Origin of the sequence: Croceivirga lutea, from assembly GCF_014235875.1 — a bacterium.
GTDB classification, from domain to species: Bacteria; Bacteroidota; Bacteroidia; order Flavobacteriales; family Flavobacteriaceae; genus Croceivirga; species Croceivirga lutea.
This window is the reverse complement of record NZ_JACJUK010000007.1, coordinates 1-57,671: the sequence shown is the minus strand read 5'-3', so window position 1 is coordinate 57,671 and position 57,671 is coordinate 1. Positions and strand designations below refer to the sequence as shown.

Annotated in this window: 46 protein-coding genes and 1 other RNA gene (1 of these 47 running past the window's edge); 20 read left to right on the top strand and 27 right to left on the bottom strand. The window is 35.6% G+C overall.

The genetic code is table 11. From position 1 onward, the window contains the following. Both H5V42_RS12645 and H5V42_RS12640 read left to right on the top strand, forming a co-directional pair. Positions 1 to 879, top strand: partial view of a hypothetical protein gene (locus H5V42_RS12645; RefSeq protein ID WP_185783541.1) — the 3' portion only. It extends 492 nt beyond the left edge of the window; only the last 879 of its 1,371 coding nucleotides appear in the window; the start codon falls outside the window, past its left edge; it ends in the stop codon at positions 877 to 879. Positions 880 to 912: 33 nt separating this feature from the next. Next, a complete protein-coding gene (locus tag H5V42_RS12640) occupies positions 913 to 2,418 on the top strand; it encodes an OmpP1/FadL family transporter (RefSeq protein ID WP_185783540.1) in 1,506 nt (501 codons plus the stop codon). Positions 2,419 to 2,465: 47 nt separating this feature from the next. On the opposite strand, the gene H5V42_RS12635 is transcribed toward H5V42_RS12640, so the two are convergent. Both H5V42_RS12635 and H5V42_RS12630 read right to left on the bottom strand, forming a co-directional pair. Next, positions 2,466 to 3,914, bottom strand: a complete 1,449-nt coding sequence (locus H5V42_RS12635; protein ID WP_185783539.1) for a T9SS type B sorting domain-containing protein — start codon at positions 3,912 to 3,914, stop codon at positions 2,466 to 2,468. Between the two features lie 108 nt (positions 3,915 to 4,022). Then, positions 4,023 to 5,828 (bottom strand): T9SS type B sorting domain-containing protein, encoded by a 1,806-nt coding sequence (locus H5V42_RS12630; protein ID WP_185783538.1) that lies wholly within the window; start codon positions 5,826 to 5,828, stop codon positions 4,023 to 4,025. A 134-nt stretch (positions 5,829 to 5,962) separates the two neighbouring features. Between H5V42_RS12630 and folE the strand changes: the two genes are divergently transcribed. Beyond that, positions 5,963 to 6,643 (top strand): GTP cyclohydrolase I FolE, encoded by a 681-nt coding sequence (gene folE, locus H5V42_RS12625; RefSeq protein ID WP_185783604.1) that lies wholly within the window; start codon positions 5,963 to 5,965, stop codon positions 6,641 to 6,643. Then, positions 6,643 to 8,127, top strand: coding sequence for a cysteine--tRNA ligase (gene cysS / locus H5V42_RS12620; protein ID WP_185783537.1), 1,485 nt, complete (start codon positions 6,643 to 6,645; stop codon positions 8,125 to 8,127). Before folE ends, cysS begins: the two co-directional genes overlap by 1 nt. Positions 8,128 to 8,136: 9 nt before the next feature. Here cysS and H5V42_RS12615 read toward each other — a convergent pair whose 3' ends face one another. Beyond that, positions 8,137 to 9,045: an AraC family transcriptional regulator gene (locus H5V42_RS12615; protein ID WP_229665679.1), complete on the bottom strand. Its 909-nt coding sequence runs from the start codon at positions 9,043 to 9,045 to the stop codon at positions 8,137 to 8,139. A gap of 205 nt (positions 9,046 to 9,250) precedes the next feature. Between H5V42_RS12615 and H5V42_RS12610 the strand changes: the two genes are divergently transcribed. The 6 genes from H5V42_RS12610 to H5V42_RS12585 all read left to right on the top strand — a co-directional run bounded on the left by H5V42_RS12610 (position 9,251) and on the right by H5V42_RS12585 (position 14,197). Further along, a complete protein-coding gene (locus H5V42_RS12610) occupies positions 9,251 to 10,774 on the top strand; it encodes an aldehyde dehydrogenase family protein (RefSeq protein ID WP_185783536.1) in 1,524 nt (507 codons plus the stop codon). A gap of 13 nt (positions 10,775 to 10,787) precedes the next feature. Continuing rightward, positions 10,788 to 11,165 carry a DUF779 domain-containing protein gene (locus tag H5V42_RS12605; protein ID WP_185783535.1) on the top strand — a complete coding sequence of 126 codons (378 nt, stop codon included), beginning with the start codon at positions 10,788 to 10,790 and terminating at the stop codon, positions 11,163 to 11,165. Positions 11,166 to 11,225: 60 nt separating this feature from the next. Beyond that, positions 11,226 to 11,447, top strand: coding sequence for a membrane protein insertion efficiency factor YidD (gene yidD, locus H5V42_RS12600; RefSeq protein WP_185783534.1), 222 nt, complete (start codon positions 11,226 to 11,228; stop codon positions 11,445 to 11,447). 66 nt (positions 11,448 to 11,513) lie between these two features. Beyond that, positions 11,514 to 12,482: a prolipoprotein diacylglyceryl transferase gene (lgt, locus tag H5V42_RS12595; protein WP_185783533.1), complete on the top strand. Its 969-nt coding sequence runs from the start codon at positions 11,514 to 11,516 to the stop codon at positions 12,480 to 12,482. After that, positions 12,482 to 12,958, top strand: coding sequence for a DUF192 domain-containing protein (locus H5V42_RS12590; protein ID WP_185783532.1), 477 nt, complete (start codon positions 12,482 to 12,484; stop codon positions 12,956 to 12,958). Before lgt ends, H5V42_RS12590 begins: the two co-directional genes overlap by 1 nt. 9 nt (positions 12,959 to 12,967) lie before the next feature. Beyond that, positions 12,968 to 14,197: an ABC transporter ATP-binding protein gene (locus tag H5V42_RS12585; RefSeq protein WP_185783531.1), complete on the top strand. Its 1,230-nt coding sequence runs from the start codon at positions 12,968 to 12,970 to the stop codon at positions 14,195 to 14,197. 53 nt (positions 14,198 to 14,250) lie between these two features. Here H5V42_RS12585 and H5V42_RS12580 read toward each other — a convergent pair whose 3' ends face one another. The 6 genes from H5V42_RS12580 to mdh form a co-directional block, all read right to left on the bottom strand. After that, positions 14,251 to 14,817 (bottom strand): porin family protein, encoded by a 567-nt coding sequence (locus H5V42_RS12580; protein ID WP_185783530.1) that lies wholly within the window; start codon positions 14,815 to 14,817, stop codon positions 14,251 to 14,253. 173 nt (positions 14,818 to 14,990) lie between these two features. Further along, positions 14,991 to 15,632 (bottom strand): response regulator transcription factor, encoded by a 642-nt coding sequence (locus H5V42_RS12575; RefSeq protein WP_185783529.1) that lies wholly within the window; start codon positions 15,630 to 15,632, stop codon positions 14,991 to 14,993. 1 nt (position 15,633) lies between these two features. Continuing rightward, positions 15,634 to 17,613 (bottom strand): tetratricopeptide repeat-containing sensor histidine kinase, encoded by a 1,980-nt coding sequence (locus H5V42_RS12570; protein ID WP_185783528.1) that lies wholly within the window; start codon positions 17,611 to 17,613, stop codon positions 15,634 to 15,636. 74 nt (positions 17,614 to 17,687) lie between these two features. Continuing rightward, positions 17,688 to 18,071: a lipocalin-like domain-containing protein gene (locus H5V42_RS12565; RefSeq protein WP_185783527.1), complete on the bottom strand. Its 384-nt coding sequence runs from the start codon at positions 18,069 to 18,071 to the stop codon at positions 17,688 to 17,690. 189 nt (positions 18,072 to 18,260) lie between these two features. Beyond that, the gene (gene secDF, locus H5V42_RS12560; RefSeq protein WP_185783526.1) at positions 18,261 to 21,230 is read right to left on the bottom strand and encodes a protein translocase subunit SecDF; all 2,970 of its coding nucleotides are present in this window, start codon (positions 21,228 to 21,230) and stop codon (positions 18,261 to 18,263) included. A gap of 204 nt (positions 21,231 to 21,434) precedes the next feature. Beyond that, entirely contained in the window at positions 21,435 to 22,361 is a 927-nt protein-coding gene (gene mdh / locus H5V42_RS12555) for a malate dehydrogenase (protein ID WP_185783525.1), read from the bottom strand. A 208-nt stretch (positions 22,362 to 22,569) separates the two neighbouring features. On the opposite strand from mdh, the gene H5V42_RS12550 reads away from it, so the two are divergent. Together H5V42_RS12550 and H5V42_RS12545 are read left to right on the top strand one after the other, a co-directional pair. Continuing rightward, positions 22,570 to 22,950, top strand: a complete 381-nt coding sequence (locus tag H5V42_RS12550; protein ID WP_185783524.1) for a hypothetical protein — start codon at positions 22,570 to 22,572, stop codon at positions 22,948 to 22,950. A 231-nt stretch (positions 22,951 to 23,181) separates the two neighbouring features. Then, the gene (locus tag H5V42_RS12545) at positions 23,182 to 23,556 is read left to right on the top strand and encodes a hypothetical protein (RefSeq protein WP_185783523.1); all 375 of its coding nucleotides are present in this window, start codon (positions 23,182 to 23,184) and stop codon (positions 23,554 to 23,556) included. An 82-nt stretch (positions 23,557 to 23,638) separates the two neighbouring features. Here H5V42_RS12545 and H5V42_RS12540 read toward each other — a convergent pair whose 3' ends face one another. The 3 genes from H5V42_RS12540 to asnB all read right to left on the bottom strand — a co-directional run bounded on the left by H5V42_RS12540 (position 23,639) and on the right by asnB (position 28,550). Next, positions 23,639 to 24,643: a DUF6588 family protein gene (locus H5V42_RS12540; protein ID WP_185783522.1), complete on the bottom strand. Its 1,005-nt coding sequence runs from the start codon at positions 24,641 to 24,643 to the stop codon at positions 23,639 to 23,641. Between the two features lie 71 nt (positions 24,644 to 24,714). Then, positions 24,715 to 26,658, bottom strand: a complete 1,944-nt coding sequence (gene gyrB, locus H5V42_RS12535) for a DNA topoisomerase (ATP-hydrolyzing) subunit B (RefSeq protein WP_185783521.1) — start codon at positions 26,656 to 26,658, stop codon at positions 24,715 to 24,717. A gap of 218 nt (positions 26,659 to 26,876) precedes the next feature. After that, the gene (gene asnB, locus H5V42_RS12530; protein WP_185783520.1) at positions 26,877 to 28,550 is read right to left on the bottom strand and encodes an asparagine synthase B; all 1,674 of its coding nucleotides are present in this window, start codon (positions 28,548 to 28,550) and stop codon (positions 26,877 to 26,879) included. Positions 28,551 to 28,791: 241 nt separating this feature from the next. Here asnB and H5V42_RS12525 point away from each other — a divergent pair, with 241 nt between their 5' ends. Continuing rightward, a complete protein-coding gene (locus H5V42_RS12525) occupies positions 28,792 to 29,316 on the top strand; it encodes a DUF2911 domain-containing protein (protein ID WP_185783519.1) in 525 nt (174 codons plus the stop codon). Positions 29,317 to 29,362: 46 nt separating this feature from the next. On the opposite strand, the gene H5V42_RS12520 is transcribed toward H5V42_RS12525, so the two are convergent. Together H5V42_RS12520 and H5V42_RS12515 are read right to left on the bottom strand one after the other, a co-directional pair. Next, positions 29,363 to 30,988 (bottom strand): amidohydrolase, encoded by a 1,626-nt coding sequence (locus tag H5V42_RS12520; protein ID WP_185783518.1) that lies wholly within the window; start codon positions 30,986 to 30,988, stop codon positions 29,363 to 29,365. Positions 30,989 to 31,036: 48 nt separating this feature from the next. Next, entirely contained in the window at positions 31,037 to 32,113 is a 1,077-nt protein-coding gene (locus H5V42_RS12515) for an OmpA family protein (protein ID WP_185783517.1), read from the bottom strand. 200 nt (positions 32,114 to 32,313) lie between these two features. On the opposite strand from H5V42_RS12515, the gene H5V42_RS12510 reads away from it, so the two are divergent. After that, entirely contained in the window at positions 32,314 to 32,727 is a 414-nt protein-coding gene (locus H5V42_RS12510) for a hypothetical protein (protein ID WP_185783516.1), read from the top strand. On the opposite strand, the gene H5V42_RS12505 is transcribed toward H5V42_RS12510, so the two are convergent. The 3 genes from H5V42_RS12505 to H5V42_RS12495 all read right to left on the bottom strand — a co-directional run bounded on the left by H5V42_RS12505 (position 32,724) and on the right by H5V42_RS12495 (position 38,643). Further along, on the bottom strand, positions 32,724 to 33,806 hold the full coding sequence (locus H5V42_RS12505) for an OmpA family protein (protein ID WP_185783515.1): 1,083 nt from the start codon (positions 33,804 to 33,806) through the stop codon (positions 32,724 to 32,726). The genes H5V42_RS12510 and H5V42_RS12505 overlap by 4 nt on opposite strands. Before the next feature lie 63 nt (positions 33,807 to 33,869). Next, positions 33,870 to 35,612, bottom strand: coding sequence for a TonB-dependent receptor (locus H5V42_RS12500; RefSeq protein ID WP_185783514.1), 1,743 nt, complete (start codon positions 35,610 to 35,612; stop codon positions 33,870 to 33,872). A 16-nt stretch (positions 35,613 to 35,628) separates the two neighbouring features. After that, the gene (locus H5V42_RS12495) at positions 35,629 to 38,643 is read right to left on the bottom strand and encodes a tetratricopeptide repeat protein (protein WP_185783513.1); all 3,015 of its coding nucleotides are present in this window, start codon (positions 38,641 to 38,643) and stop codon (positions 35,629 to 35,631) included. A 324-nt stretch (positions 38,644 to 38,967) separates the two neighbouring features. Between H5V42_RS12495 and H5V42_RS12490 the strand changes: the two genes are divergently transcribed. Further along, a complete protein-coding gene (locus H5V42_RS12490; protein ID WP_185783512.1) occupies positions 38,968 to 39,651 on the top strand; it encodes a cell division ATP-binding protein FtsE in 684 nt (227 codons plus the stop codon). An 87-nt stretch (positions 39,652 to 39,738) separates the two neighbouring features. Next, positions 39,739 to 40,500 carry a polyphosphate--glucose phosphotransferase gene (gene ppgK, locus H5V42_RS12485; RefSeq protein ID WP_185783511.1) on the top strand — a complete coding sequence of 254 codons (762 nt, stop codon included), beginning with the start codon at positions 39,739 to 39,741 and terminating at the stop codon, positions 40,498 to 40,500. Between the two features lie 52 nt (positions 40,501 to 40,552). Here the strand turns inward: ppgK and typA are convergent, their stop codons facing one another. Continuing rightward, the gene (typA, locus tag H5V42_RS12480; RefSeq protein ID WP_185783510.1) at positions 40,553 to 42,352 is read right to left on the bottom strand and encodes a translational GTPase TypA; all 1,800 of its coding nucleotides are present in this window, start codon (positions 42,350 to 42,352) and stop codon (positions 40,553 to 40,555) included. Positions 42,353 to 42,427: 75 nt separating this feature from the next. After that, the gene (locus H5V42_RS12475; protein WP_185783509.1) at positions 42,428 to 43,015 is read right to left on the bottom strand and encodes a hypothetical protein; all 588 of its coding nucleotides are present in this window, start codon (positions 43,013 to 43,015) and stop codon (positions 42,428 to 42,430) included. A gap of 97 nt (positions 43,016 to 43,112) precedes the next feature. Here H5V42_RS12475 and kdsA point away from each other — a divergent pair, with 97 nt between their 5' ends. After that, positions 43,113 to 43,931 carry a 3-deoxy-8-phosphooctulonate synthase gene (gene kdsA / locus H5V42_RS12470; RefSeq protein ID WP_185783508.1) on the top strand — a complete coding sequence of 273 codons (819 nt, stop codon included), beginning with the start codon at positions 43,113 to 43,115 and terminating at the stop codon, positions 43,929 to 43,931. On the opposite strand, the gene H5V42_RS12465 is transcribed toward kdsA, so the two are convergent. Continuing rightward, entirely contained in the window at positions 43,928 to 44,299 is a 372-nt protein-coding gene (locus tag H5V42_RS12465) for a DUF1801 domain-containing protein (RefSeq protein ID WP_185783507.1), read from the bottom strand. The genes kdsA and H5V42_RS12465 overlap by 4 nt on opposite strands. A gap of 101 nt (positions 44,300 to 44,400) precedes the next feature. Between H5V42_RS12465 and H5V42_RS12460 the strand changes: the two genes are divergently transcribed. Continuing rightward, the gene (locus H5V42_RS12460) at positions 44,401 to 45,516 is read left to right on the top strand and encodes an Sb-PDE family phosphodiesterase (protein ID WP_185783506.1); all 1,116 of its coding nucleotides are present in this window, start codon (positions 44,401 to 44,403) and stop codon (positions 45,514 to 45,516) included. A 12-nt stretch (positions 45,517 to 45,528) separates the two neighbouring features. Here H5V42_RS12460 and H5V42_RS12455 read toward each other — a convergent pair whose 3' ends face one another. After that, positions 45,529 to 45,720 carry a hypothetical protein gene (locus H5V42_RS12455; protein WP_185783505.1) on the bottom strand — a complete coding sequence of 64 codons (192 nt, stop codon included), beginning with the start codon at positions 45,718 to 45,720 and terminating at the stop codon, positions 45,529 to 45,531. Positions 45,721 to 45,897: 177 nt separating this feature from the next. Continuing rightward, positions 45,898 to 47,097, bottom strand: coding sequence for an NAD(P)-dependent oxidoreductase (locus H5V42_RS12450; protein ID WP_185783504.1), 1,200 nt, complete (start codon positions 47,095 to 47,097; stop codon positions 45,898 to 45,900). Between the two features lie 284 nt (positions 47,098 to 47,381). Here H5V42_RS12450 and ssrA point away from each other — a divergent pair. Then, positions 47,382 to 47,781, top strand: a transfer-messenger RNA (tmRNA) gene (gene ssrA / locus H5V42_RS12445). 563 nt (positions 47,782 to 48,344) lie between these two features. On the opposite strand, the gene aceA is transcribed toward ssrA, so the two are convergent. Continuing rightward, entirely contained in the window at positions 48,345 to 49,622 is a 1,278-nt protein-coding gene (gene aceA / locus H5V42_RS12440; protein WP_185783503.1) for an isocitrate lyase, read from the bottom strand. 75 nt (positions 49,623 to 49,697) lie between these two features. Then, positions 49,698 to 51,296 (bottom strand): malate synthase A, encoded by a 1,599-nt coding sequence (gene aceB, locus H5V42_RS12435; RefSeq protein WP_185783502.1) that lies wholly within the window; start codon positions 51,294 to 51,296, stop codon positions 49,698 to 49,700. A gap of 127 nt (positions 51,297 to 51,423) precedes the next feature. Here aceB and H5V42_RS12430 point away from each other — a divergent pair, with 127 nt between their 5' ends. Further along, the gene (locus tag H5V42_RS12430) at positions 51,424 to 52,902 is read left to right on the top strand and encodes a helix-turn-helix domain-containing protein (protein ID WP_185783602.1); all 1,479 of its coding nucleotides are present in this window, start codon (positions 51,424 to 51,426) and stop codon (positions 52,900 to 52,902) included. A 69-nt stretch (positions 52,903 to 52,971) separates the two neighbouring features. Here H5V42_RS12430 and H5V42_RS12425 read toward each other — a convergent pair whose 3' ends face one another. The 3 genes from H5V42_RS12425 to H5V42_RS12415 form a co-directional block, all read right to left on the bottom strand. Next, entirely contained in the window at positions 52,972 to 54,909 is a 1,938-nt protein-coding gene (locus H5V42_RS12425; RefSeq protein WP_185783501.1) for an OmpA family protein, read from the bottom strand. A 2-nt stretch (positions 54,910 to 54,911) separates the two neighbouring features. After that, positions 54,912 to 55,841: a PorP/SprF family type IX secretion system membrane protein gene (locus H5V42_RS12420; protein WP_185783500.1), complete on the bottom strand. Its 930-nt coding sequence runs from the start codon at positions 55,839 to 55,841 to the stop codon at positions 54,912 to 54,914. Between the two features lie 30 nt (positions 55,842 to 55,871). Further along, positions 55,872 to 57,671, bottom strand: a 1,800-nt coding sequence (locus H5V42_RS12415; RefSeq protein ID WP_185783499.1) for a gliding motility-associated C-terminal domain-containing protein, incomplete at its 5' end; no start/stop codon positions are given.

Here is a 57,671-nt window from a genome sequence, read left to right as displayed (position 1 = left end):
AATGCTTGGAATACTGGTTGGGGTTGGAACGCTGGCTGGGGTTGGAATAACTGGGGCTGGAATAGACCTTGGAGATACGGCTTGGGCTGGAACAACTGGGGCTGGGGCTGGAATGCTGGCTGGGGCTGGAACAACTGGGGTTGGAACAACTGGGGCTGGAATAATGGATGGAACAACCGCTATTATAACAACTATGCTTTCAACAATAACAGACGTTATTACAGAAACCCTGTTGCTCAAAATACTAGGTATAACAGAGGACGTTCTAATTTAAATACAGCAAGCTCAAGGTCAAGGTCAGCGGTAAACAGGTCTTCCGCTGTAACAAACAGAAGCTCGTCTAGATATAGAACTGGAACCTCATCTAGATACAATAGGTCAACATCATCTCGAAGTAATTTAAGTGCCTCTGCAGCTAGAAATAGTCAGTTTAGAAGCAGTAGAAGTACGCGTACTGTTCCTAGATACAGCGGAATTACACGTTCTAATAGATCTTATAGCGCTACACCAAGAAGTGGATATAATAGAAGTTACTCTTCTGGCACACGAAACAATTCTTCTTACGGGTCTTCTAGAAATTCTACACCTAGAAGTAGTTCGTACAGAAGTTCTCGTAGTACCATGCCTAGAAGTAGTTATGGAAGTTCTAGAAGCAGTACCTCTAGAAGTAATTCTTACCGTAGCTCTCGAAGCAGTGCACCAAGAAGCTCAAGTTACAGAAGGTCATCTTCATCTTCAACTCGCTCTAGCAGCAGCTCTTATAGAGGTTCTAGCGGAAGCTCTTCTAGAAGTTCTAGTGTAGGTAGAAGCTCAAGTTCTGGACGTAGTTCTGGAGGTAGAAGTAGCGGTGGAAGAAGTAGTAGTGGCCGCAGAAATTAAAAATCAATCAAATTCGAATAAAAATTAATTGCTATGAAAAGAACACTATTTTTCATATTGGGCTTGGCATGTAGTTTTGTTACCGCTCAAAATATAAACGACGCTCTTAGGTATAGTCTAGAAGATATTAATGGTACGGCAAGATACCAAGGTATGTCTGGTGCTTTTGGAGCTTTGGGTGGTGACTTGTCTGCCCTGCATGCGAACCCTGCTGGTTCTGCAGTTTTTAACTACAGTCAGTTTTCTGTATCAGGAGCTAATTATAATACCAATAATGACACTTTCTTTGGAAGCTCACTGACCACCACCTCAGTAAACAATTTAGAGTTAAATCAACTTGGTGGTGTACTAGTTTTTAAATCAAAGAGTGGTCCGTGGAAAAAGATTGCGCTAGCTGTAAATTACGATTTGGCTAGAAGCTTTGACAATGAGTTCAGAGCTATTGGTAACACTAATCAAGGATTAGATAATTACTTTTTAAATTATGCTAACGGTGTACCATTTGGGCCAATACAAATACAAGATGGTGAATTTATAGAAGATGCCTATTTAGATATTGGTTCTAGTTTGGGTTTTGTAGATCAACAAGCATTTTTAGGTTATCAGGCCGGAATAATCTCTCCAACAGAAGACACAAACGACAACACTACTTATATTTCTAACGCAAGTTATAATGCTGTTAATCAAGATTACATTCAACAAACTAACGGCTATAATAGCAAAATGACACTAAATTTTTCTGGACAATATGAAGAGAATTTATTTTTTGGAGCCTCACTGAATTTTCATACTATTCTCTATGAAAAGTTTACTTCAATCAACGAAACAGGCTATCTAGAAGACAGTTCAATTCAAAATACCACCTTTGATAATTTTTTGCATACTGAAGGTAATGGATTCTCTTTTGCATTGGGTAGTATAGCAAAATTGAATCATAACATTAGATTAGGAGCTACCTATCAATCTCCAACTTGGTATCGCTTAGAAGATGACTTTTCTCAACGTATAAACACCAATGCCCCTATTACCAACGAATTGGGTTTTATAGATTTAAATATTGTAAATCTTTTTCCTAGATATACTATTAAAACACCTGGTAAACTAACCGGTAGCGCAGCTATTGTTTTTGGACCTCAAGGGCTATTAAGTTTTGATTACGGGTATCAAGATTTTAGTCAATTAGAATTAAGACCAACTTCTGACCCCGCTTTTGCTGATGAAAACGATTTTATTTCGTCTACTTTAAAAGCTGTGAATAGTTATAGAATTGGTGGAGAATATAGAATTGATAATGTGAGTCTTCGGGGTGGTTATCGTTATGAAGAAAGTCCTTATGAAAATTTAGCTATAATGGGCGACTTAGAAGGCTTTTCTGCAGGTTTTGGATATGATTTTGGACCAAGCAGATTAGACCTAGCATACAGTAGAACTGAACAAGATGTAAACGAATTATTTTTTGATTCTGAAATTATTGGCAATGCAGCTGATGTTTTAAGAACCAATTCTAATGTGAGTTTAACCTATACGGTAAAATTCTAAAATAGAATTTAAAAATTAGCTATTAAAAGACCAGTTTTGCTGGTCTTTTATCGTTTTAAAGAAAAGTGTCTTCTCACCGTTTTTGCTACAACCAAGTCTTGTTCATTACGCTCGTAATCTAAACGAAACCAATAATCAGAAGAAGGCATATCTCTACCATTAAATGTACCATCCCAACCGGTTGATGTTTCATCTAATTGTTTTAGCAATTTACCATAGCGGTCAAAAATATACACACTCGGATTTATAAGTTCCTCAATACCTTTTACTTGCCAAAAATTATTAAATGCATCACCATTAGGAGTAAAAAACTTAGGGAAACCAACAACCAAAAACTCAATAGGTTCGGTTGTACCACACCCATTTTTATCATTTATAATTACAGTATTAATTCCTGGTGGCACATCTAAAAAGGTAGGGTCGTCTTGAAACTCGCCGTTATTAATAGCATATTCATATTCACCATCACCCAGTACATCAATTCTAATATTGTAGGGGTCTGTTTGGTCACTATTAATGAAATCATCAATAACCACAACTTCATTTAATTGTGGAACTCCATAAAATGTAATTAGAATATCATCTGTTATGGTTTCCCCAAAGGTGGTTAAAATGGTTACATGGTATCTACCAGAATTTGGACTTGTTACAGTGTATTCGGTTTCTCCTGGTCCACTAGCTAGTACAGCATCTCTAGTACCATCATCATCAGAGTCTACCTCCCAAGTAACACTACTAATATTTGGTCCTGCAGGTGAATTTTGAGCGCTTAAAACAATATCTGGGTCTCCCTCACATGCTACAATATCAAAACCTAAAAACTCATCTCTAAGTGTACAATCTAGTGCGGTGTTTTGGTCTTCATCAACAGATGAACCAGTAAAGGTTAAACGAAACGGCTCTGGGTCACCATTAAAGTTTGTGTTAAAATTATTGATAAAGAGATAATATACCTCACCAGCAATAACATCTAGATATTCATCATATGTGTTTTGACTACCTGTTACATTTGGTGCTCCCTCTTGCCCACTCTGCGGATTTACCCCCAAACCGGTAAATGGTGTAGTATTTACTTCGTAATTACATCGAATTGGTTCAACAGTTGCTCCACCTATTTGAGTACAAAAATTATCTCCTAAGGTTTGGTCAAAAGGGCCGTAGACCGCAAAATCAAATTCAGCAGTTACAGGGTCTCCAGTATTAACAGGCAGCGCTTCAATATCAAAACCAATTTGACCATCTGTACCAGCTCTAAAAACGTACCAAGAAGTGGCATTTTCAATATTGGCAGAACTCACGCTACCTTTTTCGAGGCAACCTGTTTCTCTTACGGTTTCAGGGTCAAAATCATCAATATCACCTGAACCATTTACAAATGATTCAATAGGTGCGTCTGCACAGACCGGTATTGCAGTTCTACAATCACCAGAACTCTGTGCCAATGTGGTTCCAATAGTGGCAAGTGTTAGGCTGGTAGCAAGTAATAGTGTTCGCATGATATGGGGCTAAATTTATGCTACAGTCACTAAAATAACTTTGATATTGTTTTTTTAGTATACCGAGGTCAAAAATAAATACCCAAATCGACAAACTGCACAATTTCTTTATCTTCTTAACGAAAAATGATTTTGAACATATTTGGCCTCTACCCTATTGCCTGAGTTGTCGATATAAGAAATTCTAAACCAATAATCGCTAGAAGGCATTGGTTGCCCTTCATAGTTACCGTCCCATGAATCTGAAGGTGAATTTAATTGCTTTAGCAACTTACCATACCTGTCATAAATAGATACTACAGGGTCATCTAAATATTCTAAACCTTCAACTTGCCAAGTTTCATCTAGGACATCTCCGTTTGGCGAAAAATGATTGGTAAACCCTGCGACTATAAAGTTTTCTGTTAATTCTCCACATCCATTTTTATCTCTCATGGTTATAGTGTGGTCTCCAGGTACGACATCTTCAAAGATATTGCTGGCTTGAAAAGGTCCATTATCTATACTAAACTCAAAATCTCCTGTTACGTCTGTATTAACAGTAACCACATTACTAATTTGAAAATCTTGAATATCAATCGAATTTATAATTGGAGTAATTGAATTTGAAACTTCTATGGTACTTGTTAAAGAACAAGATTCTGTACCACTAGAATTCGAAATTGTTAAGGTGTAAGAACCGCTCTGAGAAACGGTTAAATTAGGACTAGTTTCACCGGTACCCCAAGTATAATTAAAATTAGGGTTTGGATACAATACCCCAATAACCACCTGAGGATTTTCTGGACAAATAGCTACTTGTTCTTCAAAAGTAACCTGCGGAACTTCTAGTGCGTTTAACTGAAAGCTTTGTGAAATGTCATAGCAATCAGGATTGTCTACAGATGTTACTCTAACAAAAAGCTCTTCTGAACCCATCTGTTTTTCATATGCCTTTGGCAAAGCATTTAAACCATCACTAGCATCCACCAAAGATGAATGGTAGCTCACCATATATTTTTCTGGATTTTGCCCACCAAGAATCATACTATCCAAAACTCTTAATTCATAAGTTGTATTGGTTTCATCAAAACAATACACTACATCACCAATAGCATTCGAAACCGGTGATTCACTAAAAGCTACTTGCACATCACTTACTATGTTATCCGCTGTAGTTACCACATTAACTCTATAAACTGCATCTTCTGTAACTGTTAAGGTATTAGCGGTTTCACCAAGTATTTCATTAAAACCAGCCCCTGTATCTTGATACCAAGAATACGAAACTGCATTAGTGGTTGTAGCATCTAGTATTATATTGTCATTCTCACATGCGGCAATTGGTGAACCCAATAGGTTACTTACTATTGAACAGTCTAACGCATCGTATGGATTAGTTACAAAAATGTTTCCTGTAAACTGAATAGAAAAACCAGAGTTAACATTCGAAAAATTATTAATAAACAAGTAATAGTCTTGACCAGGTTCAACTTGTAAAAAATCTTCGTATTGCGCATTTGAACTATCACCAGAGGGGTCTTCACCAATTCCTGTGTAGGTATTTTGGTCTCGATTATCAAAAAAGTTACATCTAATTGGTTCCCCAAAATCATTGCAATCAGTAGCCTGGTAGAGGGCAAAATCCCAATCTTCAGAAGCCTCATGTCCAATATTTATTCCTAATTCTCCGCTTGCTGCAGTTCTAAAATAATACCATGCAGAATTTGATTCAATTGAACCAGAAGTGGTTCGTTCTAAGCACCCCGATGATGCCGCTCCACTAAAATCATCTGCACCAAAACCGCTAGTACCACCATTTACTGGTGTATTATTACAAATTGGTATTGCAGTTGAACAATTGGGTGACACCTGTGCACAAACAACGCTTGCACAAGACAAAAATGCTAAGATGGGTAGTATTAGCCGGGTCATAAGTAGTCTTTAATTTGGGCATCATAAAATTATTAGAACTTTAACCTTAAGAATAATTTATGTTGCGAACACCAATAAACTAGATGCTAAATAGGGCATTATGTATATCTTTGCAGTCTTATTTTTGGCAGTTGATGAAATTGGAAGATACCATACCACAGCATGACGAGGACTTAAACGATGACCACTTTTCATCTGCACAGGATACTCCTTTGCGGAAAGATGCTTTTGAACTGAGTGATACTGAAAAGATAGAACGCATTAAATCCAATGTAAAAGATATAATGCTAACTCTTGGTCTAGATTTAGAAGATGATAGTTTACAAGGCACTCCTAATAGGGTGGCTAAAATGTTTGTAAAAGAAATCTTCGGAGGTTTACACCCAGACCGTAAGCCCGCCTCTTCTACCTTTGAAAATAAATATAAGTATGGTGAAATGCTTGTAGAAAAAAACATTACGCTTTACTCTACATGTGAACACCATTTATTACCCATAGTTGGTAAAGCACATGTGGCTTATATTTCTAAGGGTACAGTTGTTGGCCTTTCTAAAATGAATAGAATTGTTGACTACTACGCCAAAAGACCACAAGTTCAAGAGCGTTTAAACATTCAAATAGTTAGAGAACTGCAACAAGTTTTAGGCACAGAAGATGTGGCATGTGTAATTGATGCCAAGCATTTATGTGTAAATTCTAGAGGTATTAGAGATATTGATAGTAGTACCGTTACAGCCGAATATGGCGGTAAATTCAAAGATGAATCTGTTAGACGTGAATTTTTAGATTATATAAATCTTGAAACTGATTTTTAATGCAACTTTATCAAGAGCAAAAGTTAAAGGTTACCAATTCCCTTACCGGTAAAAAAGAAGAGTTTAAACCCATTAAAGAAGGCTACGTTGGCATGTATGTATGCGGACCAACAGTATATAGCAATGTTCACTTGGGTAATTGCCGAACTTTTATGTCTTTTGATATGATTTTTAGATACCTTAAACACCTTGGTTATAAGGTAAGGTATGTAAGAAATATTACTGATGCTGGCCATTTAGAAAATGATGCTGACGATGGTGAAGATAAGATTGCAAAAAAGGCAAAACTAGAACAGCTGGAACCTATGGAAGTTGTTCAACGCTACACTGTTGATTTTCATGAAACCCTACAAAAATTCAATTTACTCGCGCCTAGTATTGAGCCTACAGCTACAGGTCATATAATTGAACAAATAGAAATCATTAAAGAAATCCTTAAAAAAGGATATGCGTATGAGGTTAATGGTTCTGTGTATTTTGATGTAGTTACCTTCAATAAATCTAATGATTACGGCAAATTAAGCGGTAGAAAATTAGAGGATATGATTGCCAATACACGTGAACTTACTGCTCAAAACGATAAAAAAAATCCTCAAGACTTTGCGCTTTGGAAAAAAGCAGAGCCACAACATATAATGCGTTGGCCCTCACCTTGGGGTGATGGTTTCCCTGGTTGGCACCTAGAATGTACTGCTATGAGTACAAAATATTTAGGTGAAACCTTTGACATACATGGTGGTGGAATGGATTTGAAATTTCCGCATCATGAGTGTGAAATTGCTCAAGCAGAAGCCTGCAATGGTGAAAGCCCAGTAAATTATTGGCTACATGCAAACATGCTTACCTTAAATGGTAAAAAAATGTCAAAGTCTACAGGTAACAATATTTATCCATCAGAAATGTTTTCTGGAGATAACCACATTTTAAGCAAACCATTTGCTCCATCTGTAGTTCGGTTTTTTATGCTACAAGCACATTATACTAGTATTTTAGATTTGAGTGATGAAGCTCTTATTGCTTCAGAAAAAGGTTATCAAAAATTGATGGATGCGCTTAAAATAGTTGAGGATTTACCTGTTTCAACTACTTCTGATTTTGATTGGTCATCGTGGAAACAATCTTGCTATGATGCCATGAATGATGACTTTAATACACCAGTTTTAATTGCACAACTGTTTGAAGCTGTTAAACAGATTAACTCCTTAAAAGAAGAGAAAAGTAAAATTTCAGAAGAAGATAAATCACTAGTAGTTGATACCCTACATAATTTTGTTTTTGATGTTTTAGGGTTACAAGCGCAGCAAAACGCCAACAATGCTCAAACCGAAACTTTAGAAGGCATAATGTCTCTTTTAATAGATATCAGAAATAACGCCAGAGCGAATAAAGACTTTGCAACTTCTGATAAGATTAGAGATGAATTAACTGCGCTGGGTATTCAATTAAATGATGGTAAAGACGGCACGTCTTTTAGCATTAAGTAAACTTAGCTATTAAGCGAACTTTGATTGGTATTGAGAAGGTGATACCTTTTTAATTTTTTTAAATAATCTATTGAAATAAGAACGATTTTCAAACCCACATTCTAAGAATATTTCTTTGATTTTTTTATTCGGGTTTTGAAGTAAGGTAATTGCTCGTTCAATTCGTAAGTTATTAATAAACTCTACCGGAGTTTGCCCAATCTCATCTTTAAATTTTTTAAAGAAATGAGATTCACTCATACAAGCTTTTTCACTTAGCATACCAATACTCATTGGTTCGTGTAGATTATTTTTGATGAAATCAATAATATATGCCAACCTATTAGTAGATGCTAGTGTATTGGCATTTCTCATATAGTTTCTTTTAGAACTGCCTTGAAGAATTCTAACTATAAGCTCTTGCAGCATATTATCTACAAAAAAGTCTTTAGAAGGATGATTTTCTGTAAATAAATACAATAATCTGTTTAAAATGCCATATACTGCTTTATCATTAGTAAAGTGAAAATTGTAATCCATTAATGCCCATTCATCACCACATTCTTTAGGCATTGTTTCATTCATCAACTGAACAACTCTTTTTATTTTTTCTTCATTAATAGCCATTGCTAAACACCTAGTTGGGTTGTCTATTTTAGCCTCCGGAAAATCTATACACATTAATTCTTTGGCGGGTAATATCAAAGATTCTCCTGGTAAAAAATCAAAAGACTGCTTATCTCGTAAATGCATCACTTTTTTACCCACTAGCATGCTAGCCAATACCGGCTGATCAAAACGTAATAAAACTTGTTCCGCATTTTTATGCGTTTCAAAAACATGCATCTCGGCATTTCTTAAAGCATAAGAAGTCTGATTTTCTACCAAATTTTGGAGACTTCGTTCTTTATAAAATTTCTTTGGCAATTCTAGCTCCACAATACTATATTTTCAAATTACAAGATACTCATTTATGAATTTACTATATTTTTTCACCTAAAACTGTTAATTATGCAAGCAATAAGATTATTGGTCACATAAAACATAGAATCGTTCAGTATTTCGTAAAAACTATGCTATACATTTAGAAAACAGTCTGTTACTTATAACAGAATAGTAACTAATAAAACTAAACATAATACGTATGAGCGATTTAAAAACAGCCCAAAAAACGGCATTGCAAAAACCAGAGTTTAAAAACCAATACGAAAACTTTATAGGTGGTGAGTGGATTCCTCCTCACAAAGGAGAATATTTTGATAATGTAAGTCCTGTAGACGGTCAAGCATTTTGTAAGATAGCCAGAAGCACAAAAGAAGATATTGATAAAGCTATTGATGCAGCATGGGAAGCCGCACCTGAATGGAATAATTCTTCAGCAACTACAAGAAGTAATATGCTTCTTAAAATAGCTGATGTAATGGAGCAGAATCTAGAAGTTCTTGCCAGAGCTGAAACTTGGGATAACGGTAAAGCGTTACGTGAAACTAGAGCAGCCGATATGCCCTTAGCTATTGACCATTTTAGATATTTTGCAGGTGTAATACGTGCAGAAGAAGGTACAATTAGTGAACTTGACTCTAGTACTGTTTCTATGAATGTTTTGGAACCCCTAGGTGTAGTAGGACAAATTATACCATGGAATTTTCCAATACTAATGGCCACTTGGAAGATTGCTCCTGCACTAGCAGCAGGGAACTGCGTGGTCTTAAAACCTGCAGAACAAACCCCGGTTGGTATTCTAGTACTTGTAGAACTTATTCAAAATATTTTACCCAAAGGTGTACTCAATGTGGTTAATGGTTTTGGTATTGAAGCAGGTAAACCGCTAGCTTCTAGTCCTAGAATTAATAAAGTAGCCTTTACTGGAGAAACTACAACCGGGCAATTAATTATGCAATATGCCTCAAAAAATATTATTCCAGTTACTCTAGAGTTAGGTGGTAAATCACCAAACATATTTTTTGAAAGTGTCATGGATGCTGATGATGACTTCTTTGATAAATGTTTAGAAGGTGCTGTTATGTTTGCCTTAAATCAAGGTGAGGTTTGTACTTGCCCTTCTAGACTTTTAGTGCAAGAAAGTATTTATGACAAATTTATAGCGCGTGTAATTGAAAGAACAGAAGCCGTTAAACTAGGTCATCCACTAGACCCTAGTACAATGATGGGTGCTCAAGCTTCAAACGACCAATATGAAAAAATCTTAAATTACATAAGCATAGGAAAAGAAGAAGGCTGTGAGGTATTAACTGGCGGAGAAGCCGCATATAATGAAGGCCTTGAGGGTGGATACTACATTAAACCAACTATTTTAAAAGGAAACAACAAAATGCGCGTGTTTCAAGAAGAAATATTTGGCCCAGTTGTTTGTGTAACTACCTTTAAAGATGAAGCAGAAGCTATTGAAATTGCTAACGATACACTTTATGGCTTAGGTGCTGGTGTTTGGACAAGAGATACGCATCAGGCTTACCAAATTTCTAGAGCAGTACAAGCAGGTAGAGTTTGGGTTAATTGTTACCATGCTTACCCTGCTCATGCACCATTTGGTGGATATAAGAAATCTGGTATTGGTAGAGAAACTCATAAAATGATGCTTAATCATTATAGACAAACCAAAAACATGTTGGTTTCTTACGACAAAAAAGCTCTTGGCTTCTTCTAAATTTTAAATTTAAATGACACAACGAATTCTAGTAACGGCTGAAGCGGCAAAAATTATAAATCAACTCAAACAAGAACATGGTGAACTAATGTTTCATCAAAGTGGTGGTTGTTGTGATGGTTCAGCTCCAATGTGTTTTCCTAAAGGAGAATTAATGCTCGACGACTCTGATGTCTACCTTGGTACTATTGAAGGGTGTGAATTCTACATGAATCAAGACCAATTTGAATATTGGAAACACACGCAAATAACTGTAGATATTACTCATGGTAGAGGCGCAAGTTTTTCTTTAGAAATTCCGTTAGGCTTACGTTTTATCATTAAATCAAGATTGTATACAGAAGAAGAACGAGAACATCTCGAGCCTACTAAAAGAGCTTCAGAAGTTTAAACAAAAGCCCCAGACTACTACTGGGGCTTTTTTTATTCTATTATTGTTTAATTTTACGCTATGCGTAAAGTAGTAGTTGCTCCTTTTATTTTTATGGTAAGAATCTATCAAAATGGTATCTCTCCTTATTTACCAGCAACTTGCAGATATGCTCCAACATGCTCACAATATACGGTTGAGGCCCTCCAAAAACATGGTTTAATAAAAGGAGGCTGGCTAGCCATTAAACGCATTTTTAGTTGCCACCCATGGGGTGGTTCTGGTTACGACCCTGTTCCCTAATTATTTAGAAAGTTTAGAATAACCCAAACGTTTAAAACTAGTATCTTCGTCACAAAACTTTTAATTATGTACTTTCTAGGCTTCGTATGGAATCCGGATGACACGCTGTTTAAAATTGGATTCCTTCAAATAAAGTACTACAACATGTTGTGGATTTTAGCCTTTGTTCTTGGCTTCTACATCATGAAAAAAATTTTTCAAAAAGAAAATAAATCTTTAGAAAAACTCGACTCTCTTTTTGTGTATGCTGTTGTATCTATAATGCTAGGTGCACGTTTGGGTCATGTCTTTTTTTATGACTGGGATTATTACAAAAACCATCTTATAGAAATTTTACTACCTATTAGAGAAAATGCTGGTAGTTCTTTGTTTGGTTTTATTAATGGTTATGAATTTACTGGTTTCACAGGTTTAGCCAGTCATGGTGCTGCTATTGCAGGTATTATTGGTCTATGGTTGTTCTCTCGCAAATACAAAGACATAAGTGTACTTTGGTTATTAGACCGCGTAGCAATTACTTGTTCTATTGGAGGGGCATTCGTTAGATTGGGTAATTTTTTCAACTCCGAAATTAACGGCAAAGTGGTCGACAAAGCGTTTTTCTTAGCTACCAAATTTGTTAGAGATTCTGATGATATGCCAGCCTATAAAGCCATGTCTATCACTAAAGAAAAAACGGCAAGCGCCGCTTACAAAGCCCTAGAAACTAATCCAGAGTTTGCTAATTATCTTGAAGCAATACCCTATAGGCATCCTGTTCAATTGTATGAAGCTATAGGCTATCTTATCATATTTGTTATTATGTATTATTGGATGTATTGGAAAACCAACCTAAAAAATAAAGAAGGATTTTTATTTGGGTTTTGGTTAGCAACAATGTGGGGACCAATTCGGTTTTTCTTAGAATTTTACAAAAAGAGTCAAGGTGGTTTTGAAGATGCATGGGGTACTTTTACTACAGGTCAATGGTTGAGCATACCATTTGTTATCGTAGGATTATATCTAATGTTTAGACCCACAAAAAAAGCAGCATAATGAGAAAATATGTTATCGTTGTTTTGCTAACGCTACTGGCTTTAGCATGCAAAGAAAAAGCTACGCAAGCCATCAAAACAGAAGAAATTGCCTTTACAAAAGAGGGTGAAGTTCAAATTTTTAAAGCAGACTCGTTATTGGTTAAGCTAGATGTTGAGGTTGCCGCTACAGATTATGAAACGCAAACAGGGTTAATGTACCGCTCTTCTATGGCCGAAAAAAACGGGATGATTTTTCTATTTGATGATGTTAGAATGCACTCTTTTTACATGAAAAACACCCAAATTCCGCTGGATATTATTTTTATTGATGAAAACTGGAGAATTGCTAGTTTTCAAGAAAATGCCCAACCGTTTAATGAAACTGGTTTATCTTCTCAAGTTCCTATTCAATATGTTTTAGAAGTAAATGCCGGACTAGCAGAAAAGTGGCTTTTAGAGGTAGGTGATTCTATAGCTTTTAAAAAAACGAATTAACCCTTTTGGATGAATTTCGGCATCCTTATTCCAAACCATTTAAAAACTGACACCTTTGTTGATGAAATCTTTAAAGGAAAACACGCCATTTTAAATGTACTTGATAAAAAAGGATGGGGTATATTTTCTGAAAATGAAATTGCTAAATATATTGATGAAGAAGAATTACACGACATCAAAGTCTTAACAAAAAACAGTTCTCAAGCGCTTAAAACTATGAGTAGTGGAGAACGAAAAAAAGCGCTATTAAATCATCTTTTAGATTCAAAAGTTAAGGGTTTTGTATTTGTAAATCCTTTTGATAATTTGGATGTAGAAACCCAAGCGGCACTTAAAAGGGAGTTTGAAATACTAACTACAAAAGTTGACTGCATTCAAATAGTAAATAGAATAGATGACCTATTAACATCTACCAAAGACTATTTTGTATTTGAAAATAATGAACTACATACGTTTGAATCTAAGGCAGTTTTGCTAAGTCATCTTCAAAAAAAAAGTAAGGTAATAACTACCATACCGCTACCCTTAAAACCTTTTCCTATTACTGAAAATCCGTTAATTAAACTAAAAAACATCAACGTAAGCTTTGAAAACAAAAGGGTTTTAAATCATATTAATTGGATAATCAATAAAGGTGATTTTTGGCAATTAAAAGGTCCCAACGGCAGCGGTAAAAGCACAATTTTAAACTTAATTACAGGTGATAGCCACAAAGGTTATGGCCAAGACTTAACTCTTTTTGGCCAGAAAAAAGGCAGTGGAGAAAGTGTTTGGGATTTAAAAAAATACATTGGTTACTTTACCCCAGCTATGGTAGATAGGTTTAAAGGCTATCATACACTTAAACATATGCTAATTTCTGGTTTACATGATTCTGTTGGTCTTTATAAAATTCCTTCAGAAATAGAAAAAGCAAAGAGCATAGAGTGGCTTAAAGTTTTGGGATTAGAAAGTAAAAAAGACTATTACTTTCATCAGTTAAGTCTAGGTCAAAAACGACTTTTAATGACTGCCAGAGCCATGATTAAACATCCACCTCTTTTAATTTTAGATGAGCCTACTGTAGGTTTAGATGACAACGCTGCTTGGCACTTTATTAGTCTAATTAATGCGTATTCAAAGAAAAGTGATACAGCTATTATTTATGTATCGCATAGAACTGAAATAGGCTTGCGACCCAAACAGTATTTTGAGTTAATCCCTACTGATCATGGCTCTTTAGGTGTGGTTAAAAAATAAAAAGAGGGTTTTTTACCCTCTTAATCGAATTTAAATTAATAAGTGAATGTGGTTTACAACTCAAATGCCCAGCTGGTATATAGTTGAAAGATACCGTGTTTAATACGTGAATTGTTCCTCGGAAAATTACTTAACCCTGCATAGTATCGTAAACCAAATGCTAAGCCTAAGTCTGGTAACTTGTAACCTGCCCCAAAATTAAGACCAAAATCAACAGTTTTTATTTGTTGTGTAAACTGTGCTCTGTTTGTGTTATCAATTGCCTTTTCGTTAGCCGATAGTAAAAAACCAATTTGTGGGCCAATTTCACCATACAAGCCTTCAATTGGATAAATCTTACCCATAATAGGTAGATTTACATAATTATATACATCTTTTACATTTTCAAAGGATGCTCCTTGTACAGAGAATAAAAGTTCGGGTTGAATACTTACTAAATCTATCAGCTGAATCTCAACTAGACCCCCAGCCTGAATACCAGCTAGACTTCTATCATTTGTTACCGCTCCAGAATAATTAGCCAAATTAAGACCAACTTTAGGCCCTATACTAACGGTTTGCGCAGTTACACTTAACGTAGTTAAACATACTAATAACAGTACTTTAAATAAATTTTTCATGGTCAAATAGTTATTTAATACTGCTAAGAACTTTATTAAAATACTTTCTTTGAAAAATCATGCTTAAAATACTGGAAAACCAGTAGTTTTTTTACTTAAAAACCAAAATACCATAAATTAAAAAAGGAGGCAAAAGCCCCCTTAATTCATATACTAAATCTATTTGTGTAACGCTAAACCAAAACCTTCTCAATGGCAATTTTAACTAATGAAGCAGTGTTAGAAGCATCCATTTTTTTCATTAAATTTCTCCGATGAGTTTCTACGGTTAACGGACTAATAAATAGTTCATCTGCAATTTTATTAGTGGTTTTTCCAGACACAATTAACTTTAAAATTTGCTTTTCTCTTTTAGTTAACCTTGGGGTATTACCCATGGTATGAAAAATGGTATTCGCCATAGCTTTTTGAATTTCAATGCCATAATAATAATGTCCTCTATATACCTTTGAAATAGCCTCTACCAATTCTGATTCCGTTACATTTTTAAGTAAGTAACCTTTGGCACCATTAGAAATCATTTGATTTATAATGCTACGTTCCCCATATGTACTTAAGCCAATAACAAATGTATTTTCGTATTCATTCGCAATTACCTTACAAATTTCTGTTCCACTTACATCTGGTAAATTAATATCTAACAAAACAATGTCTGCTTGATGTTGTTTTAAAAACTCTAGCGCTTCATTACCTGTTGTACAACATGCTTCTACCTTAATATCCTTATGTCCTTTTAATAGCGATTTTAGTCCTTCTATAACTAAAGGGTGGTCATCAACAATTACCACACGTATTTTAATGTTACTTAATGCCATACTAAATATTAATTACGATATGGGCTGTAGTGCCCTCATTAGGAGATGAAACAAAATCTATTTCTCCATTTAAATAGGCTACTCTAGTTTTTAAATTATTTAATCCCATTCTACCATTTTTAGTGCTCTCTTGTTCTGAAAATCCTTTACCATTATCTTCAACAGTAATACTTATTTTACCATCTTCAACCAAATACTGCACTAATACCTCTGTAGCCTCAGAATGTTTTACTGCGTTATTTATTAATTCTTGAAAAATTCTATAAATGGTTAAACTAGTTTTCTGCGATAAATCTTCACCAGAATCGTAAAATTGAAGAATAAATTTGGTGTTTTTTGCCGCTTTACCGATACTTGAACAATAATCTTCTATAGCATTTTTAAGTCCGTATCTAAATAAAGTTTCGGGCATTAAGTTCATTGCTATATTTCTCAATTCTGAAAGCGAATCATCAATATTATCTACCGCTTCTTTAAAACCTTTAGTGCCTGTTTTAGAATCTGACTTTTGAGCCAACTTTTCTAAACGTATGCGCGTTGCAGAAAGCCTACCCGCTAAACCATCATGTAAATCAATGGCAAGCCTTTTACGTTCATTCTCTTGCCCTTCTAACATGGCGTTATACACCTTTGAATCTTGCTCATACTGAAGCTTGTTCAACTCTGCAACTTTTAATTGCTCTCTTTTTTTAATATTTCTATATCCTAAATAAGCTATGCCAGCTAAAAAGAATAACCCTAAAGAAATAGACCAGAGCACATAGTTTTGAGAACGCTTTTTGGTTAATTGCAGTTCTACATCATTATTTTGATTGGTAAGCTCCAATATTTCGCGTTCCTTTTTCTCTGATTGATATTCTGTTTCTAACCGAATAATTTCTCTCTCTAACTCGGGAATATTTAAACTATCTGAAATGGCCACATAATTGGCTAAATTCTCGAATGCCTTACTTTCATTATTAAGTTTTGAATAAAAAAAAGACATCTCTTTATACAGTTCAGCCTCTATAATTTTATTCTGATAGTACTTAGCCAAGTCTAGACTTATCTGAGCATATTCGAGTCCCTTTTTATAGTTTTTATTAGCTCGATATACCTTTATAAAAGTCATAAACAAAGGCATTTTATTTTGCTGTACGGGGCTATTTTCTAAAAATTGTAGTGCCCGTTCCAGATTATCAACAGCCTCATCATAATTAGACTTTTTAACGTGGTACTCGGCTAAAATGGTATGGTATAATTGTTTCTTATCATCTTGTGCTAATGAGTCTACCACCGGAGCAATAAAATCTAATTTTTCTTTTGCACTATCAATAGAATCCATCTGAATTAGACAAGAAGCAAATATTAATTTGTTTATTGTTAGACTTTTATAGTCTTCTGCCTTAAGGTGTTGTTCTCCACCTAAAACAAAATAATTAAATGCCTTTTTCAATTGACCGTTGTTAAAAAAGCCAATTGCAATATTGGTATTTGCCTTTGCTATAATCTCGTAAAACCCAATTTTTTCAGCTGTGGGAGTTATTTTGTTGATATAATAAATATCCTCATTATAACCTTGGTAAGACCTAACCACACCTATATTAAAAGTGTTTCGGACCCAAAGCTTTAAGTTTTCTGGAGAAGAATCAGATTTAATTAGCTCAGAAACTACCGTATCTGCTTTTCTATAATACTGTTCACCTTTAAAAGGAAAACCATAGTCTGAATAGAAATTACCGAGCAAAAACAAACCTTTACCAATTCCATAGGCGTCCTTACTATTTTTAGCTTCAACTAGTCCAGTGTTAACATATCTTAGCGCTGTAGTAGAATCATTGTCTTTGAGAATTTCGGCGATTTCATACTTTGCCAAATAACTATCTGGATTTTCTTTTAAAAACCGTTGTAAACTATCCACTTGCGGCTGATAATTTACCTGTGCATAACAATTAGTAACTAAGAAGAATACGGTAAATACAAAAAAGGTCTTCAAGTTCAAAACGTTATGTTTTATGAGCCAAAGACCTAATATAACAATGATATTTTGGTTACACTTAATCTTCAATCTTAAGCTTACTTTCTAAATAGTAATGTTGCTGTTGCATTCACACGCCAGGCAAGGGTATTGCCTGTTATGGTAAAATCCATTGCTTCATCTCCTATGTAATAAAATCCTTCTTCTATGGTTAAAGTTTCAGTACCTACCAAAATTTCTGTGCAGCTACCATCTTCATTTAAATCGAGAATGTAAAAAGTTATGTTTTGTCCATCTGATTCAATGTAAGAATCATTGTAGCAATCCAAATCAGATACATCAGTATCATCTATTTGTACTAGATTCCATTGCCCTACAATGGCGTCTTCCTCTGATAAGGTTTCATCTTCAATTGTGGATTGCTCGCAACCAATTAGAAGGATTACTATTAAAAAAGTTAATGGCTTGAAAAAAGATTTCATAGTGTTTAGGTTTTAGTTCTTCCTCAAAAGAATCACTATTCTTACACACCATGAAACAAACGAAAAAAAATACTGGTTTTCTAGTAGTTTTTATTACTCAAAAGTTTGTATCAAAATTAGCAGATAAAAAAAGCCACTCAAATTGAGTGGCTTTTTCGTCTGAATTAGTAACCCAATTCTATTGGGAAATTAATTTTGTTTACCTGAGGATATTGATTTTTTTAACGAATCGTACATAACTGGTGTTGCTATAAATACCGAAGAGTACGTACCCACAATAACACCAATAATCATAGCAAACATAAATCCTCTTAACGATTCTCCACCAAAAATGAAGATAGCCAATAATACAATTAAGGTAGTTAAAGAGGTATTTAATGTTCTACTCAAAGTACTATTAAGTGCCTCATTTACATTATTACCAGCACTCCAACCCTTGAGTCCAACCACTTCTCTAATACGGTCAAAAACAACCACAGTATCATTTAAAGAATACCCTATTACTGTTAGAATAGCAGCAATAAATGCTTGGTCAATTTCCATATTAAATGGCATTATTGCACTTGTTAAAGAGAATATACCTAGTACAATTAAAACATCATGCGCTACCGCTGTAACCGCGCCTAAAGAGAACTGCCATTTTCTAAAACGTAATAAGATGTATAAGAACACAACTGCAAGTGAACCTAGTATTGCCCAATATGCGTTTTGTTTAATATCATCAGCAATAGTTGGGCCTACTTTAGTTGACTGCAGAATTCCTATAGATTTCTCTGATGCGCCAACTGTAAAATCTTCAAATGATGTTCCATCTGGCAAATATTTTTGTAACGAAGTATAAAGCTTATTTTGAATCTCGTTATCAACTTCTATACCTTCTACGTCTACCTTGTATGGTGTAGTTACCTTTATCTGATTGGCTTCACCAAAAGTTTTAACATTGGTACCGCTACCAAAAACATCATTTAATTCAGATGCTATTTCTGAAGGATTCACGGCTCCTTCAAAACGAATTTGATACGAACGACCTCCAATAAAATCTACACCTTGTTGTAATCCGTTTGAGAATAATGAAAATAAACTTACTGCAATAAGTAACCCTGAAATAATGTATGCTATTTTACGCTTACTCAAGAAATCTATATTTATTCCTGTAAACAGCTTTCTTGTTGCAGGGGTTGAAAATAAAAGTTCTCTACCTTTTTTAGCAGTGTAAGCTTCTATCATTAAACGGGTAACAAAAATTGCCGTAAACAAAGAAGTAACTATACCTATTAATAAAGTAGTGGCAAAACCTTTAATTGGTCCTGAACCAAATACAAAAAGTATAATCGCAGTAAGACCGGTAGTAATATTGGCATCTAAAATTGAAGACAAAGCGTTGCTAAAACCATCTGCTATTGCCTGTGCTTTACCTTTACCTTTAGCTAATTCTTCTTTAATACGCTCAAAAATAAGTACGTTAGCATCAACAGACATACCTATAGTTAGTACAATACCAGCAATACCTGGTAAAGTTAGAACCGCACCTAAACTAGTAAGTACACCAAAAATTAATAAAATGTTGAAGATAAGAGCGATATCTGCAAAAATACCTGCCTTGCCGTAGTAGAAAATCATCCATATTAATACGAATGCCATGGCGATTAAGAACGACATAAACCCACTATCAATTGCTTCTTGGCCTAAAGATGGCCCAACAACTTCTGACTGAATAATTTCAGCAGAGGCCGGTAATTTACCAGCTCTTAAAACGTTAGCAATATCTTTTGTTTCATTAACTGTAAACGTTCCTGTTATTTCTGAACGTCCGCCAGATATTGGCCCTGTAGAAACACCAGGGGCCGTGTAAACCTTATTATCTAAAACAATAGCAATACCTGTTTGATTGGTATAGGCATCACCAGTTAATTTTTCCCATTCTTTAGCGCCACGTGTATTCATGGTCATACTAACCGCTGGCTTGTTAAACTGGTCAAAAGTATCTTGTGCGTCAGAGACTACATCTCCACTGATTCTTGGTTTGTTTTCTCTGTTAGATTTTAAAGCGTATAGTTCAGCTACTTCTGAGTTTGCTGGTGGGCGTTCCCATGCAAATTTTACAAATTGAACATCTGCAGGAAGTAATCTTCTAACTTCTGGCATTCTTAAATAAGAACCTACCTCTGCAGTATCAGAAATAGCTACTCTTGCAATTGCATGACTACCAGGATTTGACGGAATTAATTTGCTTAATAATGGATTGCTACTTGCAATATCTAAAGAATCTTCTGCTACATCTGAAAGTAAAGAATCTATCTCTGCTTCTTGGGCTGATAAATCCTCTTCTGTTTCCTCCTCATCAGGCGTAATAATTTCTGCTAACCGTTGGTCTGCAGTAACAAAAAACTGACCAATACTTGCATTACTTTGTTCATAGGTTTCCCAGAACTCTAACTGAGCTGTGCTCGAAAGTAATTCCTGAGCTCTAGAAATATCTTTAGCACCTGGTAATTCCACTAATATTCTACCAGAATTACCTTCTCTCTGAATATTGGGTTGTGTTACCCCAAAACCATCAATACGCTCTCGTAGCACTTCAAAAGCCGAAACAATAGATTCATCAATTTTTCTACGGATGATTGGTTTTACCTCATCATCAGACATTTGAAAGTTGATTTCATCACTCAAACCTTTATTTGCGAAAATTTCAGGTGATGCCAGTTTGGTATCTCCTTTAATGGCTTCAAAAGCATCAAAGAAAAGCTCTAAATAGGTAGCATCACTATTTTTAGAGGCGTCATCAGCATCCGCTAATGCTTTATTAAATACTGCGTTGCGCGTATTGTTTGCTAAACCTTTAAGAATATCTTTTACAGATATTTGAAGGGTTACGTTAATTCCGCCTTTAAGGTCTAAACCTTTATTTAATTCTTTAGTTTTAGCATCTGCATAGCTAGTATATCCTAAAACAGGGTTATCTGCAACAGAGTCTAAATACTTAGCTTCTAAGGCTTCGCGCTTAGCTACATAATCATCTTCAGCTTCAGTAATTTCAGTCTTTGCAAAGTTCTCTGCATCTTTCTCTATCTTACCAGAAATGAAAGTATAGGACAACTGATAGATGCTCACCAAACCAAATAGAATGGCGAAAAGTCTTATAAGTCCCTTATTTTGCATGGGTTGTCAGTTTTTAGAAGTTTTGTAAACAGCGTGCAAATATATCATTTCCCATTAGATTCAACAATACAAATTTTGGAATAGTTAATTTATTGCAACTTGCTGAAAACAAATAACCTCAGGAATTATTCCTAAGGTTATTTAATTTTTAAAGAATTTTTAAAGCCGATTTTAATTCAAAATTCCGCTTAATTTCATGTCTTATTATAGTTCTAATAAGGTGTTTGTTTTAGACACACCTTCAGCTGATTCTTGCATTTTAGCCTTTTCAGCATCTGAAAGTTCTATTTCTACAATCTTTTCAATTCCATTTTTACCTAATATTACTGGAACTCCAATACAAATATCATTTAAACCGTATTCTCCTTCTAACATTGAAGAACATGGGAACATTTTCTTTTGGTCACAAGCAATTGCCTGCACTAATCCTGATACTGCTGCACCAGGGGCATACCAAGCACTAGTTCCTAATAATTTGGTAAGCGTTGCGCCGCCTACTTTTGTTTCTTGTACCACATAATCCATTTGGTCGTTAGTTAAAAACTCTGAAACTTTCACACTATTTCTAGTTGCATGACCAATTAAAGGCACCATACCTTTATCACTATGTCCGCCAATTACCATACCATCTACATCAGAAATTGGAGCCTCAAGAGCCTCTGCTAAACGGTATTTAAAACGTGCACTGTCCAATGCACCGCCCATACCAATGATTCTATTTTTAGGTAAGCCTGTGGTTTTATGCACTAAATATGTCATGGTATCCATTGGATTACTAACCACAATAATGATTGCATTTGGCGAATGCTCCAATAAACTCTTAGATACTGTTTTTACAATACCAGCGTTAATACCAATTAACTCTTCACGTGTCATACCTGGTTTACGTGGAATACCAGAAGTAATTACCGCAATATCACTGTTTGCTGTTTTTGCATAATCGTTGGTACTACCTGTAATTTTAGTGTCAAAACCATTTAAAGAGGCAGTCTGCATTAAGTCCATAGCCTTACCTTCTGCATAACCTTCTTTAATATCTAGCAAAACAACTTCAGAAGCAAAATCTTTTATTGCAATATACTCTGCGCAGCTTGCCCCTACGGCACCAGCTCCAACAACGGTAACTTTCATATCTATATTAATTTTATTTGTTAAAAACGCTCAAAAGTAAGGATTTTAAGAGGATTCTAAACTGTCAAATATCAGTTTAAAAATGAAGAAATGTTAAAGAAATGAGCCACTTAGCGAAGATTTCATTCTAAAACTACCTTTCATCGAAAAGTATAAAATACAAGAGGTTAAATCTACGTTAGTATAGTCCCAAATCATACTTTAACCTATGCGTACCGCAAGAAAACTATTCTCGTTGGTTGCACTCACCATGCTATTGGTGATTAGCAACTGCTCCAAAGTTCCTGAAAATAACGACCCCATTTTGGGTACGTGGACCAAATCTCAAACTATTTCTACTTCAAATAAATCAGAAGTTAACGTTACCGAAGAATGGATATTTAATGATGTTTACTTAGGTAGATATCACCGTTTTGAAGATGGTAGTGCTATCATTATTACTGATTTTAGTTGGAGTATTGAAGATGACATGTACTACATTACTTACCCAGGTATTGATAAAAACGATGCTACGGTAATTTATGACGACAACAACGGCATAGAACTGTTGTCTACACAACCTGGTGGCTCAGTATATGCCAGAAGATAATTTAAAACCTAACTTATTTTTTACACCCAAATCTTTAAATGATTTGGGTTTTTTAATACCCAAATTTCTCCGCTTTGGCTGATGCTTCAGCTTTTTCTTTACTTCTTAAAAAAGAATGTTTACTACATAAAAATGTAAAGCCTTATGTATTTTATCGATTAAAATAGCTTTTAGTCGGTTAATTTTTGAATATACTATATTTTTGTAGTCCAAATCTTACATACTTAACCTATGCGTGCTATTACATTTTTTAAGGTAGCACTTGCACTAATTATTTTTTGTACATGTGATACAATTGACATTGCTGACGACCCCATTTTAGGAGTTTGGACAAAAACTGAAATTATTTCAAGTGAGACCCAAAAGGAAAAAGTGACAAAATTTCAAGAATGGATTTTTAACGACCTTTATTTAGGTAGATACCATATCTATGAAAATAATGAACTTGTTTTTTATCATGATTTTGATTGGAGTATTAATGCTGATGAAACCTACACCTTATCGTATCGCGGAGAAATTGATTTAGCTGATGAAGTGTTCACGCTAAAAAAGACAGAAACCGAAAAATTGGTCAAATTAGACGGTTCTACTTTTGCAATAAGGTAAACCACTAAACACAACCTGTGTTCCCCAAAAAAAAATCCACTGCCAGGGCAGTGGATTTTGTAATTTAAAACTCATTGAGTATTTATCTAAACCCAAAATTAACTCCTAGGGTTGCTGTGCTAAATTCTGCCAAGTTATAGTCACCGTGAATTCTAAAGAAACCTAGTTTTAATTTAAAACCAAAGTTTGCCGTTACTCCACTTACATCATTAGACACTGTAAAAGGGTCTTCGTAGGTGGTTTGAAAAGGACCTGAAGTTACTCTGTAAGTTCCTAAAATATCTGTTTCAGAATTGCCTGTAATATACCCCATACCGCCATAAAAATTTATAACCGGCAGTTTAGTTGATACCACAGCATTAAAAGCCCAAGTTTTAATCGAAGCATCAATACGTTGGTTTTCACCTTCAATTCCGCTAGCATCTGTAAAATCGTACGTACCAGATAAGTTGGTATAGCCTACCAAGCCAGAAACTGCTATTGGCAACACCTTATCAGCCGGCAGCAATTCTGTGAACTCATATTGTAAACCGGCTCCGAACAAACCAATTTCTGCACTGTCGTCAAAATTTAATTTAGGCAAAAAGCGTGCTTTTACTTCTAAACCTTTTATCAATCCAACACTAGCTTGCACAAAACCTGAGGGCACAAAATTAAAATTCTCAGAGGCCAACCCTGAAGGAAGTTCGAACTCTTCTCTAACTAGTCCGTTTTCATCTTCTACGAAAACACGCACACCTTCAATATCTCCTAAACCAGTCGATACCATTTTAGAAGTGCTACCATCCACAAATTGAATATTCTCGTAATCTGCGGTATTTAATTCAAAAGCTTTTTTGTCTTCTTTGTTTTTAAAGCCCGTAATGTTACCTATAATAGAAACTTCAAAACCAGCAAGGGGTTTAGACTTACCACTGTTATACCAGCCATTTGATATGCTGTAGATACCTGCTTCTGTTACTGGCGCCATATAATCATTAGCGAATCGCTCTGCATCATTTAATCCTGATACTAATAATTGGTTTAAATCTTGTGCCTTGGTCATTGCGAATGAGAACAAGGCGATTAATAAGATTACTCTTTTCATTGGTTGAAATTTTCTTTAAACTAAAAACCCCAACGTTTCCGTTGGGGTTTTTGTTGTGATGAAGCTGTAATCTATACATCAATATTTGCATAAACAGCGTTTTTCTCAATAAATTCTCGTCTAGGTGGTACTTCATCACCCATTAACATAGAGAAAATACGGTCTGTTTCTGTGGCATTTTCAATAGTTACCTGGCGCAATGTTCTAAACTCAGGATTCATTGTAGTATCCCACAATTGTTCGGCGTTCATTTCACCCAAACCTTTATAACGTTGTATGCCTACACCTGAACCTCCCATTGATTCCACGATTTCATCTCGCTCTTGATCATTCCAAGCATAACGTTTTTTACTACCCTTTTTAACCAAATACAGCGGAGGCGTTGCAATAAAAATATGACCAGACTCTATTAGCTCTCTCATATAACGGAAAAAGAAGGTTAGAATCAAAGTTTCAATGTGGCTACCATCTACATCGGCATCACACATAATCACAATTTTATGGTAACGCAATTTATCAAGATTCAAGGCTTTACTATCTTCTTCTGTACCAATAGTTACCCCAAGCGCTGTATACATGTTTCTGATTTCTTCGTTTTCAAAAACCTTATGTTGCATTGCTTTCTCAACATTTAAAATTTTACCACGTAATGGTAAAATGGCTTGAAAATTTCTATCTCTACCCATTTTAGCCGTACCCCCTGCAGAGTCACCCTCTACTAGGAATAATTCGCAATTTTCTGGGTCTTGGTCAGAACAATCTGAAAGCTTACCTGGCAAGCCGCCACCCGTCATAGGGTTTTTACGCTGTACCATTTCACGAGCCTTAGCTGCCGCATGGCGCGCTTGAGCTGCTAATTTTACTTTTTCTACTATTTGCTTAGCGTCATCTGGATGCTCTTCTAGATAATCTGTTAGCATTTCAGAAACTGCCTGACTTACCGCACTAGTCACCTCGCGGTTACCTAGTTTGGTTTTTGTTTGACCTTCAAACTGTGGCTCAGCAACTTTTACAGATACAATAGCGGTTAATCCTTCCCGGAAATCATCTCCAGAAATTTCAAACTTTAATTTATCTAATAAACCAGAAGCATCAGCATACTTTTTTAAAGTAGAAGTTAAACCTCTTCTAAAACCAGAGAGGTGGGTGCCCCCTTCATGAGTATTAATATTATTTACGTATGAGTGTAAATTCTCTGAAAAACCAGTATTGTAAATCATCGCAACTTCTACTGGAATTCCATTCTTTTCGCCTTCCATTGCAATTACTGTCTGAATAAGCGGGTCTCTTGTTCCATCTAGAAAACGAATAAATTCTTTTAACCCTTCTTCTGAATGAAAGGTCTCGTTTATGAATTCTCCTTTTTCATCTTTATTACGCTTGTCTGTCATGGTAATTGTAATACCCCTATTTAAATAGGAAAGCTCACGCATACGATTAGACAAGGTTTCGTAATTATATTCTGTTGTTTGCGTAAAGATGGTATCATCTGGAACAAAGGTTACTATGGTACCTGTTTTGTCGGTTTCACCAACACTCTTTACAGGATAAAGTGATTTTCCTTTTTCATACTCTTGCTCCCAAACTTTACCATTTCTATGTACAGTTGCTTTTAAGTGATTTGATAAGGCGTTAACACAAGATACACCAACCCCATGAAGACCACCAGATACTTTGTAGGAGTCTTTATCAAACTTACCCCCTGCACCAATTTTGGTCATCACCACTTCAAGGGCAGAAACCCCTTCTTTCTTGTGTAAATCAACTGGGATACCTCTACCATTATCTTCAACAGTAATGGAGTTATCTTCGTTTATAGTAACATGAATGGTATCACAATGCCCACCCATGGCCTCATCAATAGAGTTATCTACAACTTCATATACTAAGTGATGTAAGCCTCTTGTGCCAACATCTCCAATATACATGGAAGGACGCATTCTTACGTGTTCCATACCTTCTAAGGCCTGAATACTATCCGCAGAATATTGTCCTTTTTTTGTCTCTTCGCTCATAATTTTATAGCTAGGTTTTTCTATGATTTAGAAATCTCACAAATATACGAAAAAGCCAGTGGTTATGCCCGTTAAGCAATAATTGAAGCTGTTAAGTTATTAACAAAAAATAGCTGTTTTATCAACGATTTCTTAATGTTGACTTAAATACCTTTTAAAACAAGAAAACCTTGCTTCAAATAGATTGAAACAAGGCCTTACAACTAGATATATTCTAATTATTTTACATAAGCATCTTCGTGAACATTTGCCACCGCTCTACCAGAAGGGTCGTTCATGTTTTTAAAGGCTTCATCCCATTCTAAGGCTATTTGTGTACTACAAGCTACAGAGGCTTCTTGTGGAACGCTTAATGCAGCTGCATCTGAAGGAAAATGCTCTTCAAAAATAGAACGGTAATAGTATTCTTCTTTAGAAGTTGGGGTTTGAATTGGAAATTTAAAGTGGGCATTTGCCAGTTGCTCATCACTAATTTCTGCTTCTACCAACTCTTTTAACGTATCTATCCAGCTGTAGCCAACTCCATCTGAAAACTGCTCTTTCTGTCTCCATGCTACGCTTTCTGGAAGGTATTTTTCAAAAGCTTTACGCACTACCCATTTTTCCATACGTTCACCTTTAACAATCATTTTATCTTTAGGATTCAAACGCATGGCAACATCCATAAATTCTTTATCTAAAAATGGCACTCTACCCTCTATACCCCAAGCTGCTAAAGACTTGTTAGCTCTTAAACAGTCGTACATATGCAGTTTGCTTAATTTACGTACGGTTTCTTCGTGAAATTCTTTATCGTTTGGTGCCTTATGAAAATACAAGTAGCCGCCAAATAATTCATCTGCTCCTTCACCAGAAAGCACCATTTTTATACCCATAGATTTGATAACTCTTGCCATTAAATACATAGGCGTACTGGCACGAATGGTGGTAATATCATAGGTTTCTAATTGATAAATTACATCTTTGATAGCATCTAAGCCTTCTTGGATGGTAAATTTAATTTCATGATGTACGGTACCAATATGGTCGGCTACTTTTTGCGCTGCAGCTAAATCTGGTGAGCCTTCTAATCCTACCGAAAAAGAATGTAGTTGTGGCCACCAAGCATCACTTTGGTCGTCTGACTCTATACGTTTTTGTGCATACTTTTTAGCTAAAGCCGAAGTAACCGATGAATCTAAACCTCCTGACAACAATACACCATAAGGCACATCTGACATTAACTGGCGGTGTACGGCATCTGCCAATGCATCATGCAAATCTTCTATGCTTGTCTCGTTATCTTTTACATTATCATACTCCATCCAATCTCGCTGATACCATCTTACAAATTCACCTGTTGAACTATGCATATAGTGACCTGGAGGAAACAATTCAATTTTTGTGCAGGTGCCTTCTAAAGCTTTAAGCTCAGAGGCTACGTAAAAGGTTCCGTTTTTATCCCACCCAATATATAAAGGAATAATACCCATATGGTCTCTTGCAATAAAATACTCATCTGTTACAGTATCATAAATTGCAAAACCAAAAATGCCGTTTAAATCATCTACAAAATCAACACCTTTCTTTTGATATAAAGCCAAAATTACTTCACAATCTGATTGTGTTTGAAACTCATAATTGCCTTCAAATTGCTTGCGAAGTTCTCTGTGATTATAGATTTCACCATTTGCAGCTAGAATTAGTTTACCGTCAGGACTAAATAATGGCTGCTTACCAGATGCTGGGTCTACAATGGCTAAACGTTCATGAGCTAAGATTGCTTTGTCGTCTGCGTAAATACCGCTCCAATCTGGTCCGCGGTGACGTACTTTTTTAGACATCTCTAACAACTGTGGTCTTAGACTATCTGAACTTTGCTTTAAATCAAATGCGCATACAATTCCACACATATTTCAAGTATTTAATTTCAAATTAGATGACAAAAATGATTTTATAATAACATATATAAAACATAAATCACTTTAATGATTACTAATTAAAACTTATTTTTAATTATTTTAATATTTATGTAAGTACTACTAGCATAAAAAAATTAATTTAAATTAAAATGGAAGTTGAAAATTTAACTTCAATTTAAGGCATACAAAGTGTATTGATTTTAGTTTTGACGATTCACCAAATAAAATATTCATGAAAAAACTAGTATTAAGTTTAATAGTTTTAGTTGCTTTTGCAACTGTTGGCTCTGCACAAGAGTTTAGAGATATCGATAAAAGTCCGGCAGATATTGCTGCTTACCCTGTTAAGTACAATGTATCTGATAAAATGGTACGTGTAATTTACAGCAGACCACAACTAAAAGATAGAGCGGTTTCTGATTTAGCTCCAGAAGGTAAAGTTTGGAGAACTGGTGCCAACGAAGCTGTTGAGATTACTTTTTATAAAGATGCAACTGTTGGCGGCAAAAAAGTAGCAGCCGGAACGTATTCATTATTCACTATTCCTGGTGAAAACGAATGGACAGTTATTTTAAATTCAAATTTAAACCAATGGGGAGCGTATTCTTATGACAGTGCTGCTGATGTAGCCAGAGTATCTGCTGCTGCTTCAACAGCTGATGAAAGCTTAGAAGTATTTTCAATTACTTTTGATGATGAGGGCACCATGCATATGGGTTGGGGTACAACACGCGTAAGTTTACCAATGTCTTTCTAATTACCTAATAACATAAAATAAAAAAAAGCCTCAGAAGAGGCTTTTTTTATTTTACACGTTCACCTTCAACAAAAACCTGTTCTGCTTTAATCAACGGAATACTATCTGTAGAAACGGTCATAATATCATGACTCAATACCGTAAAGTCTGCTTTTTTACCTACTTCGATACTACCCTTTTCATTTTCTTCAAAATTAGAATAAGCCGCCCAAATTGTCATACCCTTTAAGGTTTCTTCTCTACTTAAGGCATCTTTCATTTGAAAACCTCCTGCCGGAAATTTTTCTAAATCTTGTCTTGCTACCGCGGCATAAAACGTTAGAAACGGACTTACCCTTTCTACAGGAAAGTCTGTACCTAAAGCAACAATACCCGCCTTATCTAATAGTGTTTTGTAAGCATAGGCGCCTTTAACACGAGTACCTAATCTGTCTTCTGCCCAGTACATATCACTAGTGGCATGGGTAGGCTGAATAGAAGGTATTACTCCTTTTTCAAAATAATCAAAATCGTTTTCTGTTAATACTTGAGCATGTTCAATTTTCCAACGTCTATCCTTTTTACCTTCCAAAGCTTTTTCATAAGCCCTTAATGCAACAATATTAGCAGAGTCTCCAATGGCGTGAGTATTCATTTGATAGTCAGTTGCCGCAATACGCGCTGCTAAACTTTCCATTTTATCGGCTGGAGTAATCATTGCTCCAAAATGGCCTTCATGGTCAGAATATTCTTCTTTTAACGCAGCACCTCTGCTTCCTAAAGCTCCATCACCATACACCTTAACTGAACGAACATTTAATCGATTAGTTTTAACTATACCTTTGTCTAAATAGTAATCCAAATTCGCTTTGGTATTGCTAACCATAGCGTATACCTTAATTTTTAAATCTCCTACTTGTTGCAGACTGTCGATAAGCTCAATTACATCTTTGTTTAATCCTGCATCATTTACTGTTGTTAATCCATAATCAAAACAGATTTCTTGAGCTTCTTTTAAGGCTTGAATTTGAATTTCTTTACTTGGTTTGGGTAACACCGCATCTACTAATGCCATTGGTGCATCTACCAATACCCCAGTGGCATGACCACTATTTTCTCGAATTATTTTACCCCCTACGACAACAGTAGTCTTATCAATACCAGCCAAATTTAAGGCTGCATTATTTACCAAATACGCATGGCCATCAACGCGCTCCAAAACAACCGGAATATTGGCAAACATTTTGTTGAGTTCTAAATTGGTAGGAAACTCTTTAACGGCCCAATCATTTTGGTCCCAACCCCGACCTTGTACCACGGTCAAACTAGGATTGTTATCATAAAAACTTTGAACACGGTCTAACACCTCATCAAAACTTTGTGTTCCTACCAAATCAACCACTTGCTGATTTAGTCCCAAGCCATAAAAATGACAATGTGCATCTATTAGTCCTGGTACAATTGTTTTACCTAAGGCATCAACCAGACTATCACTTTTAAAATCTTCAAAAAGGTCTGCATTTGCTCCTACACCAACAATTTCACCATTTTTTACCGCTATACAACATGCTTTTGAAAAGGTGGAATCTACCGTATAAATATTGGCATTATGAACTATATAGTCAACTTCTTGTTTAGGGTTACAAGAAACCCCTAACACAAGCAGCACTAGGGGTAATATTAAATTTTTCATTTGCGCTTGGTTTTACCCAAAAATACGCATTAAAAAGAGGTTTTTATACTAATCTTCAAAAGTTGTCATCACGAATTCAACTCTTCTATCATCTAACTTATTTTCTTTTATTTTACCGTTACGTAATGGTTTTTTAGAACCCATTCCTTCCCAAACAATTCGGCTTTCATCAATGCCCATTTTTTTAAGATATAAGGCTACGGCTCTTGCTCTAAGTGAAGAAACAAATTGATTGTATTCTGGGGTACCTGAATTATCTGAATGCCCAGTTATCTTCATTTGTACTTCGGCATTATCTTTTAAATACTTAAATATCTTTTTTACGCTCGCAATAGCCTCTTCATCCATTTCAAAACCCTTTGGTTCAAAAGGATTACGCTCTAAAACATAAATTTTATCTTTTTCAAAATTTACTCTTGGTAAAGCTTCTAGTGAAAAGTCATCAACAAAGTAGTAAGAAAAGTCGCTATTCTCTATTTCTTTTTTGCTTAAGATGTCTGAATCTTTATTGGGTTTAAAATTTCCGAAAACCAAATAGTTCTCATAACCTTTAGAGGTGAACTCACCCGTTACGGTAACCCAACCATCTTTATTAGCTAAGGTATTATCAGCTGTTAAGGCAACTTCTTGAAACTGCATGCCTTCAACCAAATCTAAACGAGATGGAGACAACACCACACTATTGGGTATACGTGCTTTATTATTCAAAAGCATTATCGATAACTTACTAGAAGAAATGGTAGCGTTATCCGCTAAATTTACCTTAAATTTTATCTTATAAGGAATACCTTCTTCTAAAGTTTGAGCAGTTTGTAATTGAAGATATTCACGATAATCATTTAATGCATAATAATAAAGGCCTGCGTATGCAGAACCTTCTGCAGGTTCTTGATTTCCCATAAAATTGTTAGGTATAGCATAATTGCCAGTTCCACATTTATGAAAGTAATCAGCGGAACTTGACGTTGGCTGACTTACATCTTCTACAAAATTAGAAATGTTAACTCCTTGCTTTGGACAAGTTGTATACTGTTCAAAACTCGGATTTAATATCAAGTCTTGGGCAGATAAACCAAAAGCAAAAAAACTAAATATGAGGGTAGGTAGCGTAGTTTTTTGAAACATAGGCGTAAGATTTGTTGATTAAAATGCTAACGCTCAGCTTTTTAATAACTTATACAAAGTGTATGTATTTGTTGTGAGCGCCATAAAATATGTGGTAAACACAAGTAAAATTGCCGATTTTAACCGCTTGTCGAAAATGCCTAAAAACCAGCAATAACAGTAGTTGAATACCGTTCTAAAAGTCCCAAATCAAGTTAACCATGAAGATTTACCTACTACCTATTTTGGTAATAACTTCACTTTTTAGTTATGCCCAGCACCATGTTAAGGGCCGTATTGTAGACGATATGGGCTTTCCCATATTAATGGCATCTATTACACTTAGCAATTCTGAAAATATAGCCTATTCTGATTACGAAGGTAATTTTGAATTGGAAAGCGATAAAGATTTTTATTGGAAAATTGAGATTGCCTCAAAAGGCTATAGTACTGAAACTTTTTATGTGCTTAATGCAGGAAATACAGGAGACATTGCATTAAGTTACGAGTTAAATTTGGACGAAATTCTAGAAAACGGAACGGGTTTTTTAGATTTTAAACTAATTAAACCTAAGCTTTTTTACACCCAGTTATTTCAACAAAGAACCAAATATTTGCTAAATAAAACGCTTTAGTTCTCAATTTTTGTTTGACGTAAAGTAAATTCTGCCCTTCTATTTAATTGCCTATTTTCTTCTGATGAATTTGGTTTTAACGGTTTGGAGCTTCCGTGACCAAAGGTTGCAATTCGGGTTTTTGGAATAGCCCTTTGCAAAAAATAACTTTCTATAGCTTTAGCCCGTTGACCAGATAATTTTTGATTGTAATCCTCGGTACCATAATCGTCTGTATGCGCATGAATTTCCAATGTAAAATCTGGTTTTGCAATAAGCGTTTTATACAAGCCATTTAATTCTACCTTGGCCTCTTTGGTTAGTATAAACTTGTCAAAATCAAAATGGATGTTTTTAAAAGTATAAACAGAATCTTTTTTAAACTTATGAATAACAGAAGTTGAGTTTTCTGCATTTTTAAGCTCAACCAAGTCTATATAATAGTACGCACCTTTTTTGTATTGTTTTCTTTTGGCTTGTTCTTTACGAGTTGTTTTGTTATTTCTAAGATTTCCCAAAATGAGGTAATTTTCAAAACCTGAAGCAATAAATGTAGTTTCTAATTTTATCCAATTGCTTCGGTTTTTATGAAACTCATTTTCATGTATTTCAAATTCTTGAAATTTCTTTTTGGCACGAAATAATTCGCCTTTAGAAAGGTTTTTTTTAGTTTTTAAATCAAGTTTTTCTTCACTTAAAACCACTCCAAAGTCCTTGATTGCAAAATCAGACCCCTCTGCTAAACTTATGTAAAATGAGAGGTTGTATTCTTGATTTTCTTCTAATTGATAATGCAATTCTGCCTGTAAATATTCTCGATAGTCTGCTGGTGCAATAAAGTAAATACCTGCATAGGCATTGCCGTCTACTGGTTCTTGTTCTCCATTGAAGTTTTGTGGTGCACCCATAACGGTACTACACTTATTAAAATAATCTGATGTTCCACCGCTGGGAGTACTCCAAAAATTTACGTGCTTTGCAAATGTTCCAAGGTCATTTGGGCAATCTAAATAGTCTTCAAAACTCGGATTCTTTACTAAGTTCTGAGACCAAACCACTATTGAACTAAAGAAAATGACTAATTGTAGAACTACTTTCATGCAGTTCTAAATTACATATTTTAAAAACCTTTGTTGTTTTCTCTTCTAAGTTTATAGAAAATCTTAGAAATCAAATTTATAAGAAAGACCTGCTAATACTTGAAAACCTTGAACTCTGAAGTTTCGCCAACGTTCATAATTGGTATTTGCCAAATTACTCGCTCGAGCATAAATAGAAAGTTGGTCATTAAATCGATACCCTAAATGGGCATTGGCATCAAAAAAACCATCAAGGGTAACAATCTCTGATGGAAATTCGTTAGCTGGCGTTTCCGCTACGGCGGTAGCCACTAAATCTTCTCTTTCACCTACATAAAACAAATTAGCTCCCGCATACCATTGTTTGGTTATTTGGTAGTCTAAAAATAGTGATGATTTAATATTCGGAAGATTCCATGCCGGATTATCAGTCTCTGTAGAATAGTTGTATACTTCTGCATTAAGACCAACGGTGAAATTTCTATTGACATCTACATTTAGTTCAGCAAACAACCCTAAAGTTCTTACATCATCGTAAAATACCTGAAATGAATTACCATTTGCATAACCTTCTTCTGCTCTAACTTCATTTCTAGGATTTAATAGAAAAAGTGGTAGTCTATTTTCTGCGGTGTACGATGCTTTTACATTATAACCAAGGTTTGTTAATAATTGCCCCTTAATACCAGCATACCCAATATATTGTTGGTCTGTTGGTTGTATCTGTAAAGTTGGTGATACATAAGGATTACCCTCCACCAAATCGAAATACGAGTTTTGTTTTAAATCGCCTTCTAAACCTCCATACGCAATAACGGTTTCGTCAACCAATCTATATGATGCGGTTATTGCGGGATAGATATAAAAACTACCACTGCTGTTTTCAATATCCATTCCGTAAACAAAATTTGCACCAAGATTAAGCGTTAAATCGTCTCTTAAAACCAGTAAACTTGGACTTGCCCCAGCCTGAAAATGACCGTAATTAAACGCTCCTGTATTAGTAGTTTCATTTAAACTATTAGCACCAAATTTACCCCCAACATAATCTAATTTAACAGCTAAATTTACCCATTCATTCGTAATCGGAAATTCAAACTTAGGTGTCAGAACAACTCTGTTTTCTCCAGAATCAAAATCATCTTGAAAACGTCTAAACAGCAACTCACTTCCCTTAAAAAATGAGTCTTCTAGATTCAATTGTGCCTTAGCCTGCCCCATTAAATAATTTTGAGTTTCGTCTATAGCATCAACTTGTTCTTGAGTAAACACAAAACTTTCGAGACCATACCAATTATACAATTGATGTTGTAGGCTTATTGATGCACCCCAATCCCAGTCCCTGTCTTTTTTAACATAAGAAACATCCAATTTGGTGTCATAAAAATTAGTCTCTAGAGGTGTGGTGTTGATATCTCCTCTAGACGAAAAATGACTTAACCCCACATCCAATAAATCTTCACCTCTATTAAATTCTCTACTGGTATAAAAATCTACCAAAGCATTATTAAAATTTCCTAGACCAACCGAAGCATAAGAATTATACAATGTTGGTGGTGGTGTTTTTTCCACTTTAGCCGCCTTGCCTTTTGCAGGGGTAAAGGTTGACGCTACTGGCACAGAAAATATACTGTAGGTAATTGGTTTTTTTTGGAGCACAATAGAATCGTTTAAACTGGGTGCAGTTTTAATTTTAAAGGCATCTGAAACGGTAGGGGAATATGGCTTTACAACCGTTACCGTTTCAGTGCCAATATCATCTGTTTCTTGGGAAAAACCCAAACAAAAAAGGCTCGAAAATATAGTGGTGATGATTAATTTTTTCATGTTCTACGCGTTGCAATTAATTGGTCTCGATTGATGAATTTGTTTGGGATTCTCTTGTTTTTATAACCGTGAGTTCTGCCTCAGCTTCAGCTGTTATCTCAGGAAATTCAGCGAAATTCTCTAACACACTTTCTAAAATATAGGTAGCTTGAAAAGCATCATCTAAGGCATAAAAGTTTTTAGCCATGATTACTAAACCTTTTCCGCCCCACTTTTTATAAGATGCATAATCTTTTGCTAGTCTTTGAACGGAAGTATTGGAAGCTTCATAATCACCATTCTTATTTTTAAAATACGCATCGTAATACCAAGCTTCAGCCGCAGTTTCTCCTGTAGCTATACTTTTTACCTCAGCAAATGCTGTTTCTGCTAATTGCTCATTACCTGTTGCAATGGCCGACCTCGCCACCATAATTTGGGCATCACTTTTAATTCTATTATCAATACCTGAAACAGCCAACACTTTGTCTGCATAAGCAAGAGTGTTTTGATAGTCTTTTTGCTCGTAATACCCCTTCATTAAATTGGCAAGTGCAAAGGTTTTGTTTTGAGAAATCTCAGAAACGGCTTCTAGCTTTTTTAAATATGGCATTGCATTTCTGTAATCAGATTTACTCACGTAAATTTCACTCACTCTTGTCAAGGCCTGTTCTGTATATTCTCCTGCTGCGCTATCTGCTACAATTTTGAACTTGGCTAAGGCTTTATCTTTATCGCCTTTAGCAAAATACAGTTGCGCTAAATTAAAATTTGCCTCTAAGGCTTGCATCCCATTAGGGAATTGTCTTAGATAATCTTCATAACCCCTTATTGCAGCATCTGAATTACCTTCTATATACTTTCTATCAGCGGCTTCATAACTTGCTGTTTCTAATTCAGCATCAGTAACCTCAACAAAATCCAAAGTTCTCGCCCAGTCCGCATATTCACTTACCCTACCTAAATCAACATAAACCAGTTTTGCTTGGCCAACAGCTTGTTTTGCTTCGGGTGTATTTGGATATTTACTTACTACACCCTTGAATTTTCTAAGTGCAGCTTCTCCCCTGTTTTCATTATAATGCACAAGACCTTGACGCAATAATGCCCGTGGCGAAAATTTACTAGTGCTATACTCCTTAATTAACTGGTCATAAATCTGAATTCCTCTAGCTGCGTTATCTGCTTTTACATACGTATTGGCCAATTCAAATAAAGCATCATCTCTATAAGATGATTTTTTATACCTGCTTATAAACTCATTTAAACCAACAATCTTTTGTTCGTTATTACCTAAAAAACCTTGGCTTATTGCTTTTTGAAATGCTGCATAATCACGTTCTGGACCATTCAAAGTCGATGCCCTTTCGTAAGCTGCTATCGCATTTTTATAGCTACTGGTAACAAAATAACTATCCGCCAAACGCATATAACTGTCGGCAACAATTTCTTGTGTTGCAGAAACTGAGTTTGTTACTTTCTTAAAATTGGTAGCTGCATTAGGGTAATCTTTAAGTTTAAAATAGCAATACCCTAAATTGTAATCTAGATTTTGATATTCTTCTGTTTGCGATGCTACACTATTGTTTTTAAAAGCATTGTAACCTTTAAGCGCTGCTTCAAATCTATTTAAACGAAAAGCAGATTCTGCATTCCAATAGTTTGCTTTAGCTGTGTAAACAGGATTTTCTGATTTTTTTAAAGATTTAGAAAACGCTACTAAAGCCTCCTCATAATTGGTATTTATAAAAAGTTCTACTCCTCTGTAATAGGCAACTTTTTGATAGACTTCTGCACTCGCATAACTTGAATTTTTTTCTAGCAATTCCATAGCACCTTCAAAATTTTTAGAAGTGATGTAGGAATCAACTAATAAATTTTGAATTTCTTCTTGGTGCTCATCTTTTGGATACTTTTCTAAATAAGTACTCATTACCTGGGGTACAGGCTCATAGGCATTACCTATTTCATAGCTTAAACGGGCATAATTTAACCAAGCGTCTTTTTCAATTTCTTCACTAAAATTCATTTGCGAAGCATTTCTAAACGCATTTAAAGCCTCTGGCTTTTTGTCTAGTTTTAGATAACACTCTGCAAGATGATAATAGGCGTTTTGCGCCACACTGTTGTTACCATCTATAATTTTATTAAACTGTCCAATGGCACTTTCATAATCACCCAGCTTGTAAAAACTGTATCCCAATAAATAAAAATCAGTATTACTAAACCTACCTTTTTTACCCCTGTATTTTTGAAGGTACGGTATGGCTTCTTGGTATTGTTCAAGGTTAAAATAACTCTCACCAATGATTTTGTTGAGTTCTGATTGCTCTCTACGATCAGACTTTTCCATTTGTTGTTGGGCCATTTCAATAGCTTTCTCAAAGTTTCCTGATTTAAAATTGAGGTCTGCCTGATAATACGCCATTTTTTCCTCCAAAATTTTTGGGTCTGTTATCTCGTCAAAACTTTGACTGGCAGTATTGTAATCATCTTGCTCATAGGCAATAAAACCCAAATAATATTTTGCTTGAGAACCATATTCCTGCGAACTCTCTACCCGTCTTAAATAGCGTTCTGCTTCATCTGGCCTGTTAGATTGATAATACGCATAGCCACTATTAAAATTAAAACGCTCCATGTCTTTTCTAGACATACCAGATTGGTCAACTTTTTTGTACCACTTTAAAGCGTAGGGGTATTTACCGGTTTCAAAATAATAATCACCAACATCCATAAAAGCAGAATTGCGTTTAGTAGAAGTTGGGTAGCGTTCTACAAAATCTTCCATTTGCTTATCTGCGCCACGTTGCCCTAAACGTATGGCTGCATTTGCAGAAAAGTAGGCACTATTAGCTTGAGTTTCGTAGTCTGTAGTTTCTGACCCTACCTTATCAAACAAAGATTGTGCTGCCTGGTATTGTTGATTATTATATAAGGCTAAAGCATCTTGGTACGCTTTATTTGAATGGTTATATACTTGAGTTTCTTGAGAAAAACCAAGGGTACATACCAAACCTACTATAATAGTTATAGTGTTGCTTATTTTCATGTGTTCTCTTGTTGTTCTTTGATGGCTTGAATTTGATTATAAATATGAATTCAGCAATTTTAAGCAACGCTTAAACCGCATCTTTATCAGTATTCATGTTTTAAAGTTGAGTAGAAGTTTCTCCAAATTCAAATTCATAACGTCAAAATTCGCGCCAAAGTATGCACAATTGATAGAATACCTATGTGTTTTTATGGTTTTGATTGCTGTTTACTTAGTATTTTTGAATAGCACAAAGTTTTATAAATATTCTTAAAAACAAGTCTTGTTCTCTAATTTTTGTCATTTGAAGATAGAAATATAGAACTGCTAAAAAAACAATACATGCCAGAGACCATTGTCAAACTACAAGATGCCGCTATTTACCAAGATGATAATTTGGTTTTAAGCAATGTTACTTTACAGGTTAAAAAAGGAGAATTTGTTTACATCATTGGTAAAACCGGGACGGGTAAAAGTAGTTTTATGAAGACTCTTTATGGCGATTTACCGCTGCGCGAAGGTGAGGGAAATGTTGTTGATTTCGATTTAAAAAAATTGGAAGAAAGTAAAATTCCATTTTTACGTAGAAAACTAGGTATTGTTTTTCAAGATTTTAAACTACTACCAGACCGAAACATAAATAACAACCTAAAGTTTGTATTAAAAGCTACGGGGTGGAAAGATGACTCTAAGATGGATGCTAAAATAGAAGAGGTTTTAGATAAGGTAGCTATGAAAACCAAGGGCTTTAAATACCCTCACGAATTGTCTGGTGGTGAACAACAACGTATAGCCATTGCAAGAGCATTATTAAACGACCCCGAATTAATCTTAGCAGATGAGCCCACAGGAAATCTTGACCCACAAACCAGTGTAGAAGTAATGAAGGTGTTGCAAGAAATTAATGAGAGTGGTAGAACTATAATTATGGCTACACATGATTACGCTTTAATTCTAAAATTTCCGCATAAAACTATTAAATGTGACAACAGTAAAATGTTTGAGGTTATACAAAAAGCTATTTAATTACGTTGATAACTAAAGTATAAGCCAATCATTCGCTACTAAACTACCTCCTTATTTTTTACTTAATTTGTTTAAAACATCATATTTATGAATCTTCTTGGAATTGATATAGGCGGCTCAGGAATGAAAGGCGCTTTGGTTAATGCCGAAACTGGCGAAATGTTAACAGAGCGATTTAGGGTACCCACACCTTCGTCCAAAAAACCAGAAGATATGAGTAAGGTCATCAAAAAAATTGTTGACCATTTTGAATATGATGGCCCTGTTGGATGCGGTTTTCCTACCATTGTAAAAAATGGTGTTTGTACGTCTCCAGGAAATTTACATAAAAGTTGGGTTGGTGTAAATATCGATGAACTTTTTACGAAAGCAACCGGTCATGAATTTACAGTACTTAACGATGCCGATGCTGCAGGCTATGCTTCTATGAATTATGGTATAGGAAAAGGTAAAGAAGGTTTTGTACTTTTTATTACCGTAGGTACGGGTTTAGGTAGTGGTGCTTTTTATAATGGTAAGCTACTTCCTAATTTTGAGCTGGGTCAAATACCCTACAAAAAGTATTCAAAAATTGAAGATTGGGCCTCATCAAGAGCAAAAGAAAATGAAGATTTATCCTATGACAAATGGGGTAAAAGATTCAACAAATTTTTAAGTATTGTTGAATTATTAGTGAATCCAGACTTAATGATTGTAGGTGGTGGAATTTCTAAAAAATGGAATCAATTTGAACACCGTATTACCATTGACACCAAAGTATTAAAAGCAGAACTAATGAATCATGCAGGAATTATTGGACCTGCTGTGGCTTGTTTACATGAAAAACACCACGGACATCTACAACTTTAAATCTCTAAAAAATTAGGAATAAAAAACCCGGTTTAAAACCGGGTTTTTAGTATTATGCATCTTTATTACGTTTTCTATCTACCTCTTTAAGGTGAATCTTACGTAACCTTATATGATTAGGGGTGACCTCAACCAATTCATCTTTTTGAATATATTCTAAAGCCTCTTCTAAAGAGAATTTAATTGCTGGTACAATTTTAGCTTTGTCATCTGCACCTGCCGAGCGCACGTTAGAAAGCTTTTTAGTTTTGGTTACATTAATCGTCATATCATCTTGACGTGAATTTTCTCCAATAACCTGCCCCTCATAGATATCTTCTCCTGGGTCTATAAAAAACTTTCCTCTTTCTTGTAACTTATCAATAGAATAGGGTATTGCGGTACCATTTTCCATAGACACTAAAGAGCCATTAATTCTACCTGCAATCTCCCCTTTATAAGGTTGATACTCTAAAAAGCGATGTGCCATAATGGCTTCACCTGCAGTTGCAGTTAATAATTGGTTACGCAAACCTATGATACCTCTAGAAGGAATTATAAATTCACACAGCATTCTAGAGCCCTTAGCTTCCATACTAACCATGTCTCCTTTTCTTTTAGAAACCATTTCAACTGCCTTACCTGAAACTTCTTCTGGTAAATCAATAGTTAATTGTTCAACTGGCTCACATTTTACACCATCTATTTCTTTGATGATTACCTGCGGCTGACCAATTTGTAATTCGTAGCCTTCTCTACGCATGGTTTCAATTAATACAGATAAATGTAAAACGCCACGACCAAATACCATAAACTTATCGGCACTATTGGTTTCTTCAACACGTAGTGCCAAGTTTTTTTCTAGCTCTTTTTCTAAACGTTCTTTTATATGACGAGAGGTAACAAACTTTCCATCTTTACCAAAAAACGGACTATCGTTAATGGTAAATAACATACTCATTGTTGGTTCATCTATAGCAATAGTTTTTAACGCTTCCGGATTTTCTAAATCAGCAACAGTATCACCAATATCAAAACCATCCATACCCACTAGTGCACAGATGTCACCAGTTTGTACGGTTTCTACCTTTTTTCGTCCTAAACCATCAAAAACATAAACTTCTTTTATTCTAGATTTCATAGTAGAACCATCACGCTTTACTAACGTAACTTGCTGCCCTTCTTTTAAGCTACCTCTTTGCAAACGACCTATGGCAATACGACCTGTAAACGAACTAAAATCTAAAGAGGTAATTAACATTTGGGTATTACCTTCTGTAGGTTTAAATTCAGGTATATGCTCCAAGACCATGTCTAACAGTGGAGAAATATCTTCTGATGGGTTTTGCCAATCTTCACTCATCCAACCGTTCTTTGCTGAACCATAAACTGTTGGAAAATCTAATTGCCATTCTTCTGCACCCAACTCAAACATTAAATCGAACACTTTTTCATGCACACCTTCTGGGTCACAGTTTTCTTTATCTACTTTATTTACAACCACACAGGGTTTTAAACCTAAGTCAATTGCTTTTTGTAGAACAAAACGCGTTTGCGGCATTGGGCCTTCAAAAGCATCTACCAATAATAAAACCCCATCTGCCATGTTTAAAACACGCTCAACTTCACCACCAAAATCGGCGTGACCAGGGGTATCTATAATGTTAATTTTTGTGTCTTTATAAACCACAGAAACATTTTTAGAAACAATGGTAATTCCGCGCTCACGCTCTAGGTCATTGTTATCTAAAATCAAATCGCCTTTATTCTCGTTTTCACGAAATAACTGGCAATGGTACATAATCTTGTCAACCAGCGTAGTTTTACCGTGGTCAACGTGCGCTATAATAGCAATGTTCTTGATTTTCTGCATCTTCTGATAATAAGCGGGCAAAATTACATCCTTTTTTTTGGATAACGCACCCTACACTAAATAATTAACGAGAGGTTAATCTTCTTTCCAGTAAACAGATTTTGATTTTCGTTTAGTGGGCACCCATCCAAACTTAAAAGAGAACATAGGTCCTACACCAGAAGGCACGCCATCACCCCTGTAATAACCGGCCCCTAATTCTGCGTTTATTTTAAATCCTTTTTCTGTGGTTCGCTGTAAGCCGTACACAAAACCGTAAAATCCGATATTAAAGTCGTTAGGCCCATCTATATTGGTAAGCACACGTAATTGCGAAAAGTAAATGGCCTGCGCAGCAGCAAAGTAATTGCCAGAATTTCCGGCAATTTCTTTATCCATTTGAATTCTTCTTTTGAAATTATGATAATACCGATACCTAGTATTTACCGCACCTCCAAACAAATAGCCTTCGTTATATGTTGCTAAACCGAAACCCAAGCCTCCACTTACGGTCTGATTCTTAAATAGACCCAGCTCAAAGTCAACTCCAGGCATAAGCAAATTAAAGGTTAGTTGCGCTGCCTCAACCTGTTTTGGTTTTTTGCCTTTTTCTTCAAAACTAAATTGGGCAAGACATAGTTGAAGACAAAATAAGCTTAAAACTATTGGTAGTATTTTAGTCATTAGTTAGATTTTCACCCAATTTAAATGTCACTTTTTTAGTTTAGATACTGATTAATAAAATTTTAGGGAAAAAGTATCTTTGTAAAAATTTGTTCCTATGAATCTTGCATTAGTTCCGCAGCTAAAACATACCAATTCTAATAATTTCTTTTTACTATCTGGTCCATGTGCCATTGAAGGTGAAGATATGGCCATGCGTATTGCAGAACACATCGTAGAGGTGACCAACAAATTAAAAATACCTTACATATTTAAAGGCAGTTTTAAAAAAGCGAATCGTAGCCGTATAGATTCATTTACCGGAATTGGAGATGAAAAAGCACTAAAAATCTTAAAGAAAGTGTCTGAAAATTTTGAAGTACCCACTATAACAGATATTCATGAAATTTCTGATGCGCAATTAGCTGCAGAATATGTAGATGTATTACAAATACCCGCTTTTTTAGTACGTCAGACAGATTTGGTTGTAGCCGCTGCAGAAACAGGTAAAGTAGTCAACCTCAAAAAAGGGCAATTTATGAGTCCTGAAAGCATGAAACACGCAGTTACAAAGGTTACCGATAATGATAACGAACAAGTTTTAATTACGGAGCGTGGTACCATGTTTGGCTATCAAGACATGATTGTTGATTTTAGAGGCGTACCTACTATGAAACAATACGCACCAGTAGTACTAGATGTTACCCATTCTTTACAACAGCCCAATCAATCTTCTGGAGTAACAGGTGGTAGACCAGCTTTAATTGGTACTATGGCTAAAGCAGGAATTGCTGCTGGCGTAGATGGTTTATTTATGGAAACTCATTTTGATCCCGCAAATGCAAAAAGTGATGGGGCAAATATGCTCGATTTAAGCTTATTAGAAAACCTGTTAACGCAGTTGGTAGAACTTAGAGCTGTTGTGAATACGTTTTAGTTTTTAGTATAAAAACTGTCATCTTTTCTAGAATAAGCTTCTTGGAGTACTTCTGAAAGTATACCATCATCAATTGCTTCAAGTGAAGAATAACGAAGTGATTTTACTACCTTTCGTTTTTCTGTATACATATGTTCCAAATGCTTGGTAAGGTGAGCTGAATTCCAAAAGGCCACATCTACAAATGAACCTTTATGTGAAGCATTTAGGTAACAAATAGGTTTTTTACCAGCATAAAAACAAGGTATTCGCCATTTGTATTTCATAGCTACATCCGGAATCACACTTTCTATTACCGCCTTAACATGTAGTAGCATACTCCTATAAGGTTCGGGCTGATTTAATATGTATTCTTCTGCTGGGTTCACCTTTAAACAATTAAGATATTATAATTTAACTATTTAGAAAAGTAGGTGATTAAAAATACAAAGACAATTGAAATAACTTTATACTGTTAAAACCAATTCTAATGAAAGCTCATATAAGTATTCTATTTCTGTTTTTTGTTTTTACCTGTTTTGCACAAAACCACAAACACACTTCAAATGGTGAATTATTGTATCCTAACATTCCGGGATATACAACTTTAAAAACAGACCTACACCAACATACAGTTTTTTCTGATGGTAAGGTTTGGCCAACAATTAGAGTACATGAAGCATTACGAGATGGTTTAGACGTAATTTCTCTTACAGAGCATTTAGAGTATCAGCCACATGCAACTGATATACCTCATCCTGACCGTAATCGTTCATTTGAATTGGCAATTGCAGAGGCTAAAGACCATGATTTATTAATAGTACATGGTTCTGAAATAACTAGAAGAGCTCCTATGGGGCATAGTAATGCACTATTTATTAAAGACGCTAATCCGCTCTTACATCCTAAAGATTCAGTAAAACCATTTGTAGAGGCTAAAAAACAAGGTGCTTTTGTTTTTTGGAATCACCCAAATTGGTCAGCTCAATCCCCAACCGGTAACCCAAATTATAGCCAATTTCACAAAGATAGAGTTGCCAATAATGAACTTCATGGAATAGAAGTTATTAATTCTGGTTATTACGATAAAGAATCTTTAGAGTTAGCCCTCAAAGAAAACTTGGTTATCATGGGTACAAGTGACATACATGGTTTAATAGATTGGGATTATACGGAGAAAGGTAATTCTAGGCCCATAACACTGGTGTTCGCAAAAGAAAAATCAGAAAAAGGTTTAAAAGAGGCACTATTTAATGGTCGAACGGTTGCTGTTTTTAATTCTCTTTTTGTTGGAAAAGAAGAATTTTTAAAACCACTTATTAAAGCTTCCATAACAATAGAAAATGTGCATTACGAAGGTAAGACTCAAATACTAGCCTTAACTCTAAAAAATAATTCTAGTAGCGATTTACAGTTTCTAAATAAAATGAATTATAGCTTTTATGGTGAATCTCCTTTATTTACCGTACCTGCAAAAGGAGAACTTGTTTTAAAAGTAAAAACGCTAGAAATATTGAAAAAACTAGATTTGAAACTTGAAGCTATTGAAGCTTTTATTGCACCTGATAAAAACCCAATTATTGACTGGGAAATTAAAGTTGAATAAGACTTTGATTAGTTATGCTAAAGAGTATTTTTTATCCCCATTAAAAAACAAATCGAATTTGTTTTCTGCAACAGTTAAAAATTTATCTGGGGTATTTTGGTTCATGTAAACAAGTTCGGTTTCAACATAAACATCAAAATGAAAACAAGAGAAATTGTCTTCGCTACACTCATCATTACCAAAGTGCTCCAAAAGAAAGCGCATAATCTTTGGGCGTAGTTGATATTCTAAATCTACACAGCGTTCGAGTTGCCTAACGGTTGCTTTTCGGCTAAAAATCCAATTAAACTTCACCTTGTTCCCTTAAAAGAATGGAAAAGGTAATAAAAGTTAGGCTTGGTTCACCAAATTGTTAATAAATTCTCATTTTGAGACAATAAGTCAATCTGCTACATAATCAGATAGGTAGTCGAATAATGATGTTAAACTGTGATTACTCGTCATCTTGGCTCGTTGTAGCACACCATCTTTATCCGCATTAAAAAATGAAGGAATTACGTGTTTTACAAAGGCTACTCCAAAACCGTTACTAGCATCTCTTGGCAATTCTGCTGGTAAATTATCAACGGCCATTACGGCAATGGCATTGGGTAGCTTATAGTCAACCTCTTGTTCAGTGGCCGCATTGTAACCGTAAATTGGGTCTGCAATTGTAGAAGGCTTTATTGTAGTTGCTACAGGACCGTCTATATCACAGCTAATATCAGCTACCACCTTAATCTTAAATTCTGGTTGTTTAGCATCTTCACGGGTATATAAATAAGGTGCGCCATCACCATAAAAATGACCCGCGATATAAAAATCAGTAACCTTAGCAAATCGAAAGAAATTGGATTTATATTCCTCTGGATTTGCAAAGAAATCTTCTTTATTACCTCGAACCCCGTCTTTACGTTTGTTGTATTCAGAGGCATCTATTTGGCAATAAACCGGTGCATTAAACTCTTCTGATAAATACTGACCAACATTTACTTTTGTAAGACCCATAGCGTCTAACATTTCTTTAGCACCGTTACCCACTCTGCCTTTACCCGTTACTAAGATTTTAATATTGGGGAGTTTTATTTTTTGTAAGTGTGAAATTAAATCGGCTTGGTCTTTTAAATGTTCTGCTTTAGGCAATTTAAACAGCTCATATTTTAAGCCATACGCCCTTACTCCATTGTAGGCTCCAACTATACCTGCATAACGGCCAAATGCTACTAAACGTTGTCCTGCTTTATTGGTGATAACTTCATGGTCATAAAGTTCAATATTCTTTTTAAGAATGGCCTGTAATAACTTTTTGTTATAGGGTTGTTTTTTTATGGTGTGTGAAAAAAAGAAGTATTTTTTATTGGGCAATAAGGCATCTATTGGTACTTCTTTAACTCCTAAAAGCACATCACATTCTTTCATTTTATCAGCAACTTCTATACCGGCTTCTCTGTATTCATCATCACTAAATACTCTAATATCTGAAGGTTCTATGATTATTTGTGCTTCTGGAAATTTTTTAATGACTTCTTGGCATAGTTTTGGGCTTAATACTACGCGTTTATCTGGCGGATTCTTACGTTCTTTGATTATTCCGAATTTCATGAGACTTTGGTATACTTATTGACGAATTTAAAGTGAATCATAAGGGTGCGCAAACTTTTTACAGAGTTAACGATAAATGATATCTTTGCCATCCTTTTTTACCCTAGGGTAAATTACGCGTTAGGGATAGCGGCATTGTTGGAGCTCTTTGTTTGCATACCGAATTTTTAAGAGGATGCAAATAAAAGCGACTGCCAATAGCCCGACCCCGACTAGTCGGGGGAACGCCCTAAAGTTCTATGATAAAAAAGTGAGGAGTACCCAAAGATGTACTTCCTCATTATGGGGCCGACCGGTTTTGACAGCGAGACCAATGGCGGTGTAAGCATGCCGAGCTATGGGAATGATGCTCGTAAATTCAATGTCTCAAACTTTTAAATGGCGAGTCTAACTACGCTTTAGCTGCTTAATTGACTGAATTATAGTAAGTCCAAGCCTAGTCGCGCAAGGCGCGAAAGCTGAATGTTCCCTGGTAGCCCTTGTTGACGGCGACCAATTTAGGAGCACCATAAAAGTCAACACCGAATTGTTTGTGCTTTGGTAACAATTCTAAACTTAAGAAGCTAAGCGTATAATAGGCTGTTTTAGGTCGGTTGTGCGTCGAAAATTAAACTAAAACTAAGCATGTAGAAAGCTCAGTTATTGCTTGTTTGGACGAGGGTTCGAATCCCTCCGGCTCCACTTCAAAAAGCTACCGTTAGGTAGCTTTTTTTCGTTACGCCATCGGGTTTCGAAAGCCAGCGCGACAAGCTCGCTCCTTCGCTAAAAAGGTCTACTAGACCTTTTCTTAAAGCTTGGCCGTCTCCGGCTCCACAATCACTCACAACTGCCTTATGGCAATGACATCATAAACCCATCAAGTTCACTTGAATGGGTTTTATTGTTTTTTGACATCAATTTTAAAAAAATTGGTAGTTGTATTTGCAGTATGGGAGTCAACGGGCAAGGCGTTAGCCAATCCCTCCGGCTCCACTTCAAAAGCCACCTAAAGGGTAGCTTTTTGTGTTACTTTCATTGGATTAGAAGGCTAGTACAGCAAGTGCAATCCTTGGTAAAAAAAATCTATTGGACCTTTTCTTATTGCGCTACGGTTTCTAGCTCTTATAGAATCAAAATTTATCCAAAACGCTTAGATAGTAAAGAATAAATGCATTAGGATTCATAAAACTTATTTAATACACAAAACAATACCACAAAAAAAGCGCCCTCAAGTTTGAGGGCGCTTAAGCAAAAAATAAAAATACACACTAGAATTGAGCAGTTTCGGTACTTCCTTTCATAGCCATTGTACTTGCTTTACCAGAAGTGACAATGTTTTGTACTGAGTCGAAATACGTGGTTCCCACAAACCCTTGATGTTTAACAGCTTTAAAGCCAAATTCTTGTAACGCAAATTCGCGCTCTTGTAATTCTGAATAACCCGCCATACCTCTTTCTTTATACGATTTAGCAAGTTCAAACATGCTTGTATTTAAGGCATGAAAACCAGCCAGGGTAATAAATTGAAACCTGTAACCCATTGCTGCTAATTCTTCTCTGAAGGTTTCCATTTCGGCAACACTTAATTTGGCCGCCCAATTGAAAGAAGGAGAACAGTTATAGGCCAACAATTTTCCTGGATATTGCGCGTGAATAGCCTCAGCAAATCTTCTGGCTTGCTCTAAATCTGGATTAGAGGTTTCTAACCAAATAAGGTCTGCAAATGGCGCATAACTCAATCCTCTGGCAATACCCTGCTCCAAACCATTGTTTACGTGAAAAAATCCTTCTGAGGAACGTTCTCCTGTTAAAAATTTATGATCTCGTTCATCAATATCACTCGTTAGTAAATTGGCAGCATCGGCATCTGTTCTGGCAATTATGATTGTTGGTACATTCATTACATCTGCGGCTAAACGCGCTGCTATTAATTTATTGATAGCTTCCTGCGTTGGTACCAAAACCTTACCCCCTAGGTGCCCACATTTTTTAGCAGAACTTAACTGGTCCTCAAAATGTACGCCTGCTGCACCACTTTCAATCATTGATTTCATGAGCTCAAAAGCATTTAGATTTCCGCCAAAACCAGCTTCTGCATCAGCTACTATAGGAACTAAATAATCCTTTTTTTCTTCGACCTCATTTACCGTTTGTATCTGGTCTGCTCGTAAAAGCGCATTATTGATTCTTTTTACAACCATAGGCACACTATTTGCTGGATAAAGTGATTGGTCTGGGTACATTTCACCAGCTAAATTGGCATCTGCAGCAACTTGCCAACCACTTAAATAAATAGCCTCTAAACCTGCTTCTACTTCTTGGATAGCTTGGTTACCGGTTAAAGCTCCTAATCCCGCAACAAAATCTTGACTATTTAATTTTTTCCACAATTTTTCAGCTCCTAAACGAGCAATACTATGCTCAATTTCATAGGACCCTCTAAGTCTAATTACTTCTTCAGCTGTGTAAGGGCGTTCTATTCCTTGCCATCTTGGATTCACCGTCCAGTCCGTAATTAGATTTTGAATCTTCTGATTTTTTTCCATAATTTTAATTTTTACAGTTTTAATTTGAATCCCAGGGAATGCGCAAACTTTCTTGGGATTTTTCTTTTTTATAATTTATACTTCGTTATACGCTTTAGTGGTTAAAAACTCTTCAAATTCACGGGCTTTTACGAGCTCATCAAATAGAGCAAATGCTCGAGTAAAAGCTGTATTGACAAGGTTTGCTTCACCAATTAAATGCGTTAGTTTTTCGGTTTCTTCCTTAAAAATGCGTTCGTACAATTCTGGGGTAAATTTGCGACCATCGTCTAACCGTACCGTATACTTTAACCATTGCCAAATTTGTGTCCTCGAAATTTCAGCTGTAGCTGCATCTTCCATTAGATTATATAGCGCTACACAACCGTTGCCTCGTAACCAAGATTCTATGTAAAGTATACCCACATTAATGTTTTTTCGAATGCCTTCTTCTGTAATGGTACCTTCTGGAGTGGCTAACAAATCAGCTTCACCAATTGTATCATCAGCTCTAGTTATGTGATGATTGTTGGGCCCTTTCATATGCTTGTTAAATTCATCCATTGCAATAGGTACGAGCGCCGGATGTGCTACCCAAGTACCATCATGTCCATTCTTAACCTCACGTTCTTTGTCTTGTCTCACTTTTTCAAGTGCTATTTCATTAGCTTTTGGATTATCTTTAATTGGAATTTGTGCAGCCATACCTCCCATAGCATGTATGCCTCTTTTGTGACAACGCTGAATTACCAATCTAGAATACGCATCCATAAATGGGGCTGTCATACCTACTTGGTCTCTATTGGGCAGAATAAATTGTTTGTGATTTCTTAGCTTTTTTATGTAAGAAAAGATATAATCCCAACGGCCACAGTTAAGACCTACAATATGGTCTTGTAACTCAAAAATAATCTCATCTAATTGATAACTCGCCGTAATGGTTTCTATCAAAACCGTAGCTTTAAACGTTCCAATGGGAACACTTAAATATTCTTCTGCAAATTGAAATACTTGGTTCCACCATCTGGCTTCTACATAGTATTCTAGCTTAGGTAAATAAAAGTATGGCGCAGTATTTCTGCGTAATAAGGTTTGGGTATTATGGTAAACATACAAAGCAAAATCTACCAAACTACCAGCAGCTTCTTCTCCATTAATAAGTAAATGGCGTTCGTTCAAATGTAACCCTCTGGGTCTTACCAAAAGCACCGCTAAATTATCTTTTAGCGTATATTCTTTCTTTTTCTTGTTATCGTAATAAGATATGGTTCTTAGGTTGGCATCTTTAAGGTTTTGTTGGCCTTCCATACAATTAGCCCATGTGGGTGCATTGCTATCCTCAAAATCAGCCATAAAGGTTTTGGCTCCTGAATTCAAGGCATTTATCACCATTTTACGGTCTACCGGACCTGTAATTTCAACCCTACGGTCTAACAAATCTTCTGGAATATCAGCCACTCGCCATTCGGCATTTCTTAATTCTGATGTCTCTGGAGGAAAGACGGGAAAATTGCCCATATCTAGCTCAAATTGTCTTTTGTTACGTTTACTCACGAGTTCTAATCGAGCCTCGTTAAATCGTTCATGTAATGCAATCAAAAACTTTAGAGCTCCATCTGTAAGTAACTCTGGGTAATAATTGGTAACCCCTTTTGCAAACTGCAAGCTTCTTGCGGTAATCAGTGTTTCTTCCATGACATTTCTAATTTGTTGATACAAGGATAAAACACAATTTTCAAAAAAACAAGCGAACGTTCGCTTTTTTGTATATTTTCGCTTAAAATGACGTTTTCGCAGATAAACGTATCTTTGTTCTATGACGATGGAAGAAGAATATATTAAGCTAATTTTTGGTCTTAAGCTTAAGCAGCTTAGAAACAAAAAGAATCTTTCACTTTTTGGATTATCTAAGCTCACAGGCTTATCAAAATCTTATCTTAATGAAATTGAAAAAGGAAAAAAATATCCTAAAACCGATAAGATTGTTTTATTAGCAGACAAGCTTGAAATACCCTACGATAGTCTAGTTTCTTTGAAACTTGATAAGAATCTGGCTCCAGTTGGTGAGTTGTTACAATCTAACGTTTTAAAAGAATTACCTCTTGAGCTTTTTGGTATTAAAAAGGGTGATTTAATTGATATTATTGCCAATGCCCCTACTAAAGTAAACGCGTTTATTAGTACCATAATTGAAATTGCCAAACATTACGATTTTGGTAAGGAAAGCTTTTATTTGGCCGCATTACGTTCCTACCAGGAAGCCAATAACAACTATTTTCCTGAGTTGGAAGAAGCGGTTCTAGGTTTTGCTGAAGCTTATCAAATTGACTTGTCAAAATCTGTAACTGCTCAAGAACTCGAAGAAATTCTTATTGAAGAATATGGATACACTATCAATAATGAAGAGTTGCAAAAACATACTGCGTTAGACAATTTACGTTCTGTTTTTGTACCAAATTCTAAAACTTTACATATTGCGCATAGAGTTGATGATGCCCAACGCACCTTTATTTATGCTAAAGAAATTGCCTATAACTACCTTAAACTAACCAATAGGTTATACACCTTTACTTGGATTTCTTTTGAAAACTTTGACCAAGTGTTACACAATTTTTATGCTTCATATTTTGCTGGTGCTTTAATCATTCCAAAGCAATTATTAAAGATGTACATAGATAAGTTTTTTGCAGGTTCTACTATTAATACCCACATATTAGCAGCGGCAAGAGCTCAATTTAACGCCTCACCAGAAACTTTATACCAACGTTTAAGTAATATTCTACCGTTTGATTATCAAATGGAAAACCTGTTTTTTTTACGTTTTGGCACTCAAAAAGGCAGCAATTGGTACAACATTACTAAAGAATTGCATTTGACCCATGTGCATTCACCTCACGGTAATGAAACCAATGAGAAGTATTGTAGAAAATGGGTATCTATACGTGTTTTACAAGAAATTGAACAGCAAAATTTAGAACACCATGTAGATGTGCAGCTTTCTCATTACCCCAATGAAGGGCTTACCTATTTGGTACTTTCTTCAGCTACTAAAGACCCTTTTAAAGCTAATGAATACCGCAGTGTAAGTCTTGGTTTATTAGTTAACGATTCTCTTAAAAAACAAGTTAAGTTTTTAAATGACCCTAACTTAAAAACGTATAATGTTGGTGTTACTTGTGAACGTTGTGCTCTTACGGATTGTGAACTACGCCAACGGCCTCCAAAGATTTTAATGGCCAAAGAAAAAAATGAAAAAACGGCTGAAGTTGTGCAGCAATTGTTACAATCTTCCAAAAAATAATATTGAAGTTTTTTACACAAAAAAAATCCATACTTCTCAGTATGGATTTTTTTGTTTAGTGATTGTAGATTATTCTTCAATAATCTTAAATTCTGAACGCCTGTTTAGCTGGTGTGCTGCTTTTGAACATGCTACACCATCACTACAATCATTCACCAATTTACTTTCTCCAAAACCTTTGGCTATCATTCTATTTTCGGCTATTCCCTTTGTTACTAAATATGCTTTAGTTTCTTTGGCCCGTTTTTCAGAAAGCTTTTGATTGTATTGCGTTGTTGCTCTACTATCTGTGTGCGACTCAATAACCAACTTTGTATTTGGATATTTGTTTAAATAAGTAATTACCTTTTTAATGTCTAATTGCGCATCTAAGCGAATGAAAGATTCATCAAAATCAAAATAGATTGGCTCAATAACCAATTCTTCTCTTACCGCATCAATTCGTAATGGCATTAGTTCTAGAACAACTGTGTTGCTATCAAAACTAAAATCTGAATTCATTTCAAAAGCATCACTTTCATAATTTTGCTTGTCTCCATTTACCATAGTAAGTGTTTGTAAACAGTTAACAGCTAAACTAAACTGGCCATTAGCATCAGAAACTGTAGAAGCTACTTCTTCTCCATTAGTAGCAAACAACTTAACTTGAGTATTAGCTAAAACACTACCATCTGCTTTGTTTTTGGTAATGCCTTGTAGCATCTTATCGCATCTAAATCGTAAAGGTTCATTTTCTACAAAACTGTAAATATCGTCACTACCTACACCTCCTGGTCTGTTAGAAGCAAAATAGCCTTGATGGGTTGCTGAATTTTGCACAAATGAAAAGTCATCCTCATCACTATTTACTGGTCTGCCTAAATTAACAACGCTTTGGTTGTTTACCGTATTTAACGGTGTTGCAAAAACATCTAAACCTCCTAAACCTGGATGCCCGTCAGAAGAAAAATACAATATGCCTTCCTCTGAAATAAATGGGAAGGTTTCTCTACCCTCTGTATTAATTGTTGGTCCTAAATTTTTTGGTTCACTATAACTACCGTCTTCATTTATATCAACTTCATAAATATCTGATTCTCCAAAAGTTCCCGGACGATTTGAGGCAAAAAATAATTTCTTTTCATCTCCGCTTAAGGTAGGGTGGGCTGTTGAGTAGTTGTCAGAATTAAATGGTAATTCTACAATATTCTTCCATGCGCCATTTACCAATTCTGCTCTAAAAATCTTTAATCTGCTCACCCCTTTTCCATCACGTGCAAAACGCCTACCGGTTTCTGAATTGTTTCGAGTAAAATATATTGTTTTACCATCTTTGCTAAATGCAGTTGAAGACTCATGTGTATTGGCATTAAGTATTTTTGACAACTCCTCAACACTACCAAAACGTTCACCACCATTCTTACTGGCAGTATATAAGTCTAAAAAACTTTGGTTATTCCATTCGTGAACTTTTAGCGCCGCAATACCAGTATCTCTAGCACTAGAAAATACCAGTTGCTCACCATACATAGATGGTGCAAAATCAGATACTTTAGAATTAATTTCCAAAAGCTTAATTGTATACCTACCAGATTGCGCTTCTATAGCTTTTAAGTAATCTTTATTGTCTTGAAATTTTGCTACTCTGTTTTCTTTAGATGAAGTTTTTGCAAATTGCTCCATCATTTTATCCGAAGCTTCATATTCGCCCAAACTTTTTAAACTTTGGGCATATCTATAAAAATATCCTGAATCAACTTCTTCCGTTACCTCAAGTAATTCTTTATACCACTTAGCCGCTTCTTCATAATTGGCATTGTAATAATTGGCATTACCCAAGTTGCTATAAATTTCTTTATCTGTGTACCCATCTTTTGCCATGGCTTCGTATTTACCAATAGCTTCTTGATAAGCATATGCTTGATAATCGTCTCTAGCTTTCTTAACCTTCCTTTTTTGTGCAGAACTATAACTAAAAGTTAGTAAAGCTAGAGTTATGCAGGTATATTTTAATTGTATTGTCTTCATTTTTAAAAGAATCTTGGGGTAATAATTTTTCTGTATCGTGTTTTTAATTCATATCGAAGAAATACTTCAAAAGAACCATCATTAAAAGCCTGACTACCCAACTCTGTAGTTTCTCTATCATAGGCCAAACCTAACATTAACTTGTCTGAAAGTTGATAACCTAGCATGGCACTCCATGCGGCACTCCAACGGTAAGCAGCTCCAAGGGTAAGTTTATCTTGATACCTAAAATTAGCAGAAAAATCGGCCTGTAGTGGAGCTCCTTTTACCATTTTAAATAATATGGCTGGCTTAAATTTCCAATCATAACTTAAATCAGTTACAATTCCGGATATAAAATAAAAATTCATTCGCTCACTAGCCGAAAAACTATTACCATCATTATCAAAATGTTTGGTTTCTAAAAAATTAGGAACCGAAATACCGGCATAAAATTTTTCAGTATGATAATACACTCCTGCTCCAAAATTGGGAGAAAACTTATTGTCGATATTCGTTTCTTGTGTGGTATTGCCTGAAGGATTAAAATTCTGCAACCTATTGAAATCTAAGTTAAATAAATGCCCTCCTGCCTTTAAACCAAAGGATAGTTTTCCGGTTCTAGAAGCGGGAACCGTATAACTAAAAGAAGCATCAAAATTAGATTCTTGAGTGGTTCCATTTCCTATTTCATCGTTGATAAAAGAGAATCCTAAACCAATACGCTCTGATACTGGTGAATGTACATTTATGGTTTGCGTGGTTGGCGCACCATCTAAACCTACCCATTGTGAACGGTGTAAACCTGCCACACTAAAAACCCCTCTAGATCCTGCATAGGCCGGATTCACACTCAAAGTATTATACATATATTGGGTGTATTGGGCATCTTGTTGAGCCTGACTACTCCAAAAAGTTAGGAATAACATCAATACTATTAAAACTCGTTTCATTTTATAATCTTTTTTGTAGTGTTTAGCTTATTATCTGTTGATATACATGTATCCATCTAAGGTTTGTACTTCTCCCGCATCATCAGTGTAATTGACAATGTAGAAATACACCCCTACGGGTAGTTCATTTGTGGCTGCAATGGTTGTTCTACCGTTAGAGATTCCTCTAAAGGCATTTTCAGCATTATCATACCCTCGTGTTTCAAACACTAGTACACCCCATCTATTGTAAATACGAACCGTATTTTCTGGATATTGTTCTATATATCTTATTTGAAAGGTATTGTCATTACTACTACCCGGAACTATGTAATCACTTACAATTTCTAGGTTGGTACAACGTACACCATTTGGTGGCGTTCCTCCAATAGAATCACATGCATCAACCGGATTTGTACCATCTATAGCTTCTTGACTATCACTAATACCATCACCATCAGTATCTGGATTCTCTGGGTCTGTGATATTTCCATCCGGATTTGTATTGGTACTTGGGTCATCTATACCTGATAATTCCTCATCATTGGTTAAACCGTCTTCGTCACAATCTGAAGTTCCTAATGGAGTACCACCTATGTGGTCACAATCGTCTAACGGATTAGTGTTATCCAGGACTTCTTGTCCGTCTAATATTCCGTCTTGGTCTGAATCGGGATCGTTAGGGTCTGTATCTAATTGCACTTCTTCGTCATTGGTTAATCCATCAATATCACAGTCAGATGTTCCTAAGGGCATACCGTTTACACTGTCACAGTCATCTAAAGGATTAGTGCCATCCACTTCCACTTCTTGACCGTCTTGAATACCATCACCATCAGTATCTGGATTGTAAATATCTGTGCCTGCCGCATTTTCTTCTGCCGTGGTTAAACCATCGTTATCGCAATCAGAATCCGCTAATGGCATTCCGTTTACATTACTACAATCATCTAAAGGGTCTGTACTATCTGTATTAACTTCTTCACCATCTAAAATTCCGTCTCCATCAGTATCAGGATTTTCAGGGTCTGTTCCTAAGGAAACTTCCTCTCCATTGGTTAATCCGTCAGCATCACAATCGTTTGTTGGCTCGCTTAAACAGTCTTCAACTACTATGTTCACCGTAGCGATATCACAATTGGTCGGATTTAAATTTTCACAGATTTGATAGGTAACAGTGTATGCCCCAGGAGTAGTTCCTGCGGGTACATTAATGATACCGTCTCCATCGACAGTTACATTGGTTAACCCACCTTCATCTAGTACAGTAATTGTAATTTCTGCATCTACTACTGCAGCACCGTTTAAAGTATCGTTAGTGGTGATATCACCAGCTGCTCCACCTTGAACTTCATTTATCACTACCGTGGTAAAATCATCATCCACAGCATCGATTACGGCTGCATCTACCGTTACGGTTGCTGTGGCTGTATCGCAATTCGTTGGATTTAAGTTTTCACAGATTTGATATACTACGGCATAGCTTCCGGCTGGGGTACCTGCTGGTACACTCAAAGTGCCGTCGGCTGCGATAGTTACGCCTGTTAGTCCGCCATCATTAGTTACCGTTATTGCGATTTCTGAATCGGTTACCGCTACTCCATTTAAGGTATCGTTGGTAGTTACATCACCAGCATCACCGCCTGTATAGCCATTTACTGAACTTAGGTCAGCTGGGGTGGTATCGTCAATTGCATCGATTACCGCTGCATCTACCGTTACGCTTGCAGTGGCCGTATCACAATTGGTCGGATTTAAATTTTCACAGATTTGATATACTACGGCATAGCTTCCGGCTGGGGTACCTGCGGGTACACTCAAAGTTCCATCGGCTGCGATAGTTACCCCTGT

Coding starts and splice junctions, on each gene's coding strand:
- H5V42_RS12490 (WP_185783512.1), top strand. CDS start 38,968: ATGCCAGAGACCATTGTCAAACTACAAGATGCCGCTATTTACCAAGAT.
- secDF (WP_185783526.1), bottom strand. CDS start 21,230: ATGCAAAATAAGGGACTTATAAGACTTTTCGCCATTCTATTTGGTTTG.
- aceA (WP_185783503.1), bottom strand. CDS start 49,622: ATGGAAAAAAATCAGAAGATTCAAAATCTAATTACGGACTGGACGGTG.
- mdh (WP_185783525.1), bottom strand. CDS start 22,361: ATGAAAGTTACCGTTGTTGGAGCTGGTGCCGTAGGGGCAAGCTGCGCA.
- H5V42_RS12495 (WP_185783513.1), bottom strand. CDS start 38,643: ATGAAAATAAGCAACACTATAACTATTATAGTAGGTTTGGTATGTACC.
- H5V42_RS12585 (WP_185783531.1), top strand. CDS start 12,968: ATGAATTTCGGCATCCTTATTCCAAACCATTTAAAAACTGACACCTTT.
- H5V42_RS12610 (WP_185783536.1), top strand. CDS start 9,251: ATGAGCGATTTAAAAACAGCCCAAAAAACGGCATTGCAAAAACCAGAG.
- H5V42_RS12590 (WP_185783532.1), top strand. CDS start 12,482: ATGAGAAAATATGTTATCGTTGTTTTGCTAACGCTACTGGCTTTAGCA.
- aceB (WP_185783502.1), bottom strand. CDS start 51,296: ATGGAAGAAACACTGATTACCGCAAGAAGCTTGCAGTTTGCAAAAGGG.
- kdsA (WP_185783508.1), top strand. CDS start 43,113: ATGAATCTTGCATTAGTTCCGCAGCTAAAACATACCAATTCTAATAAT.
- H5V42_RS12525 (WP_185783519.1), top strand. CDS start 28,792: ATGAAAAAACTAGTATTAAGTTTAATAGTTTTAGTTGCTTTTGCAACT.
- H5V42_RS12580 (WP_185783530.1), bottom strand. CDS start 14,817: ATGAAAAATTTATTTAAAGTACTGTTATTAGTATGTTTAACTACGTTA.
- H5V42_RS12550 (WP_185783524.1), top strand. CDS start 22,570: ATGCGTACCGCAAGAAAACTATTCTCGTTGGTTGCACTCACCATGCTA.
- H5V42_RS12425 (WP_185783501.1), bottom strand. CDS start 54,909: ATGAAGACAATACAATTAAAATATACCTGCATAACTCTAGCTTTACTA.
- H5V42_RS12455 (WP_185783505.1), bottom strand. CDS start 45,720: ATGCGCTTTCTTTTGGAGCACTTTGGTAATGATGAGTGTAGCGAAGAC.
- H5V42_RS12505 (WP_185783515.1), bottom strand. CDS start 33,806: ATGAAAGTAGTTCTACAATTAGTCATTTTCTTTAGTTCAATAGTGGTT.
- cysS (WP_185783537.1), top strand. CDS start 6,643: ATGCAACTTTATCAAGAGCAAAAGTTAAAGGTTACCAATTCCCTTACC.
- H5V42_RS12430 (WP_185783602.1), top strand. CDS start 51,424: ATGGAAGAAGAATATATTAAGCTAATTTTTGGTCTTAAGCTTAAGCAG.
- H5V42_RS12500 (WP_185783514.1), bottom strand. CDS start 35,612: ATGAAAAAATTAATCATCACCACTATATTTTCGAGCCTTTTTTGTTTG.
- H5V42_RS12565 (WP_185783527.1), bottom strand. CDS start 18,071: ATGAAATCTTTTTTCAAGCCATTAACTTTTTTAATAGTAATCCTTCTA.
- yidD (WP_185783534.1), top strand. CDS start 11,226: ATGCGTAAAGTAGTAGTTGCTCCTTTTATTTTTATGGTAAGAATCTAT.
- H5V42_RS12475 (WP_185783509.1), bottom strand. CDS start 43,015: ATGACTAAAATACTACCAATAGTTTTAAGCTTATTTTGTCTTCAACTA.
- asnB (WP_185783520.1), bottom strand. CDS start 28,550: ATGTGTGGAATTGTATGCGCATTTGATTTAAAGCAAAGTTCAGATAGT.
- lgt (WP_185783533.1), top strand. CDS start 11,514: ATGTACTTTCTAGGCTTCGTATGGAATCCGGATGACACGCTGTTTAAA.
- ppgK (WP_185783511.1), top strand. CDS start 39,739: ATGAATCTTCTTGGAATTGATATAGGCGGCTCAGGAATGAAAGGCGCT.
- H5V42_RS12635 (WP_185783539.1), bottom strand. CDS start 3,914: ATGCGAACACTATTACTTGCTACCAGCCTAACACTTGCCACTATTGGA.
- folE (WP_185783604.1), top strand. CDS start 5,963: ATGAAATTGGAAGATACCATACCACAGCATGACGAGGACTTAAACGAT.
- H5V42_RS12640 (WP_185783540.1), top strand. CDS start 913: ATGAAAAGAACACTATTTTTCATATTGGGCTTGGCATGTAGTTTTGTT.
- typA (WP_185783510.1), bottom strand. CDS start 42,352: ATGCAGAAAATCAAGAACATTGCTATTATAGCGCACGTTGACCACGGT.
- gyrB (WP_185783521.1), bottom strand. CDS start 26,658: ATGAGCGAAGAGACAAAAAAAGGACAATATTCTGCGGATAGTATTCAG.
- H5V42_RS12605 (WP_185783535.1), top strand. CDS start 10,788: ATGACACAACGAATTCTAGTAACGGCTGAAGCGGCAAAAATTATAAAT.
- H5V42_RS12540 (WP_185783522.1), bottom strand. CDS start 24,643: ATGAAAAGAGTAATCTTATTAATCGCCTTGTTCTCATTCGCAATGACC.
- H5V42_RS12520 (WP_185783518.1), bottom strand. CDS start 30,988: ATGAAAAATTTAATATTACCCCTAGTGCTGCTTGTGTTAGGGGTTTCT.
- H5V42_RS12545 (WP_185783523.1), top strand. CDS start 23,182: ATGCGTGCTATTACATTTTTTAAGGTAGCACTTGCACTAATTATTTTT.
- H5V42_RS12460 (WP_185783506.1), top strand. CDS start 44,401: ATGAAAGCTCATATAAGTATTCTATTTCTGTTTTTTGTTTTTACCTGT.
- H5V42_RS12420 (WP_185783500.1), bottom strand. CDS start 55,841: ATGAAACGAGTTTTAATAGTATTGATGTTATTCCTAACTTTTTGGAGT.
- H5V42_RS12510 (WP_185783516.1), top strand. CDS start 32,314: ATGAAGATTTACCTACTACCTATTTTGGTAATAACTTCACTTTTTAGT.
- H5V42_RS12575 (WP_185783529.1), bottom strand. CDS start 15,632: ATGGCATTAAGTAACATTAAAATACGTGTGGTAATTGTTGATGACCAC.
- H5V42_RS12515 (WP_185783517.1), bottom strand. CDS start 32,113: ATGTTTCAAAAAACTACGCTACCTACCCTCATATTTAGTTTTTTTGCT.
- H5V42_RS12630 (WP_185783538.1), bottom strand. CDS start 5,828: ATGACCCGGCTAATACTACCCATCTTAGCATTTTTGTCTTGTGCAAGC.
- H5V42_RS12450 (WP_185783504.1), bottom strand. CDS start 47,097: ATGAAATTCGGAATAATCAAAGAACGTAAGAATCCGCCAGATAAACGC.